This is a genomic window from Streptomyces sp. NPDC002790, from assembly GCF_040295505.1.
GTDB lineage: Bacteria > Actinomycetota > Actinomycetes > Streptomycetales > Streptomycetaceae > Streptomyces.
The window spans coordinates 1-45,876 of the sequence record NZ_JBEOVM010000049.1 but is presented as its reverse complement, the minus strand read 5'-3'; the positions used below and the strand labels follow the sequence as shown (position 1 = coordinate 45,876).

Here is a 45,876-nt window from a genome sequence, read left to right as displayed (position 1 = left end):
TGGGGGGGCGGTCGGCGCGGCGCGCCCGCCCCCCCCCCCCCCCGGCCGCAACACCGGCGCCGCTGCCGCCGCCCCGGGGGCTCTGCCCCGGACCCCGCTGCTCAAGCGCCGCAGGGGCTTGAATGGCTCAAGTGCCGCGGGGGCTTGAATGGCTCAAGCGCCGTGGGGGCTTGAGGTGACCGTGGCGAGCAGTGTCGTCAGCTCCGCGAGTTCGGGCTCGGTGAGGTCCGTGAGTGGGGGGCGGACCGGGCCCGCCGGGTGGCCGGTCGCTGTCATGCCCGCCTTGACGATGCTGACCGCGTAACCCGCCTTGCGGTTGCGGATCTCCGTGTAGGGGATCACGAAATCGCGCAGATGCCCCAGGACCGTGGCGTGGTCGCGGCCGCGGATCGCCGCGTAGAAGTCCAGCGCGAACTCCGGCAGGAAGTTGAAGATCGCCGACGAGTAGGTGGTGACGCCGAGTTCGAGGTACGGCAGCGCGTACATTTCGGCGGTGGGCAGGCCGCCGATGTAGGTGAGGCGGTCGCCGAGCTTCGTGTAGATGCGGGTCATGGCGTCGATGTCGCCGACGCCGTCCTTGTAGCCGATCAGGTTCGGGCAGGACTCGGCGACGCGGGCCAGGGTGTCCGCGTCGTACTGGGCGTTGGCCCGGCCGTAGACGATGACACCGAGGTTCGTGGCCGCGCAGACCGCCTCGACGTGCGCGACGAGACCGTCCTGTGAGGCCTCCGTCAGGTACGGCGGGAAGAGCAACAGGCCGTCGGCGCCTGCGCGTTCGGCCGCCTGCGCGTACTCGATGGCGGTGCGCGTGCCGTACCCGGCGGGGGCGAGGATCGGGGTGCCGTCGGGCGCCGCCTGCACGGCCGCGGTCACCACCTGCTCCGTCTCCGCGGCGGTCAGCGAGAAGAACTCGCCGGTGCCGCCCGCGGCGAACAGCCCGCCGACCTCGTACTTCGACAGGCGCTCGATGTTGGTGCGGTAGGCGGCCTCGTCGAACGCGAGGTCATCGGCCGTGAAGTGGGTGACCGGGAAGGAGAGCAGGCCCGATCCGATGCGGGCGCCGAGCTCTGACGGGGTGAAGGGCGACATGGCTGGGGCTACTCCTGCTAGGTGGTGGAGGGCGGTGAAGAGGGGGTGTGAGTGCGACATTACGAGGCGTCACTCATGCGCGTCCAACACTGTTTTTGCATCCAGTGATACCTAGTGGGTATGGAGTGGTGATCCGGACATGACTCTGGCGCGGACCCCGCGCTGTCCGTCAGCGGGGCCCGCGCCAGAGAGAGTGGGGAGAAACCCTAGGGGCGTGCGCCCACTTCGTGCGTCGCGACCGTCCAGGCGCGAGCCTGTTCGGTCAGGGTGATGCCGAGGCCCGGTCGGGAGGAGACGTGCATGCGGCCGTCGCGGGTCTCCAGGCGCTCGTTGAACAGTGGTTCCAGCCAGTCGAAGTGCTCCACCCACGGCTCGATCGGGTAGGCCGCCGCGAGGTGGAGGTGGATCTCCATCGCGAAGTGCGGGGCGAGTTGCAGGTTGTGGTGCTCGGCGAGGGTGGCCAGCTTGAGGAACTGGGTGATGCCGCCGATGCGCGGGGCGTCGGGCTGGATGATGTCGCAGGCGTTCGCCTTGATCAGCTCGACGTGTTCGGCGACGGAGGCGAGCATCTCGCCGGTGGCGACGGGGGTGTCGAGGGAGGCGGCGAGCGCGGCGTGGCCCTGCGCGTCGTAGGCGTCGAGCGGCTCCTCGATCCAGACGAGGTCGAACTCCTCCATGGCCCGGCCCATGCGCTGCGCGGTCGGCCGGTCCCACTGCTGGTTGGCGTCGACCATCAACGGCACGTCGTCGCCGATGTGTTCGCGTACGGCGGTCAGGCGGGCGAGGTCCGCCTTGCGGTCCGGGTTGCCGACCTTGATCTTGATGCCGCCGATGCCGCTGGCCAGGGAGGCGGTGGCGTTGTCGAGGACCTGCTCGGTCGGCGTGTGCAGGAAGCCGCCGGAGGTGTTGTAGGTCTGCACCGAATCGCGGTGGGCGCCGAGCAGCTTGGCCAGCGGCAGGTTCGCGCGCTTGGCCTTGAGGTCCCACAGGGCGATGTCGAGCGCGGCGATGGCCTGCGTGGCGACGCCGCTACGGCCGACGGAGGCGCCGGCCCACACCAGCTTCGTCCAGAGGCGGCCGATGTCGCTGGGGTCCTCGCCGATCAGGTTGTCGGCGATCTCCTTGGCGTGTGCGAACTGGGCGGGGCCGCCGGCGCGCTTGGAGTAGCCGAATCCGATGCCGGAGTGGCCCCCGGTGGTCTCGATCTCCGCGAACAGGAAGGCGACCTCGGTCATCGGCTTCTGCCGGCCGGTGAGCACCTTGGCGTCACTGATCGGCGTCGCGAGGGGCAGTGTGACGGAGGAGAGCTTGATCCAGGCGATGGTGTCGAGGGTCGCCTCGCCCTGGCGGGAGGCGGCTGAACTGGCTGTGGACGTGCTGGTCACCACTGCGAATCCCTGGGGGTGTGAGCCGTTGGTTCCTCTTGACGCTAAGGTCGGCGATTAATCCACGTCAAACATAGTTTTTGGATGATCCAATACCTGGAGGGCATCGTTGTTCACGCTTGCGCAGCTGTCGAGCTTCGTGGCCGTCGCCGAGGAACTGCACTTCACGCGGGCCGCCGAACGGCTGCGGATGACACAGCCCCCGCTCAGCCGGCAGATCCAGCTCCTCGAGCACGAGCTGGACGTGCAGCTCCTCGACCGCACCAACCGCACCGTCCGGCTCACTCCGGCGGGCCGTGCCTTCCTCAACGAGGCGCGCACGATCCTGCGGCAGGCCGAGGCGGCGACGCTCGCCGCGAGGCAGGTGTCGACGGGTGAGGCGGGGGCGATCGCCGTCGGGTTCACCGCGGCGAGTGCGTACTCCGCGCTCGGGCCGTTGCTGGACGTGGCGCGGTCCTCCATGCCCGGGACGGAGATCGTGCTGCGGGAGAAGGTGACACGGGACCAGCTCGAGGCGCTCACCGAGGGGTCGCTCGACCTCGGCATGATCCGCCCCTCCAGTACGGGCGCCGACCTGGAGACCCGGTCGACCAGCCGCGAGGGGCTGCTCGCCGCGGTGCCGAGTGGGCATCCGCTGGCGGAAGGTGAAGGGCCGCTGCCGATGGGCGAGTTCGACGACCAGGACGTTCTCATGTACTCGCCGATCGAGGCGCGCTACTTCCACGAGCTGCTGGTCAGCATCTTCCGTGAGGCGCGTGTGCGGCCGCGGTTCACGCAGTACCTCAGTCAGGTGCACAGTCTGCTTGCCATGGTTCATGCCGGGTGGGGAATCGCCTTCGTGCCCGAGTCGGCGGCGCAGATGCGGTTTCCCGGGATCGCGTTCCGGCCGCTGGAACTTTCGGATGCGACGCCTGTCGAGTTGCACCTGGTGTGGCGCAAGGCGAATGACAATCCGGCGTTGGCGGCGCTTCTGCGGTTGCTGTAGACCGGACCTGTTGCGCTCGACCGCGCTCCCCCCCCCCCGGTCACGGGGCTCCGCCCCGGGCCCCGCGCCTCAAACGCCGGCGGGGCTGGAAAGGCCTACTCAATCGCCGCAGGGGCTTGATGTGGCCCACTAAGGTCGAGCGCGTACACCCCGACGTAACAGGAGGAACCGTGTCCAAGCCACCGCTGTCCGCCGAAGCCGTCGCCATGCTCGAGCGGGCGAACCCGGCCACCGTCGCCACACTCCGCTCGGACGGCGCGCCCGTCTCCGCGGCGACCTGGTACCTCTGGGAGGACGGTCGCGTGCTGCTCAACATGGACGAGGGGCGGGTCCGCCTCGGGCACCTGCGCCGTGACCCGCGGGTCACCCTCACCGTCCTCGACAAGGACAGTTGGTACACCCACATCACCCTCATCGGCCGGGCCGTCGAGATCCGCGAGGACAAGGGTCTCGCCGACATCGACCGGATCTCGACCCATTACGCGGGCGGCCCCTACCCGGAGCGGGACCGCGCCCGGTTCACGGCGGTCATGGAGGTCGAGCGTTGGCACGGGTGGGGCGAATTCCGCGACAGTGACCAGGCCACCGTCTAGCGACCGGGCCACTGTCCGAACGGCCGCCGGAGGTCTACGGGACCCGCGCCGTCCACTCGTCCGTGCCGAACTTGGTGCGGACGAGGTCCTGGGCGCGGGCCAGTTCCTCGTCGGTCACCTTGCCGTCGGTCAGCCCGTACCGGCTCCGGAACGAGTCGATCATGCGGGAGATGACGTCCTCGCGGGGCAGGCCGGTCTGGCGGCGCAGCGGGTCGACGCGCTTCTTGGCGCTCTTCGTGCCCTTGTCGGACAGCTTCTCCTTGCCGATGCGCAGCACGTCGACCATCTTGTCGGCGTCGATGTCGTACGACATCGTCACGTGGTGCAGCACCGCGCCCTGCCCGGCCGCGACCCGCTTCTGCGCGGCGCCCGCGACCTTGCCGACGTCCGTGGCGATGTCGTTGAGCGGCTGGTACCAGGCCTTGATGCCCATGTCGGCGAGTGCGCCGAGCACCCAGTCGTCGAGGTAGGCGTAGGAGTCCTGGAAGGAGAGTCCTGAGACCAGTGACTCCGGCACCGCGAGGGAGTACGTGATCGTGGACTTCGGCTCCGCGAACATCGCGCCGCCGCCCGAGACCCGGCGGACCACCGTCACCCCGTGGCGTGCGACGCCCTCCTGGTCCACCTCGTTGCGCAGCGACTGGAAGCTGCCGATGATCACGGCGGGGCGGTCCCACTCCCACACCCGCAGTGTCGGCGGGCGCTTGCCGAGTGCGACCTGCTCCACCATCACCTCGTCGAGCGCCATGTGCAGGACGGGGGACTGGGGCGCGTCGTGGACGAGCTGCCAGTCGTAGTCCCGCCAGTCCGTGGCCTGGGCGAGCGCGCGGCGCACCGCCGTGGCGACACCCTCCGTGGTGAGGCCGAGCATCACCGTGCCGGCCGGCAGCGCCGCGTCGATCCGCGTGGCCAGGGCGGCGGTGTCGGCGTCGGCCGGGGCGCCTTCGAGTGCGGCGTTGATCGCGAGGAGCGCGTCGTCCGGTTCGAGGAAGAAGTCGCCCGCCACCCGGACCTGGCGCAGCACGCCGTCCGCCACGTCCACGTCGACGACGACGAGCTTGCCGCCAGGGATCTTGTACTCGCCGTGCACGGTGTGCCGCCTTCCACCAGGTTGTCCGTCTTCGCGGACAACGCTAACCGGAGTCCGGACATTCCGGGGCACGGGTACGGGCACGGGCAGCCGCCGTGCGGCCCCCGCCAGTATTGACACTTCGTCAGAACTCCCGCATCGTCACCCCGCGCATGGCGCTCCCGCGCCCGGCGCGCGCCCACCGGACCGGCTGACGGAGGAGCTCGCCCATGGACCTCGACGACACCCCCGTCCCCGACTATGCCGCCCTGCACCGCGTCGACGGCCGCACCTTCGTCCTGCTCGGCGCGGGCAACGGCATCGGACGGCAGACCGCCCACGCGCTCACCTCCGCGGGCGCGCGCGTGCTGTGCGTGGACGTCGACAAGGGGCGGGCGGAGGCGGTCGCGGAGCAGGTCGGTGGCGTCCCGTATACGGCGGACGTGACGCGGCGGCAGGATGTGGAGGGCCTTTTCGCTTACGCGCAAGGGGAGTTGGGCCCGGTCGGCGGCGTCGTCGACATCGTCGGCATGGCCCGCTACGAGGCCCTGGACGCGCTCGACGACGACGCGTGGCAGTGGCACTTCGACCTGGTCCTGCGGCACGCCTGGCTCGCCGTTCAGTACGGGGGAGCGGCGGTGGCGGCGGCGGGCGGCGGGCCGCTGGTGTTCGTGGCGTCCGTGTCCGGGCTCACGGCGGCGCCGCTGCACGGCGCGTACGGGGCCGCCAAGGCGGGCCTGATGTCCCTGGTGCGCACGGCCGCCGTCGAGTACGGGCCGCGCGGGGTGCGGGTCAACGCGGTGGCGCCCGGCGTCGTGTGGACGCCGCGCGTCGCGGGCCTGCTCGGTGAGGAGGGCCGCGCGGCCAACGCGGCGAACGCCCCGCTCGGCCGCGTCGCCCAGCCCGCCGACATCGCCGCCGCTCTCCTCTTCCTGGCCTCACCGCTCGCGGCGTACGTGACCGGTCAGACGCTCGTCGTGGACGGTGGCACGGGGGTGAAGTTCCCGTATCCGACGATCGGCGACACGTGAGGCGCGTCGCCAACCTTGGTCGCCAACCAGCTTGTTCTGTAAGAGCCTTGACTAATCCCCACACGACTCCACAAGAATCTGTTGACTCACGTTCGCTTGTGGCGAGTCATGTTGGCTTCGAGGGGATTTCCGCATGTCTGTTAGTCGTAGATCCGTCAGCCGTAGATCCGTCCTGGCCGCGAGTGCGGCCGCGCCCGTCGTGGGGGCGCTCGTCGCGCCCCCGGCCCGCGCCGCCGAGGGCCGCGCCGGGAGCGTCGGCCGCCACACCGTGGAGCTCGCCGACGGCTGGCGCTTCGCGCTGGTCAGCCCGGACGGCATCACCGACCCGACCGGCGCGTACGCCGACGCCGAGCGCCCCGACTATGACGACGGGAAGTGGCGGAAGGTCGCGGTCCCGCACGACTGGTCCATCGAGCAGACCCCCACGGTTGAGCACAACACGACGAGCGGCACGGGCTTCCTGCCCGGCGGGCTCGGCTGGTACCGCAAGACGTTCACGGTGCCGAAGGCGTACGCGGGCAAGCGGATCTCCGTCGAGTTCGACGGCGTCTACATGGACTCCCGCGTGTACGTGAACGGGAAGTCCGTCGGCAGCCACCCCTACGGCTACACCGGGTTCGCCCACGACATCACCGACCTGCTGCACATCGACGGCGCCACCCCCAACCTGCTCGCCGTGCTGGTCCGCAACCGGGTGCCCAGCAGCCGCTGGTACTCGGGCAGCGGCATCTACCGCAGGGCCCGGCTCGTCGTCACCGAGCCGGTGCACGTGCAGCGGTGGGGCACGTTCGTCACCACGCCCGATCTCGCGGACACCCTGAAGAAGGGCTACGCGACCGTCGACGTGCGTACGACCGTCGCCAACACCTCCGGCGCCGTGCGCGACGTGACGGTCCTCTCCACGGTCCGCGACGCGAAGGGCCGCCGCGTGGCGCGCACCGAGTCGCCCCTCGCGGGAGTCGGCAAGGACGGCAAGACGGATCACGTCCAACTCCGCATCGACAAACCGGAGTTGTGGTCCATCGAGACTCCGGGGAACCGCTACACGCTCGTCACCGACCTGCGTGTCGACGGCCGCACCGTCGACACCTACCGCACCCGCTTCGGCCTGCGGCACGCCACCTTCGACCCCGAGGATGGTCTCTCGCTCAACGGCACGCACACGAAGATCAAGGGCGTCGACCTGCACCACGACCTCGGCGCGCTCGGCGCCGCCGTACAACCCGACGCCGTACGCCGCCAGTTGACCATCATGAAGTCCATGGGCGTCAACGCGCTGCGCACCTCGCACAATCCGCCCGCGCCCGAGGTCATCGAGGCCTGCGAGGACCTCGGTCTGATCATGCTGGTCGAGGCCTTCGACTGCTGGCGCACCGGCAAGAACACCTACGACTACGGGCGCTTCTTCGACGAGCACTCCGACGCCGACATCGCCGAGATGGTGCGTGCCGCGCGCAACTCCCCGGCCGTCCTCATGTGGTCCATCGGCAACGAGATCCCCGACTCCACCCAGACGCAGGGCATCGCCATCGCGGAGCGCCTCATCGCCGACGTCAAGGAACTCGACGGCACACGCCCGATCGTCATCGGCTCCGACAAGTACCGCTCGCTGCCCGCCGCCGGCTCACCCGCCGACAAGATCGTCGCGGGGCTCGACGGGCTCGGCCTCAACTACAACACCGCGGCCTCCGTCGACGCGCTGCACAAGCGCTACCCGCACCTGTTCCTCTTCGAGTCCGAGTCCTCGTCCGAGACATCGAGCCGCGGTACGTACCAGGAGCCGCAGCACCTCAATACCGGCGAGAACCACACACCGGGCAAGCGTGCCACCTCCTCGTACGACAACAACCTCGCCTCCTGGACCATGAGTGGCGAGTACGGCTTGAAGAAGGACCGTGACCGGCGGTTCTTCGCCGGCGAATTCCTGTGGTCGGGCATCGACTACATCGGCGAACCCACCCCGTACGACGTGTTCCCGGTGAAGGCCTCGTTCTTCGGCGCGGTCGACACGGCCGGGTTCCCGAAGGACATGTACCACCTCTTCCGCAGCCAGTGGGCCGACGAGCCGATGGTGCATCTGCTGCCGATGGACTGGACGACGTACGAGGACGGGCAGGAGGTGGAGGTGTGGGCGTACGCGAACGTGGCGGAGGTCGAGCTGTACCTCAACGGGCGTTCCCTGGGCGTGCGTTCCTTCGACCAGAAGAAGACCGTCGACGGGCGTCCGTATCTGGAGACCACGGAGGCCACCCATGATGACAAGACCGTCACCTCCGGTCCCTACCCCGGTAGTTACACCTCGCCGAACGGCAGCGCGGGCAAGCTGCACCTGACGTGGAAGGTGCCCTTCGCGGCCGGTGAGCTGAAGGCGGTCGCGCGGCGTGGCGGGAAGACGGTGGCGACGGATGTGCTCCGGACGGCGGGCGCGCCGCATGCCGTGCGGCTGACGGCGGACCGGAAGGCGGTCGCGGCGGACGGGCGGGCCCTCGCCTTCGTCACGGCGGAGGTCGTCGACGCGAAGGGGATCGTCGTCCCCGATGCCGCGCGGATCGTCGAATTCGACGTGAAGGGTGGGCACTTGGCGGGTGTCGACAACGGGCAGCAGGAGTCCGCGGAGCGTTACCAGGCAAGTACGCGCACCACGTTCCACGGGCTCGCGCTCGCGATCGTGCGTGCCGGGGTCGAGCCCGGCGGCCTCACCGTCACGGCGCGTGCGGATGGGCTGCGGACGGGGAGGGTGACGCTGCGTGTCGCCGGTCCGGCGGGGGAGCGGGTCACTCCGGCCGAGCCCTTCGTGCCCGACCCGGGGCCGGGGGCCGTCAAGTACCCGCGGGCCGACGCGAGTTACTCGGGCGGCACGAAGACGCTGCCCGCTGCGATGCTCGATGGTGACCCGGGTACCCAGTGGTCCAATGCGTTCGACAAGGCGGCCACCGCGTTGCTGCCCGCGTTCAACGGGGCGCGTCCTGAGGACTGGGTTTCGGTGGAGTGGGCGGAGGAGCGGTGGGTGGGGCGTGTTGAGGTCGGCTTCACGGTTGACGGTACGCATTCCTTGCCGGGGGCGGTTGAGGTGGCGGTGGGGGACGGTGAGGCGTACGTCGTGGTGGAGGATGTTGATGTCGACTGGGGTGGAGGGTCCGGTGATCCCACGGTCATTACGTTCGACGCGGTGCGGGGGAGGGCGTTGCGGTTGCGGCTGACCAGTCGGGGGGCGGGGGAGGTGAGTGGGGCCGTCGGTATCAGTGCGCTTGACGTGGCGGAGTCGTGATGCCTAGGCCGGAGCCGGGCCAACTGCCGGTGCTCTGCCCCGGACCCCGCTGCTCAAGCGCCGCAGGGGCTTAAAAGCCCCGCTCGGGCCGCGCGAGCTGGCGGACGTGATCCTGCCGTCGTTCGAGATGGTGCTGCGCGAGGGCGGCGCCCGCTCCGTGATGGCCGCGTACAACGACATCGACGGCCTGCCCGCCCACGCACACACCGGACTCCTCACTCAACTCCTGCGCGACACTTGGAAGTTCAACGGCACGCTCGTCTCCGGCTACTTCGGCATCGCGTTCCTGGAGTCCGCGCACCGGGTCGCCGCCTCCGACGCGGAGGCGGGCAGGATCGCGCTCGCGGCGGGTGAGGGTGAGGGTGGGGGCGGGGAACTCCCGGAGGAACACCTCGACCGGGCGGCGCTGCGCGTCCTCACGCAGAAGTGCGAACTGGAGCTGCTCGACCCGGACGACGGGCCGGAATCCTCGGCCGGGCCGGTCGACCTGAACCCGCCCCACATGCGGGAGTTGGCGGCCAAGGCCGCGCAGGAGTCCGTGGTCCTCCTCGCCAACGACGCGGGCCTGCTGCCGCTCCCGGATGCGCACGGCCTGCGCATCGCCCTCTCCCGACTTTTGCGCAGGCGCTGCGAGCGGAGCTGCCGGGCGCCGAGTTCGTGGCCGACCCCGCGCGCCGACGTCTGCCTGGCCGTGGTGGGGGACCATTCCGGCCCGTTCGGACGCGGCTCATCGGGCGAGGGCTGCGACGCCGAAGGCCTGTAACTGCCGTACGGGCAAGGAGTGTTGCTTGACGAGGCGCTCGCCTCTGGGGCGCCGACCGTCATCGTCGTCCTCAGCGGGCGGCCGTACGCGCTCGGCCGCTGGGCGGACCGGGCGGACGCCGTCGTCCAGGCGTTCTCCCCCGGCGGCCGGCCCGCCGCGTACCTCGCCCCACCGCTCGGACGGCACGGCGGGCCCAGCAATATCGACCCCACCGCGCTCTACCCGTTCGGCCACGGTCTCTCGTACACGACGTTCGCCTGGGACGACCCGCAGTGCGAGGCCCCGGAGTTCGGTACCGACGGCGAGGTGGCGCTGAAGTTCACCGTGCGCAACACGGGCGAGCGGCCCGGCACCGAGGTCGTCCAGCTCTACCTGCACGACCCGGTCGGCACCGTCGCCCGCCCCGAGGACCGGCTCGTCGGCTACGCCCGCGTCCCCCTCGACCCCGGCGCCTCGGCCGAGGTCCACGCGACGTTCCCGGCCGACCTCGCCGCGTACACCGGCGCCGACGGCCGCCGCGTCGTCGAACCCGGCGCCCTCGAGCTCCGCGTCGCCGCCTCCAGCGAACACGTCCACCACACGGTGCCGCTCACCCTGACCGGGCCGGTGCGCGAGGTGGGCCACGACCGCCGGATGCGCTGTGAGCTGCGCGTCAAGTGAGACACCGGCACAAGCCGGCGTACGACGCGCTCCGCAAGGCCCTGACTCACTGACCGACTGACGGGTTCACGGATCAGTCCTCGGCCGCCACGCCGAGGCGCGCCTGCTCCTCCTCGACGATCCGGCGCGCGATCTCCGCGTCGGACACGTCGACGGCGTCCGGCGTCGCCTCGGCCATCGAGCTGCGCCGGGCGTACGCGTCGAACAACCGGGACTTGTTGGCGAGTATCTTCACCAGGCGCTCGTCGACGCCGCCGGTGGCCAGGAGACGGTGCACCCGCACCGATCTGACCTGGCCCATGCGGTGCGCCCGCGCCACGGCCTGGTGCTCGAGGGTCGGCTTGATCTGCGGCTCGCACAGGATCACCACCGAGGCGGCCTGGATGTTGAGCCCCACGCCACCGGCCTGGATCTGCGACACGAGGACGGCGGGCCCGGCCGTGTCCGTGAACGCGTCGACGAGCAGTTGTCTGCGCGCGGGCGGCACGCTGCCGGTGAGCGGGCCGAACACCGGGCCGCCGACAGGTGGTTCGGTGTCGAGGGCGTCCCGGACCGCGCCGAGCACGTCGCGGAAGTTGGAGAACACGACGACCTTCAGCCCGGCCTCGGCGGCGTCCAGGACCAGCTCGCGCAGCCGCTCCAGCTTGGCCGACTCCGCGGGGCGTGCGTACGCCGCCCGGCGCATGGCCATGAAGTTGCCGGACGCGACCGCCTCCCGGTAGGCGGCCCCGTCCGCCTCGCTCAACTCCTCCCACTCGTCGGTGTGCTGGAGGCTCGGCAGTTCGGCCAGGACGTCGTCCTGGTTGCGCCGCAGATAGACCGGGGCGACCGCCGTGCGGAAGGCGACGGACCCGGCGAGGCCGTCCTCCTCGTCGAGCCGGTCCGCGAGCGCGGGATCCAGCACACGCACGAGGTTGCGGAACTCGCCGACGCGGTTCTCCATCGGGGTGCCGGTCATGAACAGGACCCGCTCGCAGTGCTCCGCCCACTCCGCCACCGCCTGCGAGCGCAGCGTCTCCGGGTTCTTCACCGCGTGCGCCTCGTCGACGACGAGCATCCCCACCTCGCCGCCACCGGGCGCCGGCAGGCCGCGCAGCGCGTCGTACGTCGTGACGGCGACACCGCCCCGGCCCTTCCAGTCCGCGAAGGCCTCGCCCCGATCCGCTCCGTGCACCGGCAGGACGCGCAGCGCGCTGCGGGCCTCGATCTCCCGCGTCCAGTTCACGAGGACGCTCGCCGGGCAGACGACCATGAAGTGGCTCTGCCCCTCGGCCGCCAGGTGGGTCAGCGCGGCGAGCGCCTGGACGGTCTTGCCGAGTCCCATCTCGTCGCCGAGCAGGGCGCGGCGCCGCGCGAGCGCGAAGCGGGCCCCGAACGCCTGGTAGCCGCGCAGCGACACCCGGAGCCGCGACTCGTCGAGCTGCTGTGTGCGCACCTGCTCGGCGATGTCGGCGGGCAGGAAGCCCTCGGCGGCGTCCTTGTCGGGCGACAGACCGGAGATCTCGCCGAGCGCGCTGTAGTACTCGGCGGAGCGCACCTCGAAGTCGACCCACGCCGCCACGTCCGTCCCGGGCCCGCGCAGCAGGTCGACCGAGGCCTGCGCGAGCAGCGGCCCGGTGCCCGCCCGCTCGGCGTCGGCGACGAGGGCCCGCACCTGCTCGGCGGCTTCGACGGCGCGGGTCCGCCGGGCCCGGCCGGTGAACAGGAGCCGCAGCCGCCCCGCCGCGGGCCGCGCCTCATCCAGGAGCGGTCCGAGCCGGCGGGCGATGCCGGTCGCGGCGTCCACGGCGTGCCGCGCGTCGGGGCCCGCCTCCACCAGTACGTGCAACGCCGTGACCAGCGCGGTCGTCCGGGGCTCCGGCTCGTCCACGTCGAGCGGCACCGCCGCCGTCTGCCGCACGCGGTCGGCGAGCCGGCCCGCGGCGGCCAGCAGTTGCGATGCGGTCTGCGGGCCCACGCCGTGGATCTGGGTGAGCCGCCCGGGGCCCGCGTCAAGGACCTGCCGGACCGTGCGCAGGCCGTCCCGTTCCACGAGCCCGACACGGACTCGTCCGTCGGTGGCCTCCTGGAGCCGGGCGACGGGCATGGTGTCGAGGACGCGGGACACCGACTCGTCGAGCAGCGGAGCGAGTGCGTCCCGCACGGTCTGGACGGCCCGCTGGTGGTCGTCCAGCAGTGCGCGTACGGCTGCGTGGAGGCGTACGCCCTCGGCGATGGCCTCCCGCTCGCTGCGTCCCATCGGGCCCCATCCTCTTCTTGGCGCGTACGGCCGCGCCAGTTGCGTCATCTTCCCATCGGGGTGTGACAGCGGGCTGGGGGCCTGCGGGTCACACGGCGTTGCGGTCCTGGGGCTCCACCCCAGACCCCGCTGCTCAATCGCCGCAGGGGCTTGATGTGCCCGACCCCGAGGGGGTCGGCAACCTTCCCCGTCCCCGCGGCAGCCCCACTGCGGCACGTGTTCCCCCACCACCCACGGAGTGCAAGCCCATGAGAGGCAGCCGCAGCAAGTCCCGTCACCGCAGACGCCGGACCGTACTTCTCGCGGGAGCGCCGTTCGTGGTCGTCGCCGCGGTCGTCCTCGCCTACGGCGGTGGGGTCTTCGGTGGTGGCGGCGGGGGCACGGCCTCCGCCGCGACGGCCGCCGCGTGGGCCGACGACGCCGCACACGCGCACCTCTACAACAACTACCTCCAGGACGACCCGGACACCAACATCACGTCCTCGTACGGGAACTACTCGCGCGGCAAGACGAAGATGGTCCTGGAGAACAGCTACTTCCAGGGAGTGAACAACCCCGTCATCAAGGACGACACCACCACCCTCGTGCAACGCGGCAGCGTCTTCTCCGGCACCAGCGGGCGCAACGAGAGCGGCGGCAGCGCCTTCACGCCCTCCGACTTCTACGACTACACGCTCGACAAGGCGGCGGACGTGCCGGGTCTGCTCAAGTCCGGGGTGGGGCCCAGGAGTTCGATGGGCGCGACGAGTACGACGGCGAGGGTCACCGCCGCGACGACCCTCACCGTCGCCGCCGACGGCAGCGCCCAGTACAAGACCGTGCAGGCCGCCGTCGACGCCGTGCCCGCGAACAACACCGCGCGCGTGGACATCAAGGTCGCGCCCGGCACGTATCGCGGGACCGTCACCGTCCCGGCGAACAAGCCGCACGTGACGATCATCGGCACCGGTTCGAGCCGGACATCCACCGTCCTCGTCGAGGGGCACGCCGCCGGGTCGAAGAAGCCGGACGGAGCGACGTACGGCACCTCGGGCAGCGCCACCGTCACCGTCCTCGCCGCCGACACCCAACTGCGCAACCTGAGCGTCAGCAACGACTACGACGAGAGCAAGGACACCTCCATCGCCGCGCAGGCGGTCGCGCTGCGCACCAGCGCCGACAAGGTGTTCCTCGACTCGGTCAGCACCAGCGGCGACCAGGACACGCTGCTGCTCGACGGCGCGGGCAAGCGCGTCTACATGAAGAACTCGTACGTCGTCGGCAACGTCGACTTCATCTTCGGTGGCGCCACCGCCGTGATCGACCAGTCCGTGATCACCCTGAAGAAGCGGTGGGACGGCACGTCGGCCGGGTACGTCATGGCGCCGAGCACCGCGGGCGGCAAGAAGGGCCTGCTCGTCAACCGGACCACCATCAGCGGCGACGTCTCCGCCGACAGCTTCCACCTCGGCCGCAACTGGCACGCGGGCGGCGACGCCTCCCTCGACCCGCAGGCCACCGTCCGCAACTCCACGCTGGGCGCCGCGATCAAGACGAAGCCGTGGACCGACATGGGCGGCTTCTCGTGGAAGGACGACCGGTTCGCCGAGTACAAGAACAGCGGCGCCCGGGCCGGTTCGGCGAGCGCCGACCGGCCACAGCTGAGCGACACCCAGGCCGCGGAGCAGGAGGTCGCGGACTGGCTGGGTGACTGGACGCCCACGGCCTCCTGAAGGACTGACGGACTGACGGATGCTGTGCGCGGCGCTCATCGCGTCGCGTACAGCTCCTCGATGACCTCCGCGTACGCGTCGATGACCGCAGTCCTGCGCACCTTCAGGGACGGGGTGAGCAGGCCCTGAACGGCGCCGAACTCGTGCGGCAGGATGCGGAAGGCGCGGATCGACTCGGCGCGCGAGACACGGGAGTTGGCACGTGACACCGCGCGCTGTATGTGGCCGTTCAGCTGCTCGTCGAGCACCGCCTCCTCGGGCGCGCTGGGGACTCGCCCCTTGAGCGACTGCCAGCTCGCCAGGGACGCCGGATCGAGGGTGATCAGGGCCGTGACGTAGGGGCGGTTGTCGCCGATCACCAGGCAGTCGGAGATCAGCGGGTGGGCGCGCAGCTCCTCCTCCAGGGTCTGCGGGGAGACGCTCTTGCCGCCGCTCGTGATGATGATGTCCTTCTTGCGGCCCGTGATGACGACGTAACCGTCGGGGTCGAGATGGCCGAGGTCACCCGTGGCGAACCAACCGTCGTGCAGCGCCGCCTCGTTGGCCTTGCGGTTGTTGAGGTAGCCCGCGAAGACGACGTCGCCCGCCACCCAGATCTCACCGTCGTCCGCGATGTACACGGCGTTGCCCGGCAGCGGCTTGCCCACCGTGCCGTGCCGCACCGCGCCGAGCGGCTGCACGGTGACCGCGGCCGCCGTCTCCGTGAGGCCGTAGCCGTTGTACACGGTGATGCCGCAGCCCTGGTAGAACAGGCCGAGGTCGCGGGAGAGCGGCGAACCGCCCGACACCGCGTTGCGCACCCGGCCGCCGAGCACCGCCCGCACCTTCGCGTACACGACGCGGTCGTACAGCTTGTGCATGAGCCGCATGCGCGGTCCGGGGCCCGCACCTTCGCCCGCCGTGTGCCGCTGCACCGACGCCGCGTACCGGATCGCGGTGCGCACGGCCCGCTCGAACAGGACGCTGTGGCCGCCGTCCTGGGCGTTGATCCGCGCCGTGGCGAAGACCCGCTCGAAGATGTACGGGACCGCGTACATCAGCGTCGGCCGGAACGCGGCGAGCGCTGGGAGCAGCGCGTGGGGGGAGACGTCGGGCTGGTGGGCGATGTTGATCCCGCCGCGTACCGAACTGACCACCACCATCAGCCCGTAGCAGTGGGCGAGCGGCAAGAAGGCGAGCAGGGACTGCTGTTGGCCCGGTGGTGTGAGGATGCTGCCCCAGCCGGCGAGAAGGTTGTCCGACTCGGAGGCCAGGTTGCTGTGCGTGATGACGCAGCCCTTGGGTCGGCCCGTCGTACCGGACGTGTAGCAGATGACGGCGGTGTCGTGCGGGCGTACCGAGGCGCGCAGTTGGTGCACGTCCTCGTCCCGGACCGAGGCGCCCGCCTCGATGAGCAGGTCGAGGCCGCCCGAGTCCAGCTCCCACAGCCGGGTCAGATCGGTACGCGCCCCGTAGGCCGCCGCCACCGTCATCGCGTTGTGCTCGTTCTCGACGACGACGCCCACGGCGTCGGTGTCGTAGAGGATCCACCGCACCTGCTCCGCCGACGAGGTCGGATACACCGGCACGACCTCGGCGCCCACGGTCCACAGCGCGTACGCGATCAGCGTCCACTCGTAGCGGGTGCGGGACATCACGATCACCCGGTCGCCCATGCCGACGCCGCCGGCGAGGAAACCGCGGGCCACGGCCGTCACTTCGTCGCGGAACCGCGACGTGCTGACCTCCAGCGCCGGGCCGCCGTCCCGGAGCAGCGAGAACTGCAGGCGCCGCGGGTCCTGGAGCGCGGCGCTGTAGACCGAGTCGGCAAGACCACCCGACACCAACGGAGGTGCCAGTCGGGGCGCTGCGAGTTGCCGCATGTGTCCGCTCATCGCTCCCTTTGGTAGGCGATCCGGGTTGACGATTCAACCTGAATGCGTCGGAACGGCAAGCTACATGCAAGGGGAACTTTTCGCCCTGGAGTTGCATAACGAATCGACAGCCACCGTCGGGGCGTGGGTGATCGGCCGCGGCGGCGCTTCCGATACGCTGCTGGCTCTCAATGGCATGTACACCAAAAAGGAGCGATCTCCGTGAAGCCGCGCACGACCCTGGCCGGACTGACGATGGTGCTGGTGGTCGCGCTCGCGGCCTGCGGTGGTGGGACGGAGAAGGCGGCCCCGGTGCACGGCGGTGGCGGAACCGCGGACAGTCAGACGATCAAGCAGCAGGACGACACGGTGACCGGGGTGCGCGACGGGGTGCGGCACGTGCAGCGCCGCACGACCCGCGCCACCCGGGCGCACCTGGTGAAGAAGTGCGGGACGGACACCCGCAAGGTGCGGCACACCAAGCGCAGCCACGGCCGCACCAAGACGTACTACACGACGAAGAAGGTCCGCGACTGCCACAAGGTGCGCAAGGGCACGGAGACGTACACGCGGGTCCTGCGGGCCGAGCGCTGGTGCGTCCGCCTCGACGACGTCAACGGCAAGCGCACCGCCGACGACCGCTGGTACCGCGTCAACTCCACGGTCTACGGCAGGGTGCAGGGGGACGAGGACCGGACGAAGGTCACCATCGACCCGATCCGCGAGGGCTGCTGAGCCCGCGGCGGACCGGGCCGAATCGGGTCAGGTGGCGGCGACCTCCGGGATGCGCTCCTTCACCAGCGCGTAGAGGACGACCGCCACGGCCATCACCCCGGCCGCGGTGAACACGCCCGCGGCCCAGCTGCCCGTCGCGTCGCGCAGCACACCGCTGACGACGGGGCTGGCCACCGCGCCGATCTCCGCGACCAGGTTGAACAGGCCGAACAGCGAACCACGGTCCTTCTCCTCGGCGAGGTCGCCGAGGATGCTGTGCACGATCGGCTGGAGCGCGTTGAAGAACAGGCCCGAGCAGAACAGGATCAGGCCGAGCAGCAGCAGCGAGGGATCGCCGTTCAGGACGCTCGCGCCGAACGCCACCGCGAGCACCGTGTGCACCGCCGCGCAGATCACGGCGAGCGGCTTGCGGCCCTTGCCGGCGCGCACCCGCCGGTCCGCGATCCAGCCGCCGACCGGGAAGCCGATGATGCCGGCGCCCGCGTTGAACGCCGCGGTGAGGGCCGCGGCCCCCAGGCTGCTGTGCGCGGCCTCCGCGACGATCTGCACCGACCAGAACGAGAAGAACCACAGGTTCCACATCACGGCGATGAAGCCGATGTAGATCAACCAGACGTTCCGGTTGAGGAGTTGGGTGCTGCGGCCGGTGCGGACGATGCCGCGGATCACGATCGTCACCATGATGACGAACAGCACGCCGGAGCCGACCGCCGTCAGCCAGTCCGGCCAGCTGAACTCGTCGGCGAGCAGGAACAGACCGAGGATCGCGACCGCCGCGGGGATCGAGTAGGCGATGAGCCGCAGCGCGGGCGGGCCGAGCCGCAGCGGCTTGTCGCCGCGCCCCCGGAAGAACGCCCACGTCGCCGAAGCCACCAGCAGCGACACCACACCGAACACGTACAGCGGCATGCTCCAGGCCCGGCCGCCCATGCCGAGGGTGCCGCCCCAGTCGATGAGGTGCGGGGTGGCGACGATGCCGACGGTCAGGCCGATGGACAGTCCTGACAGGACGACGCCGAGGCCGATGGTGCGGCGGGCCGCGGGCGTGTGATTGATGACCAGGACACGGTCGTTGGAGTAGAAGACACCCTCGCCGAGCCCGGTGAGCACGCGCGCCACGACGAAGCCGATGAGCCCGCCGGTCAGGCCCGACACGAGCGTGAGCAGGCCCGCCCAGAGCAGGGAGACGACGAGCATCTCCCGGTGGCCGTAGCGGTCGCCGAGCCGGCCGCCCGCGTACTGCGTGAGCATGTAGCCGGTGAAGAACATCGAGCCGATGAGCCCGCCCAGCGTCGCCGGGTTGGAGGCGTCACCGATGAAGCCCGCCTTGTTCTCGATCATCCACGCGACGACAGGTCCGGTGACGGTCCGGTCCGCGTAGCTGATCAGCCAACCCGCGAGCAGAAAGCCCCACAGGTGGGTGTAGTGCCCCGAGAAGAGCGCGCGGCCCTTGGCTTCGGTGGTGGTGCGTGGTGGAGCGGCTGAATCCGACATGGGTTCCCCTGGGCGCAGAGCGGCGAGAAAGCGCTTGCTAACCTTGCAGAGGCTTGGTCGCAGGTCAACGGGTAGGCGGGGGCCGTCTTCACCGATGGGCGTCCAGCACGGCCGCGAGGCCTTCCCGCAGGTCCGCGACGAAGTGCTCGGGAACCTCCAACGCCGCGAAGTGTCCCCCGACTTCGGGCTCGCTCCACCGGACGATCCGCCGGTACCGCTCCTGCGCCCAGGGCCGCGGGCACTTCTCGACGTCGCGGGGGTACGCGGTGATGGCCGAGGGGACGTCGACCCGGAGTTCGGGATCGAGCGAGTTGTGGCTTTCGTAGTAGATACGGGCGGCCGAGGCGCCGGTCCGTGTCAGCCAGTACAGGGTGACGTCGTCGAGGATCCGGTCCATGGAAATCGTCTCGAACGGGCTGTCCTCGGTGTCCGTCCAGTCGGCGAACTTGTCGAGAATCCAGGCGAGAAGCCCGACCGGTGAGTCGACGAGGGCGTAGCCGATGGTCTGCGGCCGGGTCGCCTGCTGCTTCGCGTACGCCGCGCGGTGCAGCCAGAAGTCGCGGGTCTCCTCGGCCCACTCGCGCTCGACCGCCGTCAGCCCGTCCGTGGTCAGTCCGGGCGGCCCCTCCGCGAACGTGGTGTGGATGCCGAGCACGTGCGCCGGGAACCTGCCGCCGAGGACCGTGGTGATGTTCCCGCCCCAGTCGCCGCCGTGGGCCAGGAACGTGCCGTAGCCGAGCCTGCCCATCAGCTCCACCCACGTGGCCGCGATCTTCTCGGTGCCCCACCCGGTGGCGGCCGGCTTGTCGCTGTAGCCGAAGCCCGGCAGCGAGGGAACCACGACGTGGAACGCCGGGGCGTCCGCGTCCTTCGGATCCGCCAGCTCGTCCACGACGTCGATGAACCGGGCGACGCTGTCCGGCCAGCCGTGCGTCATGAGCAGCGGGGTGGCGTCCGCGCGCGGGGACCGGCGGTGCAGGAAGTGGATGCCCAGGCCGTCGATGGTCGTACGGAACTGTCCGGCCCGGTTGAGGCGGTCCTCGAACGCCCGCCAGTCGTACCCGGTTCGCCAGTAGTGCACGACGTCCACGAGGTCGGCGAGCGGGACGCCCTGTTCCCAGCGGCGGTGGCCGGTCCCGGCGCCCTGGACCGTCTCGGCCTCCGGCAGCCGAGCCGCCGCCAGTCGTGCGCGCAGATCGTCGAGCTCGGCGTTGCTCGCGTGGGCTTCAAAGGCTTCCACGTGCGCTTGCATGTCCGCTCGTGCGTCTGCTTGTACGTCACTGCTTGGGCGGGGCATGGGACCTCCTGGCCGTCGCGGAACCGTCTAAGACGGTTCTAGCAGTTCTCCGATCCAGGCGGCAACCGCCTAAGGTGGTTCCATGAGTGCTCGGTTCCCCGAATTCCGCCTCGGCAAGGTGCTGGCGACCAGCTTCACGGCGACCCTGACGGAACGTCAGGGCGAGGCTGTGGAGCGGATTCCCGTGCCGCAACGGCTCGTCGACTGGCTGGCGGTGAACGGTCTTGCCGTGGATTCCTGCTCCCTTGCCCAGTTCGACCTCGCCCGGGAGCTGAGGGAGGCGATCCACGCCGCCGCGACGGCGGCCGCGCTCCAGGACGCCCTCCCCGCGGCTGCTGTCCAGGTCATCAACGAGCGCAGCGTTCAGGGCCGGGCCGCGGCCGTCCTGACGCCCGAGGGTGAGCGGCGGTGGCGGCTCGGCCCGGATGTCGGCGTGGAGGACGCGCTCAGCGTGATCGCCGCCGACGCGATCGGCATCGTCGCGGGCGAGCGGGACGGACGGCTGGCCCTGTGTGCGTCACCCACCTGTCAGGCCGCCTTCTTCGACACCAGTCAGAGCCGGACCCGCAGGTGGTGCGACATGAACACGTGCGGGAACCGCCAGAAGAAGGCGCGCTTCCAGGCGGGCCGGCGCAAGAACCCGGGGGTGGCGGAGGGGTAGCCCCCGCCGACCCGGCGGTTCACGCCTCCAGCTGGCGGGCCCGGCCCGCTCCGATGCCCGCGAGGCCCATCGGCACGCACAGCACCGCGAGCATCACCAGCGGCACCGTCCACCCGCCCGTCGCGTCGTGCAGCGCGCCGAGCAGGAACGGGCCCGCGGCGGCGAACAGATAGCCGACGCTCTGCGCCATGCCGGACATCTCCGCGGCGCGCGCCGCATCGGGGGAGCGCAGCACGATCACGGCGAGCGCCGTACTGATCAGCAGCCCGCAGCCGAAGCCCTGCATCAGCATCCACGCGTAAGCCCCGCCGACCGGCGCGACCAGCAGGCCGAGCACGGAGCCGAGGACGAGCACGGAGCCGGCGAGGGAGAGGGCGACCTGGTTCGATGACCTGCCGACGAGCGCCGTGAAGGCAAGGGATCCGGCGATGCCCGCGAGGCTCATCACGGACAGCATCCACCCCGCCTGCGTACCGTCCATGCCCTGGCTGGTGAGCATCGCCGGGATCCACGCGGCACACGCGTAGTACTGCAACGACTGCAGGCCCATGAGGAGCGTGATCTTCCAGGCCAGCGGTGAACGGCGCAGCGGCGTACGGGAGTCGGCGGCGCCCGGGGCCATCGCAGGCGGCGCGTCCGAGCGGCGCAGCTGGGGCACCCACAGCGCGAGCGCGAGCGCGGAGAGCACCGCCCAGACGCCGATCGCCCCGCGCCAGCCGAGCCCGAGCGCGTCCCCGAGCGGCACGGTCACCCCGGCCGCGAGCGCGGCGCCGCAGAACAGCGCCACCGAGTACAGGCCCATCATCAGCCCGGTGCGGCGCTCGAAGTTGCGCTTGATGACGCTCGGCACGAGGACGTTCGAGAGGGATATCGCGGCGCCGATGAGGACGGTTCCCGCGAACAGTGCGGGCAGGCCGGGCGCGAGGCGCAGCGCGATGCCCGCCGTCAGCAGCGCCATCATCGCGCCGAGCGCCCGTGTCATGCCGATGCGCCGCGACAGCTTCGCCGCGAACGGGGCGAGCAGGCCGAAGCAGAGGATCGGCAGCGTGGTGAGCAGCCCCGCGAGTGAGCCGCTGAGCCCGGTGGAGCGGCGGATCGTGTCGAGCTCGGGCGAGACGGACACGACGCCGGGCCGCAGGTTCATGGCGATGAGGAGGATGCCGGCGGCGAGGAGGGCGCCGCTGAATTTCAGCCCCTGCGATTCCTTGAGCTCCGGGGGCCTTTTAAGCCCCTGCGGCGATTGAGCAGCGGGGTCCGGGGCAGCGCCCCGGGGCGTCACGCCGGGTGCGGGTGTGGATACGGAGGCTGGGTCACTCTGCGGCATGCGACCCAACGTAACATCCCATGTTTCGGTAGCTGCGGCCACGATATTGGGGCGTAATCAGGCAAAAGGGGGGTCGTGGGCCGGTGCAGACATGGGATATTTTGGAGTGTGCAGCCACCCGCACAAGAGAGGTCGCCTCCGTGCCCGCACCAGCCGAGACCGGCGCCACCCTGGTCCAGCGCACCACCCAGAGGATCGAGCACCGCATTGAACGCGGCGAGTGGGCCGTCGGCGACCGGATCCCGGCGGAGGGCCGGCTCGTCGAGGAGTTCGGCGTGGGCCGCAACACCGTGCGGGAGGCCGTCCGGGCCCTGTGCCACACCGGCCTCCTGGAGGCGCGGCGCGGCGACGGGACGTATGTGCGCGCCGCGAGCGACCTCAATGCCGCGCTCCAACGCCGCCTGCGCCGCGCCGAGTTGAAGCACATCCTCCAGGTGCGCCTCGCCATCGAACGGGAGGCGGCGCCCGCCGCCGCCGCGCACCGCGGCGAGGCCGACCTCGCCCGCATCCTGTCCGCCCTGCTCGCCCGGCACCGCGCGGAGGAGAGCGGGGACCCCGCCGCGTACGTCGAGAAGGACGTGGAGTTCCACCGGGCCGTCGTCGCCGCGAGCGGCAATCCGCTGATGACCGAGCTGTACGAGAGCATCGTCGAGTCGGTGCGCGACACCATCGCCTCGCTGCGCCCGAGCTGGACGCCGGAGCTGCCCGGCGCAAGCGCCCACGACGACCTGGCCGACGCGATCGCGCGCAGCGACCCGGAGGCGGCGGCCGAGGCGGCCTGGGCGCACACGCGGACCGTGGAGGCGGCGATGGAGCGGATGGCGGCCGACGGCGGAGGGTGAACCTCCGCCCCGCTAAGGGGAATTGACTGCTCGTCGCCCTCTGTCGGTGCCGCTGCCACGCGCTCTACCCTGACGGGAGCCTCAACGGCCCTGAGGGGGAGTCGCATGAGCGATGACAGCGAGCGCGTCCGAGGCGACGGACGCCGTCCCGACCCCCCGGGTTCCGGTGAACGCCTTGCCGACTGGGCGGACGGCCGGCTCGGGCTCTATCAACTCGCCAAGACGCAGATGCGCAAGGTCTTTCCCGACCACTGGTCCTTCATGCTCGGCGAGATCTGCCTCTACAGCTTCATCATCCTCATCCTCACCGGCGTCTACCTGACCCTGTTCTTCGACCCCAGCACCCAGGAAGTCGTCTACAACGGTTCGTACGTACCGCTCAAGGGCATCAGGATGACCCAGGCGTACGAGTCGACGGTGCACATCAGCTTCGATGTGCGCGGCGGGCTGTTGATCCGTCAGATCCACCACTGGGCGGCGCTCGTCTTCGTCGCCGGCATGACGGTGCACATGATGCGCGTCTTCTTCACCGGCGCGTTCCGCAAGCCGCGCGAGCTCAACTGGGTGTTCGGCTGGACCCTGTTGTTCCTCGGCATCATCACCGGCCTGACCGGCTACTCGCTCCCCGACGACCTGCTGTCCGGCACCGGCCTGAAGTTCGCGCAGGGCGCCGTGCTCGCGGTGCCGGTCGTGGGCACGTACCTGGCGATGTTCCTGTTCGGCGGCGAGTTCCCCGGCGACGACTTCATCTCCCGGCTCTATCCGATCCACATCCTGCTGTTGCCGGGCATCATGCTGGGCCTGGTGGCGCTCCATCTGATCCTGGTCTTCTACCACAAGCACACCCAGTTCGCGGGCCCGGGACGCAACGAGAAGAAGGTCGTCGGAGCGCCCTTCTTCCCCATCTACGTGGCGAAGGCCGGCGGCTTCTTCTTCCTCGTCTTCGGGGTGCTCGCGATCCTCGGCGCGGTGGCGACCATCAACCCGGTGTGGGCCTTCGGCCCCTACAGAACGGACCTCGTCACGACGGGCGCGCAGCCCGACTGGTACCTCGGCTTCTCCGAGGGGCTGATCCGCGTGATGCCCGCGTGGGAGATCAACGCGTGGGGGCACACGCTGCAACTGGGCGTCTTCATCCCGTTCACACTGTTCCCGTTGATCCTGTCGTTCATGGCGGTGTACCCGTTCCTGGAGTCGTGGATCACGGGCGACAAGCGCGAGCACCACGTGGCGGACCGGCCGCGCAACAAGCCGGTCAGGACCGGCATCGGCGTGGCCTGGCTGGCGCTGTACGGGGTGCTGCTGATCGGTGGCGGCAACGACATCGTCGCGACGAAACTGCACCTGTCGATCAACGCCATCACGTGGTTCGTGCGCATCAGCGTCTTCGTGGCGCCCGTCCTCGCGTTCAGCATCACCAAGCGGATCTGCAACGGACTGCAGCGCCGCGACCGCGAGAAGACGCTGCACGGACGCGAGTCCGGGCAGATCAGGCGGTTGCCGCACGGCGAGTTCATCGAGGTCCACGAGCCGCTCACGCGCGCCGAGTTGTACACCCTCAACCAGCACGAGCAGCCCGCGGCATACGAGTTGGGCCCACGGACCGACGCGAACGGGGTGGAGCGGAAGTTCACCGTCCGGCAGCGCATGCGGGCGCGGCTCGCCAAGGCGATGTTCGGCCCGGGCACCTATGTGCCGAAGGCGACAACCGAGGAGTACCGGGCGCTGCACGCGGGGTGGCACGAGTCGGAGCGGGTGGACTGATCGTATGAGTGAGAGGGGGCCGGTACACACGTGGACCGGCCCCCTCCCCGTCAGCGGCTCAGTCGCTCAGCCGTACCGTGAACGCCTTGTCCGTCGGCAGTGCTGCCGTACGGACCTTCGTCACGTGTGTCTTCTCGTCGTACGACCATGAACTCACGGCCAGCGGGCGGCCGTTCACGGACACCCGCTTCGGAGCCCCGTCGCCGTGCACGGTGAAGTTGTACGCGCGCTCACTCGCCTTGCCCGCGTAACTCCCCTTGCTGGCACCGACCTTGATGTCCGAGCCCCGCTTGCCGGTGTCCACGGTCACCCGCTGCGTGGCCGACGCGCCCTCCTTGAACTTGCGGGTCACCCCGTCGTCCTCGTACAGGGTGTACGCGTTGTGGCCCGGCTCCGACGCGTAGACGTCATAACCGAGTTGGCCCTTGTCGCGATTCTTGTACGACGTGGTTCCCTTGGGCCACATCGGCACGATCGCCCCGGACTTGACGAAGAGCGGGAGCGTGTCGATCGGGGCGTGGTAGCCGTCGATGGTCGTCGGGCCCTTGTACTGCTTTCCCGTCCAGTAGTCCGTCCACGTGCCCTTCGGCAGGTAGATGCCGTCGCGGGTGTCCGAGTCCTTGTAGACCGGTGCGACGAGGAAGTCGTCGCCCGCCAGATACTCGTACTTCGCCTGCGCGCCGAGGGTGTTGGCGTCCTTCGGGTATTCCAGCCACAGCGGCCGTACGCCGCCGACGCCGGTGTCCGACGCCTGCTTGGCCAGTGTGTAGAGGTACGGCATCAGGCGCTCGCGCAGTTGCAGATACTTGCGGTTGATGGAGGTGTACGGCTCGCCGTCCACCCACGGCTGCTGGTTGATCTTCTCGCCGGTGGTGATGTCGCTGGCCCAGCCGTCCATCGTCATGACGGCAGGCAGGAACGTCTTGGCCTGGAGATCACGCGCGTACATCTTGGCGTCGTGGGAGTAGATCGAGCCGATGTCACCGGTGTTGTACGCCATGCCGGACATCGTCGCGCCCGCGTACGTCGGGATCTGCCAGCGGATGAAGTCCCACGACAGCTTCTGGTCGCCCGACCAGAGGACCGCGCAGCGCTGGGCGCCCGCCCAGGACACCGGCATCCAGACGAGGCCGCGGGCGTCGCTGTTGTCCTCGATGCCGGCCTTCGCCTTGTCGCAGGCGTCGAGCGCCATGCCGTAGCCGTTGCCGACCCAGGCGACGTCCAGCTTGGCGACGCGCTGGCCCGCCTTCACCTGGTCGGCGAGCTTGTCGATGCCGTCCTGCGTCCACAGGCCGAGCTCGGCGTTGTGGTCCTTCAGCCCCTTGGCGGTCTCGGCGAGGTTCTCGTAGCCGCAGCCGTACCCGTCGTTGACCAGCATCCAGCCGAGCGGCATCTGGTTCTCGACGTACTTGTCGGCGACCTTCAGGGAGTCGAGGGTGTGGCGCTCGCCCTGGTTGGCGTTGTGCAGATAGCAGTCGGCGTCGCCGGGTTCGAGGCCGTAGACCGGCGGCATGAACGGCTTGCCGACCAGGCCCGTGTACGCGCCGATGACCCGCTTGGCGTCGCCGACGAAGTAGTAGGCGTCCAGGCGGCGTTCCTGCTGACCGGTGTGGACCGAGGGGCCGAAGTCGTAGACGCCGGGGGCGAAGGTGTTGCGGTAGACGCCGTAACCGGCCGAAGAGAGGTAGAACGGCTGGGAGTTGGGGTAGCCGCCCTCGTTCCAGTCGGTGTTGTTGGCGACGTAGACCGTCTTGTCCCGGTGGGAGAACGAGCCGTTCTGCTCACCGCCGCCGAAGAACTGCTCGTCGGCCCCGCGCTCCAGGCTCTGCCGCATCCCGCCGGTGGACCAGCGCAGCGGCCTGTCCTCCTGCCAGATCCGCGTCTTGTTGTCCGCCTTGTAGAGGCCGAAGCGCAGCGGCTTCTTGTAGACGCGCAGGACTGCGTCGGCGGACCGGATGCCGTGGTAGGCGCCCGCGTCGAAGGACGACGTGTGCGGGTCGACGGCCGGCTGTTTGCGCACGATCTGCCCGGCCGCCGGATCGCTGAACTCACCTGACGGGTCGGCCTGCAAGTGCAGCCCGCCACCCTTCAGGAACTCGGCCTTCGCCTTCAACTCCCCGGCGGCGATGGTGTAGCTGCCGTCGTCACCCTTGAAGGAGGTGAGTTTCCCGGCGTCCGTCGTCTCGGGCAGGTAGGCCTTGCCGACGAAGGAGTTGTCGTGCACGTCGTACGGTACGACCACCACGTGGTACGTGCCGTCCGCCCGCGGGATGACGGTCGCCTCCGGGTCGGCGGTGCCCGCGCTCGACGCCACCTGTTTGCCGGCGTCGTCGTAGACGTACATGTCGAAGTCGTCCTTGGGCTGCTTCGCCCACTCGACCGAGACGGGCACACCGCCCTCGGGGTTGTCGTTCCAATACCCGTCCGGGACCGCGACCTTGAGGTCGAAGCGGTCACATGTCTTGCCGTCCGGGTCGTCGGCCGCCGACGGACACTTCTTGGGATCGTCGACCGTGCCGGACGCGTAGGTGGGGCTCTGCCAGGTGACGCTCTTGTGCCCGTCGTCGAGCACGCCACTGCCCGGCGTGGCGGCGCCCGCTTCGTGCGCGGGGACGCTGAGGAGCGCGGCCGCGAGCGCGGCGGTGGTCCAGGCGGCCAGGGCGCGGGCTCTTCGGTGGGCCCCGCGGCCGGCTCTGTGGTGCGGCTGTTCTTGGTGCAGTCTTCGCATGAGGTACGTCTCCGCTCAGAACGACCAGTCGGTGTTTACTTGTGCTTGAAACTCCTTGCGCGCGTGCAGGATTGCGCACAGAGTCAGGGTTGAAGATCCCGCTCACGCAGGTTCATGTCAACAGGAGGCGCCGCCACGTGACCGCCCATCAGTCCACCCGCCGCCCCACCCGCACCGCGCTCGCCGCCCTGCTGCTCCTCGGCGGCGCCGGTCTCGCCGCGCCGCCCGCGGCAGCCGCGCAGCGACCCGGGCCCGACTACGCCGACGTCCTCGACCTGCACGGCACACCGAAGGCCGCACTGCCCGGGGACGACGAGGACAACAACCCCATCAGCACCTTCTCGGACCGGGGCGCCTGGCACGCGTACGCGCTGCCCAAGACCGGGGACCGGGCCGCGTACGGAGGGTTCAGCGGGCCGCTCCACATCGCGCAGGAGTACCCGTGGTGGCTGAGCAAGTCGTTCAGCCGGATGCGGCTCACCGAGGGCGGCCGCACCCTCGATCTCGCCGCCGGGGGCACGCCGCGCCTCACCTCACAGCCCGGTCGGCTCCTCCAGTCGTACGACCTCGGGCGCGGGCTCACCCTCGACCTCGAGCTGCGGTTCGCCACGAACCGGACGGCCCTGGTGCGCGCCGAAGTGCGCAACAACGGGGACAGCGCCCGCACGCTCGGCGCCGGCTGGAGCGGCAGCCTGCTGCGGCCGAAGAAGGCACCCATGCGCGACGCGCCCTCCCTGAAGCCCACCGGGCACGGCGTCGGCGTCGACTTCGCCAAGGTGCGCGAGAAGTGGGACTACCTCACCGACGGCACCGAACGCTTCGAGGTCACGCACAAGGACCCCGTGCACACGACCGTCGACGGCGACACGTACCGGACCGAGGCCGCCTCGCCGGTCACCCTCGCCCCCGGCGCCGCGCACCACTTCGACTGGACCGAGTCCTATACGTTCACCGCCGCCGAGCGCACCCGCGAGGCCCGGCGGGCGCGCGCCGTCCTGGCCGCCCCGCAGGCGTACGCCACCGCCGGTGACGCACGCTGGCGCGGCTACGTCGCCGGGGTCACGCGCGGCGTGCCCGCCGAGCGGCGCCGAACCGCCGTGAAGTCCCTGGAGACCCTCGTCGCCAACTGGCGCTCCGCGGCAGGGCAGATCAAGCACGACGGCGTGACGCCCTCCATCTCGTACAAGTGGTTCACCGGCGGGCTGTGGGCCTGGGACAGCTGGAAGCAGGCCGTCGGCACCGCCCGCTTCGACCCGGCGTTGGCCGAGTCGCAGATCCGGTCCATGTTCGACTGGCAGATCACCGCCGACGACAAGGACCGACCTCAGGACGCCGGGATGGTCCCCGACGCCGTCTTCTACAACGACCCCGCGCGCGGCGGCGGCAACTGGAACGAACGCAACTCCAAGCCACCGATGGCCAGTTGGTCCGTGTGGGAGGTGTTCCGCAAGAGCGGCGACCGGTCCTTCCTGCGGGAGCTGTATCCGAAACTCGCCGCCTACCAGGCCTGGTGGTACCGCAACCGGGACCACGACCACGACGGCCTCGCCGAGTACGGCGCCACCGTCGACCCCGCCAACGACTCGACCGAGGAGCGCCGGCTCGCCGCCGCCTGGGAGAGCGGCCTGGACAACGCGCCGCGCTTCGACGCGAAACTCGGCACCTCCGTCGTCGCCAACCACGCCGCCGACGGCACACTCCTCGGCTACTCGCTCGACCAGGAGTCCGTCGACCTCAACGCGTATCTCGCCCAGGACCAGGGCTACTTGGCGCGCATCGCCGAGACGCTCGGTCGCCCCGGCGAGGCCGCGAAGTGGCGCGAGAAGTCCGGGGCCACGAACGCCGCCGTGCGCTCCACGATGTACGACCCGGCCGACGGCTGGTTCCACGACATCGCCCTGAAGAGCGGCGCGCCGCTCACCGACCGCGGCCGCGGCATCGAGGGCGCCGTCCCGCTGTGGACGGGCGCGGCCACCAAGGCGCAGGCGGCGCGCGTACGTCAACGCCTCGTCGATCCGGGCGAGTTCGCCACCCACGTGCCGTTCCCGACCGTGTCGAAGGCGTCCCCGTACTTCGAGTCGACGGCCTACTGGCGCGGACCCGTCTGGTTCGACCACGCCTACATCGCGCTGAGCGGGCTGCGCCGCTACGGCTACACCAAGGACGCGGACGAGCTCACCGGCAAGCTCCTCGCCAACAGCAAGGGGCTCACCGGCGACCGCCCGATCCAGGAGAACTACGACCCGCTGACCGGCGCCCCGCTCAACTCCCCGAACTTCAGCTGGTCGGCGTCGTCACTGCTGCCGATCCTTTCCGGGGAGGAGTAGGGCCGGGCACTCACGACGCCGCGTACGTCCAGAAGTCCCGCATGATCTGCGGCGGCGTCGGCCCGGCCATCCCGAGCTGCGTCATCAGCACCGACACCGTGCCGGTCGCCGGTGTGAGGTGGGCGGCCGTGCCGGTGCCGCCCACCCAGCCGTAGCGGCCGGGCACGTTGTAGGGGTGGGTGCGGGTGACGTCGACGGAGCCGCCGAAGCCCCAGCCCTCGCCCTCCGTGAACAGGCCGCTCGCGGCGCGCTGTTCGGCGGTCAGGTGGTCCGTCGTCATCAGGCGCACCGACTCGGCGGAGAGGACGCGGCCGCCGCCCGCGAGCAGCATCCGGGCGAACGCCAGCCAGTCGTCCGCCGTGGAGGCGAGTCCGCCCGCGCCGGAGGGGAACGCGGGCAGACGGCTCCAATCGCCGTCCGGGGCGTCGACGAGCTCGGCGCCGCCGTCGGGCGTGGGCACGTAGCAGCTGGTGAAGCGGGAGCGCTTGGCGGCGGGCACCTCGAAGCCGGTGTCGACCATGCCGAGCGGCTCGAAGATCCGCTCGGCGAGGAAGTCGGGCAGCGAGTTGCTCGTCATCCGCGAGATGAGCACGCCCTGGATGTCCGAGCACGCGTTGTAGAGCCAGACCTCGCCGGGCTGGTACAGCAGCGGCACCCCGGCGAGCGAGGCCAGCCAGGTGTCCGGCTCGGGCACCCGCTGCGGATGGTTCGGGTCCATCAGGGCGAAGAGCGGCTGCACCGCGGGGAACGAGAAGTCCGAGGGGAAGCCCCAGCCGGCCCGGAAGGTGAGGAGGTCCTCGACGGTGATCGGACGGGCGGCCGGGACCACGTCCTCGATCGGGCCCGCCGGATCGCGCACCACGTTCGGCGCCGCCAGTTCGGGGAGCCAGTGCGAGATCGGCGAGTCCAGGGCGATGCGGCGCTCCTCGACGAGCGTCATGAGGGCCGCCGCCACGATCGGCTTGGTGATCGACGCGATCCGGAAGATCGAGTCGCGGGCCATCGGCGTCCCGCCCTCGATGTCGGTGTGGCCGATGGCCGCCACCTCGACCCGGTCGCCGCGGGCCACGAGGCCCACGGCCCCCGGTACGGGTCCCTTCGACACGTGCGGGGTCAGAACGTCGGTCAGGCCGGTGGTCTCGGTCATCGGGCGGTCCTCCAGTGCGTGTGCGATGCGGTGGTTTCCGCGTGAGCGTACAGAGGTGGACCGTCCGGACCGGCTCAACTCATCGGCTCCCCGTCCCAGAGCGTGTCGTGCGTCCGGTGCGCGTCGGTGAGTCCGTTTGTGAAGAAGCGCTCGTAGTACTCGCCCTCCACATGGTGCGCCTGCAGCCAGACCCCCGGCACATGGATGGCGTCCGTGTGCGCGGGGAATCGGCGGTGCGTGGCCAGGATGTACGTACAGATGTCGCGGGCGCACTCGATGACGCGCTCGTCGTACTCGCTGGCCTCGGCGAGATACCGCTGGCCGTAGTCCTCCTTGTAGACACGGGCGAAGACGTCCTTGTCGCCGTACGTGCCGCCGGTGCCGAACTTGGCGTCGACGATCGCGTCGACGGCGTCCGACATGGAGGCGTGCGCGGGCGGGCAGGCGGCGGCGATCAGCGGTTCGCCGGTCGCCGGATCGGCCAAGCGCACCGGGTGCGAGCGCAGGTTGGCGTACTTGGGCAGCGGGACGTGCCAGCGCCACAGGTCGGCGAGGCGCCAGCGCGGCGTGACGAAGGTGAAGCCGAGCATCCTCCCGTACGTCTTCGTGAACTTGGGGTCGCCCAGCGCGATCGCCGGATTGATCGACGCGTGGATCCAGGCGCCGAGGCCCATCGCCTCCGCCGTCAGCATCACCGTCTGGAGCAGCAGATCCGCCTCGATCTGGGTGCGCATCGGGCCCAGCGCGCCCAGCGGCAGCTTCAGGTCCTTGTTGAGGAACCCGTTGTCGAGCCACTTCTTGACGCCCGCCGGACGGTAGAGGTTCCGGTCGTCGACGAGCGTCGGGCGCGCCCCGTCCGGCTGGGTGAGCAGGTACATCAGGGCGTTGATGTACTGGTGCGAGAGGTCGACGACCGGGAACAGGACGGTCGTTCCCGGCTGGTTGGACAGGAAGCGGTTCGAGTCCAGATAGGCCGGGAAGTCGCGCAGGCCCTCGGCGACGTCCAGGCGGTGGTCGAGGACCTTCACCTTCGCCTGCCGGGCCCGCTCCACCAACGTCGGCGCGTCGAAGGGCTCTTGAGGTGCGGGCGGCAGCTTGCGCAGGAAGTACGTACCGCTGTCGTTGATCAGGAAGAAGTACGTGCCCTGCGCGTTGTCGGGGCTGCCGGCGGTGCGGCCCGTCATGGTCAGGTTCGGCTTGGACATGATGGGCTTGCCGTCGCGCGGGTCCTCGAAGGGGCGGTCCGGCATCGTCAGGCCCGTCGAGCCGGTGACGGCGATGAGCAGTGCCTCCTCCAGCTCGCTCAGCGGCTGCGGCTCGTGTTTCGAGCTGTAACTCATGGATCCGGCCGGAACCGAGGCGCCGCGGGAGACCCGGTGGGTGCGGCGGCGCCAGATGGTCTTCAGAAGCGGGCGCGCGAGCAGGTCGTCGAGGCCCTGGTGACCCGAGGAAAGGCCCTGGTTGCCCGAAGAGGGGCTCTGGTGACCCGAGTTGGTGTCAGCCATGCTCGCCACCGTTCTCCGCAGGCGCCACCGGACGCCACGGCGCGAACGCGCTCGCGTCGCGCGGCAGCAGGCTCGCGAGGTCCGGGCAGTGCCGCAGGATCACGGACTTCATGCCGCCCTTCTCCACCCAGTCCATGCCGAGCGGCGTGTAGACCTCCGGGCGGTAGTCGACGGTGAGGAAGCGGTCGCTCTGCAGCCGCCGCGTCGCCATCAGGATGAAGATGCGGAACGCGGTGTCGGAGAAGCCGAAGCCGGTGGGCGGGTTCTCCGCGAACAGGCCGACGACCGTGTCGATCTCGTCGACGTCCCGGTACACCTCCTTGAGGCGCGCGAGGGTCTCCGGCTCCTGCGTGAGGTCCTCGAAGCGGCGGATGCGCTCCTTGTGCAGGCCCGCGCGGAAGTCGTTGTAGCGGGGCACACCGCGCCTGCGGGTACGCACCAGGTCGACGACCGACAGGTCGATGATCTCGCCCTCGCGCTGGAACTGTGTAAGGGACGTCGGGTAGTTGTGCAGCGTGATCGCGCCGGGGTGCGCGATGCCGAACGAGTAGAGGGTGTCCGCCAGACCCGTCTTGCGTATCTGGCTCTCGGCGGCGGCGCCCTGGATGTCGTTGAAGCCGAGCGTTTCGAGGCGCTGCCCGAAGCGGTGCTCGCGCAGCTCGTAGTCGTCGGGGATCAACGGGTGCATCCGGTAGACCGTGACGAAGTCCTCGGTCAGCGAGTACGGGGCGCCGTGGTGGTCCGGCATCGTCTTCGGGATGCCGGTCAGGGAGTGCGATTCGAGGAGCCACAGGCCCAGCTGGTTCAGCCAATTCCTGGGTGGGCCCTCCCAGTTGGTGCGCAGGCCGATGTCGATGGCCTTCGTCGCGAGGATCGCCGGCGTCCACTCCACCGTGTGAATCTTCGCGATGAGCGCGGAGACGACGAGCCGCGCCGTGTGGTAGATCCGCTCCTCGCTCATCGACGGGTACTCGGCGCGCAGCGCGTCGCACACCGCGTTGTGCTCGCGGGCGAACAGGGTGTGCATGGAGCTGAGCCCCATCCACCAGTTGTCCTTGAACCCGGTGATCGGGATGCCGGTCCGGTCGATCGGGATGTGCCCGCCGTCCAGCAACAGTCGCGCCCCGCCCTCGGGTTCGCGCAGCTGCTTCGCGGTCTGCTCGTCGCCGCCGTACACCTCGGAGCCGTCCCACCAGTGCGATGCGGTGTTCCCGAAGAGGATCGGCGGCTCGTCGCCGGGCAGCACGATTCCCTCGTTCTCGGCGAACCGCATCACGCTCTCCTGGGGCCCGCCAGGCGTGTTGACCCACGTCCCGCCGCCCGGCGGCAGCGGCACCTCGACCGCCTTGTCGCCCGGCTTGTAGCGGCGGTGGTTGACCCAGTCGTGCACCTGGAACTGGATCCAGGCCGCCGCCAGGATGTTCAGCGACGTCGCCGGGACGAAGCTGTCGCGCGCCAGCAGACTGCGGCTGACCGTCACCGGGTTCGGGGTGTCGAAGAGGTCGGGCCGGAGCACCGGCTTGAGGTTGCGGCCGAACGCGGCGCCCACCGCGCCCATCTGAGGCTCCGACAGGTCGTTGTACGTGCCGTCGTAGGAGCGCTCGGTGCGCAGCCGCTCGTCGACCGGAACGGGTACCGGCTCGGCCTTCGGCGGGGCCTCCTGCACATCGGTGTCGATCAGGTTCAGCTTGCGCAGCACCTTCCGCAGGAACACCAGGTTGAGCAGGCTCAGGTCGACCGGCAGCCGGTGCCACGGCACGTACCGGTTCAGGGCACGGAAGGCGAGGCCTACGGGAGCGCCGAGGATCCGGTTCCTGAGCGGCTCGTGCGGGGTGAAGCGAGTGCCGTGGCGCTGCGCGCTGCTCGCCTTGTATGCCGCCTTGCGGGCCCGGTTGAGGTTGCCCAGCGGGCGGAAGTCGTCCGTGGTGTACCACGGGTTGAAGGAGAGCTCCTCGATCCGCCGGGCCGCCGAACGGGCCTCGGCCGTCGTGATGTCCTGGCTCGGTATGGTCAGGCGGGCCACGGGGATCGGCGGGGTGATCGCCTCCTTCCACTCCACGGAGCAGTCCTCGACGGGGGTGCGCCGCTCGTCGACGTAGCGCTGCACGCACAGGTCGAAGGCGACGTCGCCGCGGGCGAGCCGACGCGCGAGCTCCCGGTGCAGGAAGTTCGGATCGCGGCGGTCGGGGCGGGGTTCGGGGCCGCCGCCCACGGCGGGCCGCAGCAGGAAGCGGACCGGGCCCGCCTCGCTCCACAGCATCGCGCCGCGGCTCCAATAGGTCTCGCGGGCAAGGCTGTTGACGGTGTGCCGGGTTGCGGCCTGGACGTTGCGGCGCATCCGGTTCGCGGTGCCGAGGCCGACCGCGACCGGCAGCTTCACGAGGAGGCCGAACGCCTTCTGCAGCGGATTGCGGGCCCCGGCCAGCGCCTTGGCGAACGCCACGAACTCGCGGGCGTCGCGGGCGTGCGACACCGGGAAACCGGTCGCGAGCAGATCGTGGCTCTGCTCGGCCGACACTTTTACGCGCACGGCGATGCCGTGCAGGTCTGGCGCCCCGTCGGGGCCGCGCATGCCGCTCGCGTTGGAGAGCCGCACGGTCGCCGGATACTCGGCGCCGGGCTGGGCGAGGCCGCCGCGCAGCGCGGCCGGAAGGTCGTCGTTGAACCGCAGGCGGGCGTTCTCCACGCCGAGCGCGGCCTTGGCGTGGAAGGCGCGCTCGAAGCCCTGGGCGCCACTGGCCCGCCGGTTCGCGACCTGAACCTTCATGATCTCGCGCGCGAGGCGTTCGAACACGAGGCGTTCGGCCTCGGGACTGCCGCCCTCGTACCGCTCGTACTGTGGCTGACGTTCGTTCTCGGCCATCATTGCCGTCCCTGTCGAAGGTGCGTGGGGAAGGTACGTTCAGGGGGAGGGGCAGCGACGCTATCGGCGCCCTCGGACCTGCCACAGCGACCGATCCCGCCATGTACGCGCGCGCGAACTCCCGTACGGCCAGGGGGATTTGCGCCTGTCAGCGACCGGTCGGTACCAGGTGGGTCAGCACCGCGCGCCGCCCGCCCCACACCCGCCTCACCCGCAGGTCCCGCACATGGCCGTTTCACGACGCCTTGACGCGGTCGTGCGCCGATGGTGTGCTGCACAGCCCCCGCTACGGGAGGTGTCATGCGGCACGCGATCGTGCAAGGACCCGCCTTCGCGGACCTGCGCCCCCTCAAGGAGGCCACGTTCGTCGAGCCGGGCAGAACCACCTTTCCCGTCCACCCGGAACTGCCCCGCCTGCTCAGCGACGACAAGGAGCACCCCGATCCGGCGGGCGTGCTTCCGCACACCATGGCGACCCTTGCGGCGTACGCGTACGCCGGTTACGAGCAGGGTGGCGACGCGGAGACCGTCGCGATGATGGCGACGCGGCTCGGCCTGGAACGCAACCGCGTCCGCGTCTTCGAGCAGCGCGTCGACGCGCTCTACATCGCCTCCGCCGCCTACCTGATCCAGGACGAGGACCGCCGGATCGCGATCCTCTGCTACCGGGGCACCCAACCCGAGGACATCATCAGCATCCTCACGGACGCCGACGTCCGCCCGGAGACCCTCGCCGTCGACCTCGACGGCCGCGAATACGCGGTGCACGCCGGCTTCTACCGCAACATGCGCGCCACCCGCTACCTCATCCTCCAGTCCCTGGAGCGCGCTGTGCGCGGCGAGTCCATCGACCCCGACGAGCCGGGCACCCGCGGCCCCGGCCTCGAAGCGCTCTACATCACCGGGCACAGCCTCGGCGCGGCCATGGCGGCCCTGATGGCGGTCACCCTCGTCCACGAGCCCCGCTACGCGCACATCGCCCGCCTGCTGCGCGCCGTATACACCTTCGGGCAGCCCATGATCGGCGGCCCGGACCTGGCGCGCGCCTGCGCGGACACCGTCGACAGCAACGGCACCCACCTCCTGCGTGACCGGCTCCTGCGCTACATCTACGACCGCGATGTGGTGCCCGCGCTGCCGCCGCGCCCCGTCGGCCCCTACGCCCCGTTCGGCCGCGAGTTCCACTTCCGCAGGCCGCGCAGCGCGGTCGACGCGGCGTTCACGGCCGCGGCCGACGCGGCGGCCGAGGCGGCATCCTTCCCAGGCGACCTCCTCACCGGCACGAACCCGCTGCGACGGCTGCGCCGCATGACGGCGATCCCCGGCCGCGCCCGCGAGGAGGGCTGGGTCGAGCGGCTCGAACCCGCCCTGCCCTACGCCCAGATGGACAGCCTCGCGGGCCTCGCGGTCGTGGCCCCCCTCGCCTTCTTCGCGGCCCGCCTCGCCCTGACGCGGACGCTCCCGTTCAAGTACTCCTTCGACGATCACGGCCCGGCGCACTACGTCAACGCGCTTGCACCGCCTGGTGTGTTGAGCGAGTACGGGGACGTGCGCTGACCTTACGAAGGGCCGAAGCGCTCCGAGGTGTTACGCCATCTGTCGCCGCACCAACTCGTGCAGCCGCCCACCCGTGTCCCTCAACAGCTCCTCCGGGGAGCCCTGTTGCACGACCCGGCCCGCCGACATCACGATCACCCGGTCCGCGTCCATGACCGTCGACAGACGGTGTGCGATGACGACCCGCGACGCCCGGAGGGCCTTCGTGCTGTCGATGACGATGCGCTGCGTCTCGTTGTCGAGCGCGCTCGTCGCCTCGTCGAAGAAGAGAATGCGCGGGCGGCGGATCAGCGCCTGCGCGATCATCAGGCGCTGGCGCTGGCCGCCGGAGACCGCGCCGCCGCCCGAGATCATCGTGTGCAGGCCCATCGGCATCCGTTTGATGTCCTCGGCGAGGCCCGCCATCTCGGCCGCCGCCATCGCCTCCTCCTGCGTGAAGGCCTCGGCGCCGCAGATGCAGTCGAGGATCGACCCGCTCAGTGGCTGGGCGTTCTGCAGGACGACGCCGCACTGGCGCCGCACCGCCGCCTGGTCGAGCGCCGAGAGGTCCTGGCCGTCGTACAGGACGCTGCCGGAGGCCGGGGCGTCGAAGCCGATCAGCAGGCGCAGCAGCGTGGACTTGCCGCAGCCGCTCTCGCCGACCACCGCCACGAACTCGCCCGGCCGGATGGACACGTTCACGTCGTCGAGGACCAGCGGGCCGTCGTCGGTGTAGCGGAAGGAGACGCCCCGCGCGTCGAGCGCGCCGGTCAGCTCGCCCGGCTGCGTCGCCGCCTCGCGGACCTCGGGCTTCTCGTCGAGCACCGGCTTGATCTGCTCGAACATCGGCAGGACCGCGGCCGCCGAGATCAGCGCGCCGGTCAGCTGCGTCACCGACGTCAGGAGCATCGTCACCGACGTGTTGAACGTGAGGAAGGACGCCGCCGACATGGAGCCGCGGGCCGGCCCCGCGAGCAGCATGAACATCACGAGGGAGCACAGCGGGAGGTAGACCGAGTTGAGGACCGTCGTCGCGTTCTTGATGCGGCCGGCCCTGCGTTGCAGCTCGCGGGTGCGCGCGAACTCCTTCGCCCACGCCGCGTACGCGAAGCTCTCCGCGCCCGCGACCCGCAGCTTCGGCAGCCCGCGCAGCGTCTGGAACGCCTGGTTGTTGAGCTTGTTGCCGAGCTTCACCAGGCGGCGCTGCCAGCGCAGTTCGAGCAGCCCGAGGGTGAGGAAGACGGCCGCGACGAGGACCAGCATGCCGAGGGCCGCCATCGCCAGCGGGACGCTGTAAAGGAGGAGCATGACGAAGTTCATCGCGCCGACCGTCGTCGACTGGACGACGATCGGGCCCACGCCGGACAGCAAGCGCCTGATCGAGCTGATGCCCATCGCCGCGCTCGCCAGCTCACCCGTCGAGCGGGAGGCGAAGAAGCGGGTCGGCAGCCTCAACAGCCGGTCCCAGACGGCCGGTTGGAGGACGCTCTCCACTCTTCCCTCGATGCGCAGCACCGTGAGGTTCTGGAGCAGCATGAACGCCGCCGTCACGACACTGGTGACCACGACCGCGAGCGAGACCTGCGCGATCAGGCTGGTCTGCGCGTTCGGGACGTACGTGCCGAGGACCTGGCCGGTCGCGACGGGGACGAGCGCGCCGAGGACCACCGTGACCAGGCCCGCGAGCAGCAGCCTGCGGATGTCCTTCGTCATCGACTGCATGCTGAAGCGCACCAGCCTGAGTGGGGTCAGATCGCCGTCGGGGAGCGGGCGGTAGAGCATGATCGCCCGCTCTTCGAAGTCCTCCGCGTTGTCCTCGTCGACGCGGATACGCCGGTCGCCCGCCGGGTTCACGGTCTCGTAGCCGCCGCGCCGCCACAGCAGTGCGACCGGGGCGCCGGACGAGGCCCGGTAGCCGACCAGCGGGCCCGCGTCGCGGCGCCACCAGTCCCCGGCGAGGCGTACGGGACGGGTGCGAAGACGGGAGGCCGTGGCGAGTTGTTCGACCGGGTCGAGGCGGTCGCTGACCGCGCCCACGTGGTCGGGGTCGACGAGCCGGATCCCGGCCGCGTCCGCGACGACCTTGCAGGCCGCGTACGTGGCGTCGGCGCCCGCGTCGTGGGAGCCCCGGCGGCCGCGCTTGGTGCCCATGGACGCGAGCAGCGTGCGGTCGGCCTGCTCGCGGACGGCCTCGCCCGCGCGGATGCCCGCCGCCGCGCGGTCCTCGTGCGCGCTCTCCAGGCGCTCGATCCAGCGGTCGAGCGTGGAGAGCAGCCGCCACTGCTGGTTGACCATGCTCTGCCACAGGCCGGTGTCGACCAGCAGATCGGACGCCGCGTCCGCCGCGTAGGCGGACCCGTACTGCACGCTGCCGGGAGCGAGTTGGGGCCACAGCACGTCGTCGTCGCCGACGAGGGAGTCCTCGACCGTACGGCTCTCCAACGGCGCCTCGAAGAGGACCTGCTGCCCGCGGCCCACACCGAGCGCGAAGGCCTCCTCCAGCAGACTCCACCCGTACGAACCGTCGTAGGCGGGCGGCGCGTACGGCAGTTCGCGCAGCGGTATGCGGCGCACCTGGCAGCCGGACAGCGGCCGCCCCACGAGCGTGTGCTGCGTGCCCTCGACCGGGCCGAGCAGCAGCGTGCCCGGCTCCAGGCGGCCCAGGAAGTGCCAGTGCCCCTGGCTGTGCGCGTCGACCGCGAACAGGTCGAGCGCGCCGCCCGCCACGAGCCACAGCACGTGCGGGCCCTCGAGCGGCAGGTTGCGCAGATCGGTGCAGTCGACGGGGGCGCCGAGGCCGCCGAAGGCCGCCACCACTTGGTCGGAGGACGTGAACTCCGTTTGCGCGTCGGTCATCTCAGTGCTCCTTGACCAGCTCGGCGTACGGCCCGCCGGCCCGCACCAGATGCTCGTGGCGGCCCCGCTCGACGACCTGCCCGTGGTCGAGGACCACGATCTCGTCGCTGTCGCGGACCGTGCTGAGGCGGTGCGCGATGACGACGCAGGCGCAGCCGCGCCGCCGGATGTTGTCCATGACGGTCTGCTCGGTCTCCGCGTCGAGCGCGCTGGTCACCTCGTCGAGCACGAGGATCGAGGGCCGCCGCACAAGGGCTCGCGCGATTTCGAGCCGTTGCCGCTGACCGCCGGAGAAGTTCCGGCCGTCCTGCTCGACCCGGCCGCGCACACCCCCGGGGCGGCGCGCCACCACGTCGTACAGGCACGCGTCGCGCAGCGCCTCCTCCACGGCCTCGTCGGAGATCGACGGGTCCCACAGCGCGACGTTGTCGCGGACCGTGCCCTCGAAGAGGAACACGTCCTGGTCGACGAAGGAGACGGAGGCCGCGAGCGCGCCGCGCGGGATGTCGTCCAGGCGCCGGTCGTCGATCCGGATGACGCCCTCCCACGGCGCGTACAGGCCGGAGATCAGGCGCGAGACCGTCGACTTGCCGCTGCCCGAACCGCCCACCAGAGCGACTTGCTGTCCGGGCCCCACCGTCAGGGAGAAGCCGGACAGGAGGGGCTTGTCGAGCGGGCTGTAGCCGAACGTGATGCCATCCAGCTCGATGTGGCCGCGCAGTCGGCGCGTGCTCTGCACCTGCTCGGGGCGCGCGTACAGCTGGTCGACGGGGAAGTTCTCCACGTCCTTCAGGCGCGCCACGTCGGCCGCGAAGTCCTGGATGCGGCCCGCGACACTGTTCAGCCGGGTCAGCGGCGTGGTGAAGCGGGTCATGAGTGTCTGAAAGGCGACAAGGAGACCCACCGACAAATGGCCCTCGACCGCCCGCATGCCGCCGATCCAAAGGATCAGCGCGCTGTTGAGGGTCGCGAGGGCCGGCGCGACGATGCCGAGCCACGCGCTCGGCACCCCGAGCTTCTGCTGCTCCTCGAGCGTGGTCGCGTGCTGGCCCGCCCACCGCCGGAAGTAGCCGTTCTCGCCGCCGGTCGCCTTCATCGTCTCGATGAGCTGAAGGCCCGTGTACGAGGTGTTGGTGAGCCGCGCCGTGTCCGCGCGCAGCTTCTGCGTGCCCGTCGCCCGCAGTCGTACGACCACCCGCATCGCCACCACGTTCAGCAGCGCGATCCCGACGCCGACCGCCGTGAGCTGCGGATCGTAGGAGTACAGCAGCGCCGCGTACAGCAGCACCACGATCCCGTCGACGCCCGCCGCCGTCAGGTCGCGGGCCAGGGTCTCGGCGACCGCGTCGTTCGACTGGAGGCGCTGCACCAGGTCGGCCGGACTGCGCTGCGAGAAGAACGTGACGGGCAGGCGCAGCAGATGCCCGAAGAAGCGGGCGCTGCTCAGCGTCGAGGAGATGATGCGGCCGTGCAGCAGGTTCGTCTGCTGCAACCACGTGAGTACGGCGGTCAGCGCCACCATCGCGCCCATCGACGCGAACAGCGCGCCGAGCAGCGACGTCTGGTCGCCGATGAGGAACAGGTCGATGTACGTCTTGCTGAGCGCGGGCACCGCCGCGCCCACGCCGACCAGCAGCAGGCTCGCGAGCAGCGCGAGGAGCATCGTGCCGGTGGTGCCGCGCAGCCGTGCGGGCAGCGCCGTCATGATGCCCGGCTTGCGCCCGCCCGTACGGAAGCCGTCGCCCGGCTCCAGGACGAGGACGACACCCGTGAAGCTCGTGTCGAAGTCCTCCATCGGCACGAAGCGGCGGCCCTTGTCGGGGTCGTTGATGTGCACGCCGCGGCGGCCGAAGCGGCGGCCCATGCCGTCGTAGACGACGTAGTGGTTGAACTCCCAGAACAGGATCGCCGGGCCCTGCACCTCGGCGAGCGCGGCCGGTTCCATCTGCATGCCCTTGGCGGTCATGCCGTAACTGCGGGCCGCCTTGAGGAGGTTCGAGGCGCGCGAGCCGTCCCGCGAGACGCCGCACGCGATGCGCAGCTCCTCCAGCGGGACGTGCCGGCCGTGGTACGCGAGGATCATCGCGAGCGCCGCGGCGCCGCACTCGACGGCCTCCATCTGGAGCACGGTGGGCGTGCGCACTTTCTTGCCGGGCTTCTTCGGCGGAGGAGCGGGGCGCGAGCGGCGGCGGTCCGGGCGGTGGCCCGCGGGCGGCAGGGAGGTCGTGGTCACGGCTTCAGCCAATCCATCGGGCGCTGATCGGCGAGGTGTACGGAGCCGGACGCGAGAGTCATGGAAGCGAGCGGATAGGGCGGGCCGCCCTCGGACGACCAGGCGTACCCGGACTTCGTGTCCGCCTTCTTGAGTTCCACCAGGACCGGGACCCGGGCCCCGCCCTTCGTGAACCCGCCGGCCAGCGAGCTGTCCCCGATGAAGTCGGTGACCTGCCGCTTCGTCTGGGCGGCGCGGCCGACCGCCTTCACGGTCCCGCGCAGCACGCCGTACTGCTGCGCCTGCGGCACGTTCAGGTCGACGTCGGCGCCCGCGTCCACGGTGCCGGCGCCGGTGGCGGGCACGTACAGCATCGCGAGCAGCGGATCGCGCGTCGAACCGGTCTTCTCCACCGTCGCCACGTCGGAGCCGGTCGTGACGACCGAGCCGATCCGCGCGACGAGCGCCGTGACCCGGCCGGCGTCGATGGCCCGCACGGCCCGGTTGCCCTGCGCGGTCCGCACCTTGAGGATCGGCGCGCCCGCGCGCACCCGCTGGCCCTCCTTCACGTACAGGCCGGTGACCTGCCCGGTGACGGGGGTCTGCAGGACGTAGCTGCCCTGCGCGTACGTGAGGATGCCGTCCGCCTTGAGCGTCGATGACACCGAGCCGGTGACGGCCCAGACGCAGGCGGCGACCATCACGACGACGGTGACGGCGAGTACGAGCAGTCCCTGCGGCCGCGCGAGGCGCACCGGCAGATCGAGCTCCTCCGGCGACTGCAGTTTGGACAGGGCCTGTTGGCGGAACTGCACGGGGTCTTTCCCTTACCTAGCTTCCTTGCCGGGCCGAACCGAAAGGGCCCAGAGGGGCCGGTGCCCGGACGCCCCGAAAGCCCCGGGACCGGTGGGTCCCGAGGCTTGGGGTGCGCCACCCGTCAGGAGGTGGCGCGGGGATCCCGAGGGATCGAATCCGACTCAGAGGCCGGAGGTCAGGCCGCCGGCCAGACCGGTGACGGCGCCGGCGTTGACGCCGGTGAGGCCCTCGACCGTGTTGGTCACGGAGGAGACGGTGCCGGCGACCGGGGCGATGCCCTCGACCGTGCCGGTGACCTGGCCGACGAGGCCGCCGACGAGACCGCCGGAGACGTTGTCGAGGTCGGCGTCCGAGATCTCAACGGTCTCAATGTGGTTGCTCATGGTGAGCCGCCCTTCTCATGGGGGGATGTCCTGGTATTTCAAATACGCGGGGCGCGCTGGAAATCGGTGGCTGCGAATCCCTGCGGCCATCATGCGATGCGGAGGATCAAAGCATGTTGACGCGTCGCACAGCTAATCCGATCGGGTCCATTCCGGGGGGATCGGCGAGGCCAATTACCTTCGTGTGCCGGGGTGTTCACAGCCGACTGGCATGTCCTTCACATTCTTCACGGAGAGGATTGTGAACGCCCGGTGTCGCAGAACAGCAAAGGGGGACAGGCGGGCACTAATGGCGTGCGGTGGTTGTATGGGCCAATATTTATTTGCGAAGCTCCGTGACTGCCCTGCGCATTCGGTGTGCAGGTTTCTGGCACGCGACCGCGGCGGCGGTCAGGACGGCCGGCGGCGCGAACCCCCACGGCGGGAAAGCCTCCCGCACCGCTACGGCGCAGGCCGCGCCGCCGACCACGGCCAACAACCGGCCGGTCACCCACAGTTGCTCCCGGCCGCGCCCCGACCCGTCCGCCACCCCGGTCACGAGCGTCGTCAGCGTCCCCGTGAAATAGGTCGTGGGCGCGGCCCCGCCCCCCGCCGCAACCATCGCGGCCGACTGCCCGCCCATCGCGAGCGCGGCCACGACGAGCAGCGCGGTCCGCCACACCCCGACCGGGTCCCCGTCGAGCACACCGCCCACCACCGCGACGAAGCCGAGCAACACGCACTGCGCGGCGAGGCAGGCGACGACGCGGCCCGGCCACCCTGTCGCCCGCGCCTCGCGAACGCCCCGGCACGCGAGGGCGGTCGCCGCGGCCCCCACCGCGTACCCGCCGAGCGCGTACAGCGGCGCGGCCACGTCGTGCCCCGAACCCGGGCCCGCCGAGATGCCGAGCAGCACGAGGTTCCCGGTCATCACGCCCGCGAACACGGTGCCGAGGGCCGTGAACGCGAGCGCGTCCACGGACCCGGAGGCACCGGCGAGCAGAACCAGGGACATTTGGGCGCGTTTGTTCATGCCTGAGACGGTAGGCGCGGAAACCGTTTCGAAACGCTCAGCCGTCGGCGCGTCGCGCGGTCGCGCTCGCGCCGGGCTCCAGGTCCAGCGGCACGAAGTCGAAGCCCTCCCACAGCAGCCGGGAGGCCTCCTCCGGGTACGGGGCCGTGCGCGAGGGTGCGTCGAAGACGCGGGTCGCCCGCTCGCCGGCGGTGAACGGCGCCCACCCCGGGGCCCCGTCCTTCGCGAACGCGGTCCACGCGGCGCCCATCTCTCGCGACAACTCCACGGCCCTGTCCGGGAGTTGACCGCCGAGGAAGAGGCCGGCGAAGGCGGAGTCGAGCGTGCCGAAGACGAGCGGCACGTCCAGCGCGTGACAGGCGCCCATCGCGCCGCCCGCGCCGGGAGCCTCCCAGCACAGCTCGTACGCGTACGCGGTCCCGCCGCCCGCCGCGTGGGCCTCGGCCAGGCGCAGCGACGGCATCCGGAACAGCCAGTCGGACATGACGAGTTCGTGCAGCCGGACCGGGTCCGCGGACGGGTACGCCGCCCGGTAGCCTGCCTCGGCGCCGGGTCCCGGACCGAACCGCAGCAGCGCCTCGACCGCCTCCTCCCCGGTCGTCTTCCCGTACCGGCCCGCCATGATGGTGAACAGCCGGAACTCGTCCCGGTTGTGCCCGACGAGCAGCTCGACGTCGCGCGCGGCGCCGCCCGCGAGCGCCTCCCACGGCGTGGTGGGCAGCACCTCGCCGTCGACCACCGGCGAGAACGGGGTGGAGGTGTGGGCGACGCGGCCCCAGCGGTCCGCGTACTCGGGCAGCACGCGGATCAGGTCGTCCGTGGCGTCGCGCAACGCCTTCGGCGCGCACGCGGCGAGTTCGGCGGCCCCCGCGCCCGGCACCCCGAGCCGCTCCGCGATCCGCGCGCCGATGTCACGCGCGAGGTCGAGCGTGAAGAACGTGCCCGGCACGCTCTGCGCCACCGCACGCCGGAACAGGCCCGCCGCCGAAGGCATTGCGAGCAGCGACGCCACCGAGCCCGCGCCCGCCGACTCCCCGAAGACGGTGACCTGGGCCGGGTCGCCGCCGAACGCCGCGATGTTCTCCCGCACCCAGCGCAGCGCCGCCACCTGGTCGAGCAGGCCCCGGTTGGCGGGCGCCCCGTCGAAGACGCCGAAACCCTCGGCGCCGACACGGTAGTTGAGGGTCACGACGACCGCGCCGCGGCCGGCGAGCGCGGAGCCGTCGTAGTGCGGCCCGTCGGTGGAGCCGGTGACGTACGCCCCTCCGTACACATAGACCAGCACGGGCAGGCCCGCGGCGCCGAGCTCGGGCGACCACACGTTGACGGTCAGCCAGTCCTCGCCCTCGGGGACCGGGCCGCCCGCGAGTCCACCCGCGAGGGACTGCGGGGGCGGCGGGCCGAAGTCGAACGCGTCCCGCACACCGTCCCACGGCAGCGCCGGTTCCGGGGCCGCCAAGTGTATTGGCCCGACCGGTGGTTGGGCGTAGGGGATGCCGCGGAAGACGCTCAGCGCTCCCTGCGCGAGCCCGCGGACCGGGCCCGATGAGGTGCGTATCGGCGCGGTGGGGGTGGCGTCGGTCATGCGTGTCCTCCCTAGTGGCTCACCTGGTGCCCGACAGGTGGGGGGGGGGGGGCGGCGGCCCGACGGGGCAGGCGGCCCGCCCCCAGCAGAGCGGCGGGGGGCCGAACCACGGGCGGCGGCCGCCCCCCCCCCCCCCCCCCCC

The 45,876-nt window shown here is 70.8% G+C and carries 28 protein-coding genes and 2 pseudogenes; 12 read left to right on the top strand and 18 right to left on the bottom strand.

The features are described from left to right. Positions 1-153: 153 nt before the first annotated feature. Positions 154-1,089 carry a 5-dehydro-4-deoxyglucarate dehydratase gene (gene kdgD / locus ABT004_RS21800; RefSeq protein ID WP_351339354.1) on the bottom strand — a complete coding sequence of 312 codons (936 nt, stop codon included), beginning with the start codon at positions 1,087-1,089 and terminating at the stop codon, positions 154-156. Positions 1,090-1,295: 206 nt separating this feature from the next. Continuing rightward, entirely contained in the window at positions 1,296-2,474 is a 1,179-nt protein-coding gene (locus ABT004_RS21795) for an L-talarate/galactarate dehydratase (protein WP_451190318.1), read from the bottom strand. Between the two features lie 109 nt (positions 2,475-2,583). Here ABT004_RS21795 and ABT004_RS21790 point away from each other — a divergent pair, with 109 nt between their 5' ends. Together ABT004_RS21790 and ABT004_RS21785 are read left to right on the top strand one after the other, a co-directional pair. Next, positions 2,584-3,459: a LysR substrate-binding domain-containing protein gene (locus ABT004_RS21790; RefSeq protein WP_351339349.1), complete on the top strand. Its 876-nt coding sequence runs from the start codon at positions 2,584-2,586 to the stop codon at positions 3,457-3,459. Positions 3,460-3,629: 170 nt separating this feature from the next. Further along, positions 3,630-4,052: a PPOX class F420-dependent oxidoreductase gene (locus ABT004_RS21785; RefSeq protein ID WP_351339347.1), complete on the top strand. Its 423-nt coding sequence runs from the start codon at positions 3,630-3,632 to the stop codon at positions 4,050-4,052. 34 nt (positions 4,053-4,086) lie between these two features. Here ABT004_RS21785 and lplAB read toward each other — a convergent pair whose 3' ends face one another. Continuing rightward, a complete protein-coding gene (gene lplAB, locus ABT004_RS21780; protein ID WP_351339345.1) occupies positions 4,087-5,142 on the bottom strand; it encodes a lipoate-protein ligase LplAB in 1,056 nt (351 codons plus the stop codon). Between the two features lie 209 nt (positions 5,143-5,351). Here lplAB and ABT004_RS21775 point away from each other — a divergent pair, with 209 nt between their 5' ends. The 3 genes and pseudogenes from ABT004_RS21775 to ABT004_RS36415 all read left to right on the top strand — a co-directional run. After that, the gene (locus tag ABT004_RS21775; protein ID WP_351339343.1) at positions 5,352-6,152 is read left to right on the top strand and encodes an SDR family NAD(P)-dependent oxidoreductase; all 801 of its coding nucleotides are present in this window, start codon (positions 5,352-5,354) and stop codon (positions 6,150-6,152) included. A 133-nt stretch (positions 6,153-6,285) separates the two neighbouring features. Beyond that, positions 6,286-9,420 carry a glycoside hydrolase family 2 TIM barrel-domain containing protein gene (locus tag ABT004_RS21770; protein WP_351339340.1) on the top strand — a complete coding sequence of 1,045 codons (3,135 nt, stop codon included), beginning with the start codon at positions 6,286-6,288 and terminating at the stop codon, positions 9,418-9,420. 85 nt (positions 9,421-9,505) lie between these two features. Next, positions 9,506-10,843: pseudogene (locus ABT004_RS36415) on the top strand (fibronectin type III-like domain-contianing protein); the annotation flags it as partial. Positions 10,844-10,916: 73 nt separating this feature from the next. On the opposite strand, the gene ABT004_RS21755 reads toward ABT004_RS36415, so the two are convergent. Next, on the bottom strand, positions 10,917-13,082 hold the full coding sequence (locus ABT004_RS21755) for a DEAD/DEAH box helicase (protein ID WP_351339333.1): 2,166 nt from the start codon (positions 13,080-13,082) through the stop codon (positions 10,917-10,919). A 413-nt stretch (positions 13,083-13,495) separates the two neighbouring features. On the opposite strand from ABT004_RS21755, the pseudogene ABT004_RS21750 reads away from it, so the two are divergent. Then, a pseudogene (locus ABT004_RS21750) lies at positions 13,496-14,794 on the top strand (pectinesterase family protein); the annotation flags it as partial. A gap of 35 nt (positions 14,795-14,829) precedes the next feature. Here the strand turns inward: ABT004_RS21750 and ABT004_RS21745 are convergent. Continuing rightward, positions 14,830-16,656 carry an AMP-dependent synthetase/ligase gene (locus ABT004_RS21745; protein WP_451190360.1) on the bottom strand — a complete coding sequence of 609 codons (1,827 nt, stop codon included), beginning with the start codon at positions 16,654-16,656 and terminating at the stop codon, positions 14,830-14,832. 213 nt (positions 16,657-16,869) lie between these two features. Here ABT004_RS21745 and ABT004_RS21740 point away from each other — a divergent pair, with 213 nt between their 5' ends. Further along, a complete protein-coding gene (locus ABT004_RS21740; protein ID WP_351339331.1) occupies positions 16,870-17,382 on the top strand; it encodes a hypothetical protein in 513 nt (170 codons plus the stop codon). Positions 17,383-17,409: 27 nt separating this feature from the next. Here ABT004_RS21740 and ABT004_RS21735 read toward each other — a convergent pair whose 3' ends face one another. Then, positions 17,410-18,876 (bottom strand): MFS transporter, encoded by a 1,467-nt coding sequence (locus ABT004_RS21735; RefSeq protein ID WP_351339328.1) that lies wholly within the window; start codon positions 18,874-18,876, stop codon positions 17,410-17,412. Between the two features lie 88 nt (positions 18,877-18,964). Then, entirely contained in the window at positions 18,965-20,173 is a 1,209-nt protein-coding gene (locus tag ABT004_RS21730; protein WP_351339325.1) for an epoxide hydrolase family protein, read from the bottom strand. 82 nt (positions 20,174-20,255) lie between these two features. On the opposite strand from ABT004_RS21730, the gene ABT004_RS21725 reads away from it, so the two are divergent. Further along, a complete protein-coding gene (locus ABT004_RS21725) occupies positions 20,256-20,834 on the top strand; it encodes a CGNR zinc finger domain-containing protein (protein WP_351339322.1) in 579 nt (192 codons plus the stop codon). A 19-nt stretch (positions 20,835-20,853) separates the two neighbouring features. On the opposite strand, the gene ABT004_RS21720 is transcribed toward ABT004_RS21725, so the two are convergent. After that, positions 20,854-22,158, bottom strand: coding sequence for a CynX/NimT family MFS transporter (locus tag ABT004_RS21720; protein WP_351339320.1), 1,305 nt, complete (start codon positions 22,156-22,158; stop codon positions 20,854-20,856). Between the two features lie 140 nt (positions 22,159-22,298). Between ABT004_RS21720 and ABT004_RS21715 the strand changes: the two genes are divergently transcribed. Continuing rightward, positions 22,299-23,000 carry a FadR/GntR family transcriptional regulator gene (locus ABT004_RS21715; RefSeq protein ID WP_351339317.1) on the top strand — a complete coding sequence of 234 codons (702 nt, stop codon included), beginning with the start codon at positions 22,299-22,301 and terminating at the stop codon, positions 22,998-23,000. 105 nt (positions 23,001-23,105) lie between these two features. Then, complete coding sequence (gene qcrB, locus ABT004_RS21710) at positions 23,106-24,764, top strand: cytochrome bc1 complex cytochrome b subunit (protein WP_351339314.1); 1,659 nt, start codon at positions 23,106-23,108, stop codon at positions 24,762-24,764. Between the two features lie 58 nt (positions 24,765-24,822). On the opposite strand, the gene ABT004_RS21705 is transcribed toward qcrB, so the two are convergent. Beyond that, entirely contained in the window at positions 24,823-27,492 is a 2,670-nt protein-coding gene (locus ABT004_RS21705; protein ID WP_351339311.1) for a glycoside hydrolase family 31 protein, read from the bottom strand. 137 nt (positions 27,493-27,629) lie between these two features. Here ABT004_RS21705 and ABT004_RS21700 point away from each other — a divergent pair, with 137 nt between their 5' ends. Continuing rightward, complete coding sequence (locus tag ABT004_RS21700; RefSeq protein WP_351339308.1) at positions 27,630-29,819, top strand: MGH1-like glycoside hydrolase domain-containing protein; 2,190 nt, start codon at positions 27,630-27,632, stop codon at positions 29,817-29,819. Positions 29,820-29,829: 10 nt separating this feature from the next. Here ABT004_RS21700 and ABT004_RS21695 read toward each other — a convergent pair whose 3' ends face one another. The 3 genes from ABT004_RS21695 to ABT004_RS21685 form a co-directional block, all read right to left on the bottom strand. Further along, the gene (locus ABT004_RS21695; protein ID WP_351339305.1) at positions 29,830-30,966 is read right to left on the bottom strand and encodes a serine hydrolase domain-containing protein; all 1,137 of its coding nucleotides are present in this window, start codon (positions 30,964-30,966) and stop codon (positions 29,830-29,832) included. Between the two features lie 74 nt (positions 30,967-31,040). Next, positions 31,041-32,471: a hypothetical protein gene (locus tag ABT004_RS21690; RefSeq protein ID WP_351339303.1), complete on the bottom strand. Its 1,431-nt coding sequence runs from the start codon at positions 32,469-32,471 to the stop codon at positions 31,041-31,043. Then, positions 32,464-35,334 carry a peroxidase family protein gene (locus ABT004_RS21685; RefSeq protein ID WP_351339300.1) on the bottom strand — a complete coding sequence of 957 codons (2,871 nt, stop codon included), beginning with the start codon at positions 35,332-35,334 and terminating at the stop codon, positions 32,464-32,466. The genes ABT004_RS21690 and ABT004_RS21685 overlap by 8 nt, the downstream gene beginning before the upstream one ends. 300 nt (positions 35,335-35,634) lie before the next feature. Here ABT004_RS21685 and ABT004_RS21680 point away from each other — a divergent pair, with 300 nt between their 5' ends. Next, complete coding sequence (locus ABT004_RS21680; protein ID WP_351339297.1) at positions 35,635-36,891, top strand: lipase family protein; 1,257 nt, start codon at positions 35,635-35,637, stop codon at positions 36,889-36,891. A 30-nt stretch (positions 36,892-36,921) separates the two neighbouring features. Here the strand turns inward: ABT004_RS21680 and ABT004_RS21675 are convergent, their stop codons facing one another. The 6 genes from ABT004_RS21675 to ABT004_RS21650 all read right to left on the bottom strand — a co-directional run bounded on the left by ABT004_RS21675 (position 36,922) and on the right by ABT004_RS21650 (position 45,734). Next, the gene (locus tag ABT004_RS21675) at positions 36,922-39,726 is read right to left on the bottom strand and encodes an NHLP bacteriocin export ABC transporter permease/ATPase subunit (protein WP_351339294.1); all 2,805 of its coding nucleotides are present in this window, start codon (positions 39,724-39,726) and stop codon (positions 36,922-36,924) included. A gap of 1 nt (position 39,727) precedes the next feature. Further along, entirely contained in the window at positions 39,728-41,845 is a 2,118-nt protein-coding gene (locus tag ABT004_RS21670) for an NHLP family bacteriocin export ABC transporter peptidase/permease/ATPase subunit (protein WP_451190357.1), read from the bottom strand. Positions 41,846-41,955: 110 nt separating this feature from the next. Further along, positions 41,956-42,753 (bottom strand): DUF2118 domain-containing protein, encoded by a 798-nt coding sequence (locus ABT004_RS21665; RefSeq protein WP_351339292.1) that lies wholly within the window; start codon positions 42,751-42,753, stop codon positions 41,956-41,958. Positions 42,754-42,915: 162 nt separating this feature from the next. After that, entirely contained in the window at positions 42,916-43,137 is a 222-nt protein-coding gene (locus ABT004_RS21660; protein WP_351339290.1) for a type A2 lantipeptide, read from the bottom strand. A gap of 319 nt (positions 43,138-43,456) precedes the next feature. Beyond that, positions 43,457-44,149, bottom strand: coding sequence for a YoaK family protein (locus ABT004_RS21655; protein WP_351339288.1), 693 nt, complete (start codon positions 44,147-44,149; stop codon positions 43,457-43,459). Between the two features lie 37 nt (positions 44,150-44,186). Further along, complete coding sequence (locus tag ABT004_RS21650; protein ID WP_351339286.1) at positions 44,187-45,734, bottom strand: carboxylesterase/lipase family protein; 1,548 nt, start codon at positions 45,732-45,734, stop codon at positions 44,187-44,189. Positions 45,735-45,876 lie beyond the last annotated feature (142 nt).

Excerpts from the sequence above, each read along its gene's own strand:
- kdgD (WP_351339354.1), bottom strand. The coding sequence starts at position 1,089 with ATGTCGCCCTTCACCCCGTCAGAGCTCGGCGCCCGCATCGGATCGGGC.
- ABT004_RS21775 (WP_351339343.1), top strand. The coding sequence starts at position 5,352 with ATGGACCTCGACGACACCCCCGTCCCCGACTATGCCGCCCTGCACCGC.
- ABT004_RS21770 (WP_351339340.1), top strand. The coding sequence starts at position 6,286 with ATGTCTGTTAGTCGTAGATCCGTCAGCCGTAGATCCGTCCTGGCCGCG.
- ABT004_RS21755 (WP_351339333.1), bottom strand. The coding sequence starts at position 13,082 with ATGGGACGCAGCGAGCGGGAGGCCATCGCCGAGGGCGTACGCCTCCAC.
- ABT004_RS21745 (WP_451190360.1), bottom strand. The coding sequence starts at position 16,656 with ATGCGGCAACTCGCAGCGCCCCGACTGGCACCTCCGTTGGTGTCGGGT.
- ABT004_RS21735 (WP_351339328.1), bottom strand. The coding sequence starts at position 18,876 with ATGTCGGATTCAGCCGCTCCACCACGCACCACCACCGAAGCCAAGGGC.
- ABT004_RS21730 (WP_351339325.1), bottom strand. The coding sequence starts at position 20,173 with ATGCCCCGCCCAAGCAGTGACGTACAAGCAGACGCACGAGCGGACATG.
- ABT004_RS21725 (WP_351339322.1), top strand. The coding sequence starts at position 20,256 with ATGAGTGCTCGGTTCCCCGAATTCCGCCTCGGCAAGGTGCTGGCGACC.
- ABT004_RS21720 (WP_351339320.1), bottom strand. The coding sequence starts at position 22,158 with ATGCCGCAGAGTGACCCAGCCTCCGTATCCACACCCGCACCCGGCGTG.
- qcrB (WP_351339314.1), top strand. The coding sequence starts at position 23,106 with ATGAGCGATGACAGCGAGCGCGTCCGAGGCGACGGACGCCGTCCCGAC.
- ABT004_RS21705 (WP_351339311.1), bottom strand. The coding sequence starts at position 27,492 with ATGCGAAGACTGCACCAAGAACAGCCGCACCACAGAGCCGGCCGCGGG.
- ABT004_RS21695 (WP_351339305.1), bottom strand. The coding sequence starts at position 30,966 with ATGACCGAGACCACCGGCCTGACCGACGTTCTGACCCCGCACGTGTCG.
- ABT004_RS21690 (WP_351339303.1), bottom strand. The coding sequence starts at position 32,471 with ATGGCTGACACCAACTCGGGTCACCAGAGCCCCTCTTCGGGCAACCAG.
- ABT004_RS21685 (WP_351339300.1), bottom strand. The coding sequence starts at position 35,334 with ATGGCCGAGAACGAACGTCAGCCACAGTACGAGCGGTACGAGGGCGGC.
- ABT004_RS21680 (WP_351339297.1), top strand. The coding sequence starts at position 35,635 with ATGCGGCACGCGATCGTGCAAGGACCCGCCTTCGCGGACCTGCGCCCC.
- ABT004_RS21675 (WP_351339294.1), bottom strand. The coding sequence starts at position 39,726 with ATGACCGACGCGCAAACGGAGTTCACGTCCTCCGACCAAGTGGTGGCG.
- ABT004_RS21670 (WP_451190357.1), bottom strand. The coding sequence starts at position 41,845 with ATGGAGGCCGTCGAGTGCGGCGCCGCGGCGCTCGCGATGATCCTCGCG.
- ABT004_RS21660 (WP_351339290.1), bottom strand. The coding sequence starts at position 43,137 with ATGAGCAACCACATTGAGACCGTTGAGATCTCGGACGCCGACCTCGAC.
- ABT004_RS21655 (WP_351339288.1), bottom strand. The coding sequence starts at position 44,149 with ATGAACAAACGCGCCCAAATGTCCCTGGTTCTGCTCGCCGGTGCCTCC.
- ABT004_RS21650 (WP_351339286.1), bottom strand. The coding sequence starts at position 45,734 with ATGACCGACGCCACCCCCACCGCGCCGATACGCACCTCATCGGGCCCG.